This is a genomic window from Kribbella sp. NPDC023972 (genome assembly GCF_040639075.1).
GTDB lineage: Bacteria > Actinomycetota > Actinomycetes > Propionibacteriales > Kribbellaceae > Kribbella.
Map to the genome: position 1 here is coordinate 115,344 of NZ_JBEZZH010000014.1, position 46,107 is coordinate 161,450.

At 69.0% G+C, this 46,107-nt stretch carries 50 protein-coding genes and 1 pseudogene (1 of these 51 cut by a window edge); 27 read left to right on the forward strand and 24 right to left on the reverse strand.

Annotated features, from left to right (window positions below; genetic code table 11):
* Together AB0F43_RS35745 and AB0F43_RS35750 are read right to left on the reverse strand one after the other, a co-directional pair.
* A protein-coding gene (locus AB0F43_RS35745) for an NAD-dependent epimerase/dehydratase family protein (RefSeq protein WP_360487475.1) crosses the window boundary here: on the reverse strand, positions 1-963 show its 5' portion. It extends 45 nt beyond the left edge of the window; only the first 963 of its 1,008 coding nucleotides appear in the window; its start codon is at positions 961-963; the stop codon falls past the left edge of the window.
* Positions 964-1,030: 67 nt separating this feature from the next.
* Positions 1,031-1,132: an AURKAIP1/COX24 domain-containing protein gene (locus tag AB0F43_RS35750; RefSeq protein WP_008356322.1), complete on the reverse strand. Its 102-nt coding sequence runs from the start codon at positions 1,130-1,132 to the stop codon at positions 1,031-1,033.
* Between the two features lie 110 nt (positions 1,133-1,242).
* Between AB0F43_RS35750 and AB0F43_RS35755 the strand changes: the two genes are divergently transcribed.
* On the forward strand, positions 1,243-1,923 hold the full coding sequence (locus AB0F43_RS35755) for a class I SAM-dependent methyltransferase (RefSeq protein WP_360487478.1): 681 nt from the start codon (positions 1,243-1,245) through the stop codon (positions 1,921-1,923).
* 12 nt (positions 1,924-1,935) lie between these two features.
* On the opposite strand, the gene AB0F43_RS35760 is transcribed toward AB0F43_RS35755, so the two are convergent.
* A complete protein-coding gene (locus tag AB0F43_RS35760; RefSeq protein WP_360487481.1) occupies positions 1,936-2,130 on the reverse strand; it encodes a hypothetical protein in 195 nt (64 codons plus the stop codon).
* Between the two features lie 139 nt (positions 2,131-2,269).
* Here AB0F43_RS35760 and AB0F43_RS35765 point away from each other — a divergent pair, with 139 nt between their 5' ends.
* Positions 2,270-2,485, forward strand: a complete 216-nt coding sequence (locus AB0F43_RS35765) for a hypothetical protein (protein ID WP_360487484.1) — start codon at positions 2,270-2,272, stop codon at positions 2,483-2,485.
* 52 nt (positions 2,486-2,537) lie between these two features.
* Complete coding sequence (locus tag AB0F43_RS35770) at positions 2,538-3,083, forward strand: ABATE domain-containing protein (RefSeq protein WP_360487487.1); 546 nt, start codon at positions 2,538-2,540, stop codon at positions 3,081-3,083.
* Here the strand turns inward: AB0F43_RS35770 and AB0F43_RS35775 are convergent.
* Complete coding sequence (locus AB0F43_RS35775; RefSeq protein WP_360487488.1) at positions 3,080-4,942, reverse strand: BTAD domain-containing putative transcriptional regulator; 1,863 nt, start codon at positions 4,940-4,942, stop codon at positions 3,080-3,082. The two genes, AB0F43_RS35770 and AB0F43_RS35775, sit on opposite strands and share 4 nt — an antisense overlap.
* A gap of 51 nt (positions 4,943-4,993) precedes the next feature.
* Between AB0F43_RS35775 and AB0F43_RS35780 the strand changes: the two genes are divergently transcribed.
* A complete protein-coding gene (locus tag AB0F43_RS35780) occupies positions 4,994-5,854 on the forward strand; it encodes an alpha/beta hydrolase (protein WP_360487491.1) in 861 nt (286 codons plus the stop codon).
* Here the strand turns inward: AB0F43_RS35780 and AB0F43_RS35785 are convergent.
* Positions 5,840-7,102: an amidohydrolase family protein gene (locus AB0F43_RS35785; protein WP_360487493.1), complete on the reverse strand. Its 1,263-nt coding sequence runs from the start codon at positions 7,100-7,102 to the stop codon at positions 5,840-5,842. The two genes, AB0F43_RS35780 and AB0F43_RS35785, sit on opposite strands and share 15 nt — an antisense overlap.
* Before the next feature lie 184 nt (positions 7,103-7,286).
* Here AB0F43_RS35785 and AB0F43_RS35790 point away from each other — a divergent pair, with 184 nt between their 5' ends.
* Entirely contained in the window at positions 7,287-7,772 is a 486-nt protein-coding gene (locus tag AB0F43_RS35790) for a MarR family transcriptional regulator (RefSeq protein WP_360487496.1), read from the forward strand.
* Between the two features lie 47 nt (positions 7,773-7,819).
* Here AB0F43_RS35790 and AB0F43_RS35795 read toward each other — a convergent pair whose 3' ends face one another.
* The 3 genes from AB0F43_RS35795 to AB0F43_RS35805 all read right to left on the reverse strand — a co-directional run bounded on the left by AB0F43_RS35795 (position 7,820) and on the right by AB0F43_RS35805 (position 9,876).
* Positions 7,820-8,035: a helix-turn-helix domain-containing protein gene (locus tag AB0F43_RS35795; protein ID WP_132209923.1), complete on the reverse strand. Its 216-nt coding sequence runs from the start codon at positions 8,033-8,035 to the stop codon at positions 7,820-7,822.
* 118 nt (positions 8,036-8,153) lie between these two features.
* Positions 8,154-9,329: an acetoin utilization protein AcuC gene (locus AB0F43_RS35800; RefSeq protein ID WP_360487499.1), complete on the reverse strand. Its 1,176-nt coding sequence runs from the start codon at positions 9,327-9,329 to the stop codon at positions 8,154-8,156.
* 52 nt (positions 9,330-9,381) lie between these two features.
* Positions 9,382-9,876, reverse strand: coding sequence for a GNAT family N-acetyltransferase (locus tag AB0F43_RS35805; RefSeq protein WP_360487501.1), 495 nt, complete (start codon positions 9,874-9,876; stop codon positions 9,382-9,384).
* Positions 9,877-10,303: 427 nt separating this feature from the next.
* On the opposite strand from AB0F43_RS35805, the gene AB0F43_RS35810 reads away from it, so the two are divergent.
* The 3 genes from AB0F43_RS35810 (at position 10,304) to AB0F43_RS35820 (ending at position 12,954) form a co-directional block, all read left to right on the forward strand.
* Positions 10,304-11,059, forward strand: a complete 756-nt coding sequence (locus tag AB0F43_RS35810; protein ID WP_360487504.1) for a hypothetical protein — start codon at positions 10,304-10,306, stop codon at positions 11,057-11,059.
* A gap of 183 nt (positions 11,060-11,242) precedes the next feature.
* Positions 11,243-12,211 carry a tryptophan--tRNA ligase gene (trpS, locus tag AB0F43_RS35815; RefSeq protein WP_360487507.1) on the forward strand — a complete coding sequence of 323 codons (969 nt, stop codon included), beginning with the start codon at positions 11,243-11,245 and terminating at the stop codon, positions 12,209-12,211.
* Positions 12,208-12,954 carry an endonuclease/exonuclease/phosphatase family protein gene (locus tag AB0F43_RS35820; RefSeq protein ID WP_360487510.1) on the forward strand — a complete coding sequence of 249 codons (747 nt, stop codon included), beginning with the start codon at positions 12,208-12,210 and terminating at the stop codon, positions 12,952-12,954. The genes trpS and AB0F43_RS35820 overlap by 4 nt, the downstream gene beginning before the upstream one ends.
* Here the strand turns inward: AB0F43_RS35820 and AB0F43_RS35825 are convergent.
* Entirely contained in the window at positions 12,940-13,842 is a 903-nt protein-coding gene (locus AB0F43_RS35825) for a TIGR03560 family F420-dependent LLM class oxidoreductase (protein ID WP_360487513.1), read from the reverse strand. The two genes, AB0F43_RS35820 and AB0F43_RS35825, sit on opposite strands and share 15 nt — an antisense overlap.
* A 9-nt stretch (positions 13,843-13,851) precedes the next feature.
* Positions 13,852-14,211, reverse strand: a complete 360-nt coding sequence (locus AB0F43_RS35830; protein WP_360487516.1) for a helix-turn-helix domain-containing protein — start codon at positions 14,209-14,211, stop codon at positions 13,852-13,854.
* Between the two features lie 51 nt (positions 14,212-14,262).
* Here AB0F43_RS35830 and AB0F43_RS35835 point away from each other — a divergent pair, with 51 nt between their 5' ends.
* A complete protein-coding gene (locus AB0F43_RS35835) occupies positions 14,263-14,697 on the forward strand; it encodes a TIGR03618 family F420-dependent PPOX class oxidoreductase (RefSeq protein ID WP_360487521.1) in 435 nt (144 codons plus the stop codon).
* 13 nt (positions 14,698-14,710) lie between these two features.
* On the opposite strand, the gene AB0F43_RS35840 is transcribed toward AB0F43_RS35835, so the two are convergent.
* Positions 14,711-15,316, reverse strand: a complete 606-nt coding sequence (locus AB0F43_RS35840) for a hypothetical protein (RefSeq protein ID WP_360487524.1) — start codon at positions 15,314-15,316, stop codon at positions 14,711-14,713.
* 81 nt (positions 15,317-15,397) lie between these two features.
* Positions 15,398-16,201 (reverse strand): pyrroline-5-carboxylate reductase, encoded by an 804-nt coding sequence (gene proC, locus AB0F43_RS35845; protein ID WP_360487527.1) that lies wholly within the window; start codon positions 16,199-16,201, stop codon positions 15,398-15,400.
* Positions 16,202-16,305: 104 nt separating this feature from the next.
* Between proC and AB0F43_RS35850 the strand changes: the two genes are divergently transcribed.
* Positions 16,306-16,842, forward strand: coding sequence for a hypothetical protein (locus AB0F43_RS35850; RefSeq protein ID WP_360487530.1), 537 nt, complete (start codon positions 16,306-16,308; stop codon positions 16,840-16,842).
* 8 nt (positions 16,843-16,850) lie between these two features.
* On the opposite strand, the gene AB0F43_RS35855 is transcribed toward AB0F43_RS35850, so the two are convergent.
* The gene (locus AB0F43_RS35855) at positions 16,851-17,780 is read right to left on the reverse strand and encodes a proline dehydrogenase family protein (RefSeq protein WP_360487533.1); all 930 of its coding nucleotides are present in this window, start codon (positions 17,778-17,780) and stop codon (positions 16,851-16,853) included.
* 243 nt (positions 17,781-18,023) lie between these two features.
* Between AB0F43_RS35855 and AB0F43_RS35860 the strand changes: the two genes are divergently transcribed.
* Both AB0F43_RS35860 and AB0F43_RS35865 read left to right on the forward strand, forming a co-directional pair.
* A complete protein-coding gene (locus tag AB0F43_RS35860; RefSeq protein WP_360487536.1) occupies positions 18,024-18,533 on the forward strand; it encodes a SigE family RNA polymerase sigma factor in 510 nt (169 codons plus the stop codon).
* A gap of 11 nt (positions 18,534-18,544) precedes the next feature.
* A complete protein-coding gene (locus tag AB0F43_RS35865; RefSeq protein WP_360487539.1) occupies positions 18,545-19,585 on the forward strand; it encodes a hypothetical protein in 1,041 nt (346 codons plus the stop codon).
* Positions 19,586-19,707: 122 nt separating this feature from the next.
* Here AB0F43_RS35865 and AB0F43_RS35870 read toward each other — a convergent pair whose 3' ends face one another.
* From AB0F43_RS35870 to AB0F43_RS35900, 7 genes and pseudogenes are all read right to left on the reverse strand, one after another.
* Complete coding sequence (locus tag AB0F43_RS35870) at positions 19,708-20,445, reverse strand: ABC transporter permease (RefSeq protein ID WP_360487542.1); 738 nt, start codon at positions 20,443-20,445, stop codon at positions 19,708-19,710.
* Entirely contained in the window at positions 20,442-21,164 is a 723-nt protein-coding gene (locus AB0F43_RS35875) for an ABC transporter ATP-binding protein (RefSeq protein WP_360487545.1), read from the reverse strand. The genes AB0F43_RS35870 and AB0F43_RS35875 overlap by 4 nt, the downstream gene beginning before the upstream one ends.
* A 969-nt stretch (positions 21,165-22,133) precedes the next feature.
* Entirely contained in the window at positions 22,134-22,271 is a 138-nt protein-coding gene (locus AB0F43_RS35880; protein WP_360487622.1) for a hypothetical protein, read from the reverse strand.
* Between the two features lie 227 nt (positions 22,272-22,498).
* Positions 22,499-22,723, reverse strand: a pseudogene (locus AB0F43_RS35885) (HDIG domain-containing metalloprotein); the annotation flags it as partial.
* Complete coding sequence (locus tag AB0F43_RS35890) at positions 22,723-23,346, reverse strand: TetR family transcriptional regulator (protein WP_360487548.1); 624 nt, start codon at positions 23,344-23,346, stop codon at positions 22,723-22,725. The gene AB0F43_RS35890 and the pseudogene AB0F43_RS35885, both read right to left, overlap by 1 nt.
* Positions 23,343-24,194, reverse strand: coding sequence for a sugar phosphate isomerase/epimerase family protein (locus tag AB0F43_RS35895; RefSeq protein WP_360487551.1), 852 nt, complete (start codon positions 24,192-24,194; stop codon positions 23,343-23,345). Before AB0F43_RS35895 ends, AB0F43_RS35890 begins: the two co-directional genes overlap by 4 nt.
* Before the next feature lie 36 nt (positions 24,195-24,230).
* Positions 24,231-25,163 (reverse strand): Ppx/GppA phosphatase family protein, encoded by a 933-nt coding sequence (locus AB0F43_RS35900; RefSeq protein WP_360487554.1) that lies wholly within the window; start codon positions 25,161-25,163, stop codon positions 24,231-24,233.
* Between the two features lie 87 nt (positions 25,164-25,250).
* On the opposite strand from AB0F43_RS35900, the gene AB0F43_RS35905 reads away from it, so the two are divergent.
* Complete coding sequence (locus AB0F43_RS35905; RefSeq protein WP_360487557.1) at positions 25,251-25,988, forward strand: hypothetical protein; 738 nt, start codon at positions 25,251-25,253, stop codon at positions 25,986-25,988.
* On the opposite strand, the gene AB0F43_RS35910 is transcribed toward AB0F43_RS35905, so the two are convergent.
* Positions 25,981-26,931 carry an NAD-dependent epimerase/dehydratase family protein gene (locus tag AB0F43_RS35910; protein ID WP_360487559.1) on the reverse strand — a complete coding sequence of 317 codons (951 nt, stop codon included), beginning with the start codon at positions 26,929-26,931 and terminating at the stop codon, positions 25,981-25,983. The two genes, AB0F43_RS35905 and AB0F43_RS35910, sit on opposite strands and share 8 nt — an antisense overlap.
* A 130-nt stretch (positions 26,932-27,061) precedes the next feature.
* Between AB0F43_RS35910 and AB0F43_RS35915 the strand changes: the two genes are divergently transcribed.
* The 3 genes from AB0F43_RS35915 to AB0F43_RS35925 are packed head-to-tail and all read left to right on the forward strand — an operon-like array spanning position 27,062 to position 28,564.
* Positions 27,062-27,691 (forward strand): VOC family protein, encoded by a 630-nt coding sequence (locus tag AB0F43_RS35915; RefSeq protein ID WP_360487562.1) that lies wholly within the window; start codon positions 27,062-27,064, stop codon positions 27,689-27,691.
* A 50-nt stretch (positions 27,692-27,741) separates the two neighbouring features.
* Positions 27,742-28,098, forward strand: a complete 357-nt coding sequence (locus tag AB0F43_RS35920; RefSeq protein WP_360487565.1) for a metalloregulator ArsR/SmtB family transcription factor — start codon at positions 27,742-27,744, stop codon at positions 28,096-28,098.
* Positions 28,079-28,564, forward strand: a complete 486-nt coding sequence (locus AB0F43_RS35925; protein ID WP_360487568.1) for an SRPBCC domain-containing protein — start codon at positions 28,079-28,081, stop codon at positions 28,562-28,564. Before AB0F43_RS35920 ends, AB0F43_RS35925 begins: the two co-directional genes overlap by 20 nt.
* Before the next feature lie 99 nt (positions 28,565-28,663).
* Here the strand turns inward: AB0F43_RS35925 and AB0F43_RS35930 are convergent, their stop codons facing one another.
* Both AB0F43_RS35930 and AB0F43_RS35935 read right to left on the reverse strand, forming a co-directional pair.
* Positions 28,664-30,106: a wax ester/triacylglycerol synthase family O-acyltransferase gene (locus AB0F43_RS35930; protein ID WP_360487571.1), complete on the reverse strand. Its 1,443-nt coding sequence runs from the start codon at positions 30,104-30,106 to the stop codon at positions 28,664-28,666.
* A 471-nt stretch (positions 30,107-30,577) separates the two neighbouring features.
* On the reverse strand, positions 30,578-32,002 hold the full coding sequence (locus tag AB0F43_RS35935; RefSeq protein WP_360487573.1) for a beta-N-acetylhexosaminidase: 1,425 nt from the start codon (positions 32,000-32,002) through the stop codon (positions 30,578-30,580).
* Positions 32,003-32,277: 275 nt separating this feature from the next.
* Between AB0F43_RS35935 and AB0F43_RS35940 the strand changes: the two genes are divergently transcribed.
* From AB0F43_RS35940 to AB0F43_RS35990, 11 genes are all read left to right on the forward strand, one after another.
* Entirely contained in the window at positions 32,278-33,510 is a 1,233-nt protein-coding gene (locus AB0F43_RS35940) for an MFS transporter (protein ID WP_360487576.1), read from the forward strand.
* A 22-nt stretch (positions 33,511-33,532) separates the two neighbouring features.
* Positions 33,533-34,228 carry a class I SAM-dependent methyltransferase gene (locus AB0F43_RS35945; protein WP_360487579.1) on the forward strand — a complete coding sequence of 232 codons (696 nt, stop codon included), beginning with the start codon at positions 33,533-33,535 and terminating at the stop codon, positions 34,226-34,228.
* 116 nt (positions 34,229-34,344) lie between these two features.
* A complete protein-coding gene (locus tag AB0F43_RS35950) occupies positions 34,345-34,896 on the forward strand; it encodes a hypothetical protein (RefSeq protein WP_360487581.1) in 552 nt (183 codons plus the stop codon).
* Between the two features lie 91 nt (positions 34,897-34,987).
* Complete coding sequence (locus AB0F43_RS35955) at positions 34,988-36,133, forward strand: ABC transporter substrate-binding protein (RefSeq protein WP_360487584.1); 1,146 nt, start codon at positions 34,988-34,990, stop codon at positions 36,131-36,133.
* Positions 36,133-37,905, forward strand: coding sequence for an ABC transporter permease subunit (locus tag AB0F43_RS35960; RefSeq protein WP_360487587.1), 1,773 nt, complete (start codon positions 36,133-36,135; stop codon positions 37,903-37,905). The genes AB0F43_RS35955 and AB0F43_RS35960 overlap by 1 nt, the downstream gene beginning before the upstream one ends.
* Positions 37,902-39,212 (forward strand): hypothetical protein, encoded by a 1,311-nt coding sequence (locus tag AB0F43_RS35965; protein WP_360487590.1) that lies wholly within the window; start codon positions 37,902-37,904, stop codon positions 39,210-39,212. The genes AB0F43_RS35960 and AB0F43_RS35965 overlap by 4 nt, the downstream gene beginning before the upstream one ends.
* 53 nt (positions 39,213-39,265) lie before the next feature.
* Entirely contained in the window at positions 39,266-40,666 is a 1,401-nt protein-coding gene (gene radA / locus AB0F43_RS35970; protein WP_360487593.1) for a DNA repair protein RadA, read from the forward strand.
* A gap of 209 nt (positions 40,667-40,875) precedes the next feature.
* Entirely contained in the window at positions 40,876-41,814 is a 939-nt protein-coding gene (locus AB0F43_RS35975; protein WP_360487596.1) for a beta-ketoacyl-ACP synthase III, read from the forward strand.
* Between the two features lie 179 nt (positions 41,815-41,993).
* Positions 41,994-43,088 carry a DNA integrity scanning diadenylate cyclase DisA gene (gene disA, locus AB0F43_RS35980; protein WP_360487599.1) on the forward strand — a complete coding sequence of 365 codons (1,095 nt, stop codon included), beginning with the start codon at positions 41,994-41,996 and terminating at the stop codon, positions 43,086-43,088.
* Positions 43,089-43,202: 114 nt separating this feature from the next.
* Positions 43,203-43,772, forward strand: coding sequence for a PadR family transcriptional regulator (locus tag AB0F43_RS35985; protein WP_360487602.1), 570 nt, complete (start codon positions 43,203-43,205; stop codon positions 43,770-43,772).
* Complete coding sequence (locus AB0F43_RS35990; RefSeq protein ID WP_360487605.1) at positions 43,751-45,268, forward strand: DHA2 family efflux MFS transporter permease subunit; 1,518 nt, start codon at positions 43,751-43,753, stop codon at positions 45,266-45,268. Before AB0F43_RS35985 ends, AB0F43_RS35990 begins: the two co-directional genes overlap by 22 nt.
* Here AB0F43_RS35990 and AB0F43_RS35995 read toward each other — a convergent pair.
* A complete protein-coding gene (locus AB0F43_RS35995; protein WP_360487608.1) occupies positions 45,239-45,883 on the reverse strand; it encodes a hypothetical protein in 645 nt (214 codons plus the stop codon). The two genes, AB0F43_RS35990 and AB0F43_RS35995, sit on opposite strands and share 30 nt — an antisense overlap.
* Positions 45,884-46,107: the final 224 nt, after the last annotated feature.

The following is a 46,107-nucleotide window of genomic DNA, read 5'->3' on the forward strand; positions in this document are numbered from 1 at the left end:
CTGGGAGACGGGCCCGGGCCCGAGTGAGGCGCGGAAGTCGTCGAAGGCGGCCGCGGTCGTGTACGCCGGCTCGAACCCGAACTCGGTCCGCATCCGGGTCGTGTCCACCGCGCGCCCGTAGGTGAGGAAGGTGATCTGGTCCGGCGAGAAGTCCGCCAGCCGGGCCCGCCGTACGACGGCCGCCGTACTGGACGCGGTGAACGGCGGGAGCCGCAGGGCCGGGCGGCCGAGCCGGCGGATCGCCTGGGACAGCGCGAGGATCCCGTCGCCGGCCAGGTTGAAGGTCCCCGGCAGGTCGTGGACGGTGGCGTGGTGGATCGCCGCGACGCCGTCGTCCTCGTGCAGGAACTGCAGGCGGGCGTCGTACCCGAAGACGGTCGGTACGACGGGCATCGAGAAGTACCGGGTGATCGGGGAATCGGTCTTCGGGCCGATCCAGTTCGCCATCCGGAGGGTGGAGACGCAGACGTCGGGGCGGCGCCGGGCGAACCCGCGCACGTACCCCTCGACCTCGACCGCGTCCTTGCTCAGCCCGGTCTGATGGATCGCCCGCGGCGCCATCTCCTCGGTGAACAGGGCCGGGTCCCGCGGGCCCGCGCCGTACACGGTGGTCGACGACTTCACCACCAGCTTGGCCACGCCGGGCGCCTTCTGACAGGCGGCGAGCAGCTGCATGGTGCCGATGACGTTGATCTCCTTCATCGACGACCGGCCGCCGGCACTGCCCGGAGTGGCCACGACGCCGGTGTGGACGACCGTGTCGACGTCCTCGGCGGCGATCACCTTGGCGATCACGGGGTTGCGGATGTCGGCCCGGACGAACCGGACCCGGCCCAGCTCGGCCCGTGGCGGAACCACGTCCACGCCGAGCACCGTGCCGATCGACGGGTCGTCGGCCAGCCTGCGGGCACAGCGAGCACCGGCGTCCCGCGAGACGCCGGTCACCATTACCACCTGTGCCACGAGAGACCCCCAGCCAGACAGCAACCCCACAACACGCCGCGCCGGAGGACGGCGCGGCGGGAACTGCCTACTTGCCGAGCTTGCGGCGCTGAACCCGCGTCTTCTTCAGCAGCTTGCGGTGCTTCTTCTTCGCCATCCGCTTACGGCGCTTCTTGATAACCGAACCCACAGTGGACCTTCCAAACCTAAAGAGAACGTCGGCAAAGCTTACCCGTAGGCGTGCTGCTGAACCTAAAGCGGGCGGCTGGGTAGGCTGGTGGCCTGACCTGGGGAGGCGCGATGAGCACTGGTACGACGGCTCGGTACGACGGATTGGCCGACTGGTACGACGCCCGGTTCGTCGTCGGCGCGGAGCCGCATCAGCCCGGCCTGCTCGACCTCCTCGGTCCCGGTTCGGGGCCCTGCCTGGACATCGGCTGCGGCACCGGCCGCAACTTCGAGACCATCCGCGCGACCGGCCGCACGGTCGTCGGCCTGGACTACTCCGCCGACCAGCTCCGGGTGGCCCGCACCCGCACGGACGGTCCGCTGATGGTCGCGGACGCCGGCGTACTCCCGTTCGCCGACGCGTCCTTCGACACCGTGATGGTGATGTGGATCTCCACCGACGTGGAGGACTTCGGCAAGGTCGTCCGCGAGGCGACCCGAGTGCTCCGGCCGGACGGCGTGCTGGTCGCGTACGGCGTACACCCGTGCTTCAACGGGCCGCATGTCGAGTGGAACGAGGATGGCAGCCGGCTCGTTCATCCTTCCTACCGCCGATCAGGCTGGCACGAGGAGTCGCCCTACTGGGGCGACGACGGGATCCGGCGCCGCGTCGGAATGCACCACATCACCCTCGCCGACTACCTGAACGCCTTCCTCACTACCGGCCTCACCCTTGAACGCTTCGAAGAGCCCGGCGACGTCCACGTCCCGCACACCCTGGCTGTCCGCGCCCGCCGCCCCGCCCTGAGCTGAGCGCCTGCGCGATCACGCGGCTTTGCGGACCGGGATCTGGACGATCGGGTCGGTCAGGACGGCCAGGTGAGGGCCGACCGCGGGCCGGGCCGTGGCGGACTGGCCGGACGGGGTGCCGGCGTAGGCGGCCGGGGTGAAGGCGACGGCGGCGAAGCCCAGGCTGACAATGGTGCCGGTGGCAACGGTCTTCACGATCTTCGTGCGCATCAGGTGCTCCCTGGGGGTCTGTGGCCGGGACTCCTTCCCGGCGATGACTCAATCCTCACCGCCCGCACTGCAGCCGCCCTGTGAGCTCCCTGGGAGCTTCCTGGGAACGTGGATTTCGCCCCGCGGGTAGCCTGCTCAGATGGCTTATGTCCTGTTTCTCGGTGGACTCGCGGTCGTGGTGTCCGCGCTGGCGTGGTTCGCCGCGTGGGCCAAGCGGCATGGTCACGGCTCCGCGGTCGCCGGGGCGTTGGCAGCCCACGACGAGGCCTACCGGACGACGGCACATCAGTCGCATCACGAGCTCCGGACGGCCGCCGACCGGAAATCCGAGACCGGCTCCCCCGACAACCTCTGACGCAACTTGTGGCGTCGTTGGACAGCGTTGCGTCACCTGTCAAACTGGTGACGTGGAGCATTCCTTCCCATGTGGCGACACCGCGCTCGACTTCGTCGGCACGCTGAAGGCTCGGCGCAACGACGTACCACGCGAGACGCTGCGCGTGCCGGCGAGCCTGCAGTCGTGGCTGCGTGAGTCCGGCATCGTCGACGGCGACACCCAGTGCGGCCCGTCGGACCTCCACGCGGCGATCGCAGTGCGGGAGGCGATCTACTCGCTGGTGGCGGCGCGACTGTTCGGCAGCGAGTACGACGACTATGCGATGGACCTGCTGAACAAGGTGGCGCGCGGCCCGGCCGCGATCCCCCAGCTCACGGCCGCTGGTCGCCGTATCGAGGCCACCGCTGAGCAGGCGCTCTCTTCGATCGCACGTGATGCCATCGCGATCCTCGGCGGCTCAGATGCCGACCTGCTGAAGGAGTGCAGTCGTCCCGAGTGCACCCAGGTCTACTTGGACCGATCGCGCGGCGGACGCCGGGAGTGGTGCGCCATGGAGACCTGCGGAAACAAGATGAAGGCCCGCGCGTACCGGGCGCGGAAGCGGTCGACGAGCTAGAGGTAGTCGGCGACCGGGCCGAGAGTCAGTAGGGCTGAGCCGGCGGCGTGCTCCGCGGCGGCCGGGGTCAGAGCGGCTCTCGCCCGGGCCAGCGACTGCTGGTGGTCCAGCGCCCTGGCCGCGTGGGCGGTCAGGCACCAGAGCGCTTCCAGCAGAAGACCCGGCGGAGGCTCCGGTGTGTCCCGCAAAGCCTGTGCTGCTTGGGCTCTCCGGTCCTGCGACAGCAGCACGAGTGGCCGGGTCCAGGGGTCGTACGGCCCGTAGTCGACGTCGGCCACCGGCTGTCCGCGTCGCACGTGGTGACAGGCGAGCGCTAAGGGCAGGAGGCCCTCCTGCAGGCCTGGCATGCCGGCGCCGTCCAGGAGCGTGGCTGCGTGGCGGTAGGCGTCTGACGTGTCCCGGCGCATGGCGCGGTACCAGGCGGTGAATACGCCTACCAATGGGAGCTCATGGCTCGTCGCAAGTGCGTCGACGGCCGCTGCGTGGTGGTCGGCTGACGGGAAGTCGTCGAGGGCACTGCAAGTTTGCAGACGGATCAGATGGCCGAGTACCTCCCAGGTGAGCAACCCGTGCCGCTCAGACAGGTCGATCAGCTCTGCTCCGATCGCATCGCGTTGGGCTGCGAGGCCGGCTCGGTAACAGGTCTGCATGAACACACCGTTGAGCGCGAACCCGAGGAGTCCCGGGTCGTCCAGCCCGCGGGCGATCTTCTCGGCCTCGCGAGCCGCCGCCAAGGCGCGGGGAGCCGTGGATCCACGCGACTCCAGTGCGATCGTGGCGAGGAGCCGAGCCCGGGCCGCCGGATGCTGCTGGGTCGGCAAGGTTCGCTCCGCGGCCGCAACGATCGCAGCAGCCTGAGCCTCATCGTCCGACCGAGTCCAAATCGCCGGTACGTCGTACGCCCCGATGACTCTCGCGGTCAGCTCGGGATCACCGAGCTCCTCGGCCGCAGTGACGGCTGCGAGTCGGTGGCGGCGTGCAGCCTCGAGTCCACCGCCTCCGGTCACCGCCAGGTTGCGCAGCAACCCCACCGTCGACTCCAGCCGCGCTCGCGCGCCGGCACCGACAGTGCGGTCGTAAGCCGCGGCCGCCTCCTCCCACACGCGTCCTGCCGATACGCGTTCCAAGTGCTCGGCCTGGTTGAGTATGTCGGTCTCCAGGCGGCTCAACGCAGCACCTGGATCCACACCGAGCTGGTCGATCAGCATCGAGCGGGCACGGCGTAGTACGGCTAGAGCATCGCCTTGGCGACCAGTGCGGTAGAGCGCGAGGGCCAGCAGCCGCCACGCCTGTTCCCGCCATGGATGCTCGGTCACATGGGCGTCCAGCTCGGGCACAGCCTCAGCTGCAAGGCCTAGCGCGAGTCGCGCCTCGGCCTGTCGCTCCACGGCTCGCAGCCGCAACTCGTTGAGCCGTGAGCGCTCCCCCTGCGCCCAGTCCTCGTCCGCGAAGTCGGCGTACGCCGGACCGCGCCACAACGCCAAGCCCTCGGTCAGCACGGGCAACAGCTCATCCGCCGGCAGTGTGGCGGCTACTGCCTTCTCGAACCGCCATGCGTCGACTGCATCCGTTCTCAAGGCGTATCCGGGTCCCTCGGTCACCAGCAGCCGAGCCGGCGTACGCGGTGTCCGTTCCGGTTCCAGTGCGCGGCGCAGCGCGGCAACGAAGGTCCGTACGGCGCTCAACGCGCCATCAGGCGGGTCGATCCACAGGTCATCCACCAACCGAGTCGCGGGTACGACGCGGCCGCGGGCAACGATCAGCCGGGCCAGCACCGCCCGATGCCGCGGACCCTTCAGGACGACCGGATGCCCGTCGTCATCCCAGGCCATCACCGCCCCGAGCACCCCGAACTCCACCCGCCCACGGTACTCATCCAACGCTCATCGGCGTCGCGGAGGCTGACCGTCATGGAGATCAACGGATTCGAATACCACCGCCTCCCCGGCGCGGGAGGTGTCTCGCTGAACGTGGCGGTCGGCGGCTCGGGCACGCCGATCGTGCTGCTGCACGGATTCCCGCAGACGCACCTGATGTGGCGCCACGTCGCCACCGACCTGGCCGCCGACCACACCGTCATCTGCCCCGACCTCCGCGGCTACGGCTCGAGCGACAAACCGGCCGACGAGTACTCGAAGCGGGCGATGGCGGCCGACATCGTCGCGGTGGCGCGCGAGCTCGGCCACTCGACCTTCGCCCTGGCCGGCCACGACCGGGGCGCACTCGTCGCCTTCCGGGCCGGTCTCGACCATCCGGACGTGGTCACCCACCTGATGTGCCTCGACGTACTGCCGACCCTCGACATGTGGGACATGATGCGCGGGACCAGCGCCGCCATCGGCTTCCACCTGTATCTGATGGCGCAACCGCCCGGGCTGGCCGAGACGATGATCACCGCCAGCGCGGACACGTTCTTCGGCCATTTTCTGACTCTCTGGGCGAACGACGGCTCCGCGATTCCGGCCGACGTACGCGCGGCCTACCTGGACGCCTGCCGCGCCGCCGTACCGTCGATCGTGGCCGACTACCGGGCCTCCGCCACCGTCGACGTCGACCACGACCAGGAAGATCTTGCCGCCGGCAACAAGCTGCGGATGCCGGTGACCGTGATCCAGCAGGACTGGGGCGCGGCGCTGGGTTTCGACGCGGCCGCCCGGTGGCAGGCGTGGTCCACCGACCTCCAGCACCAGACGACAACAGCCGGTCACTTCATGGCGGAGGAAGCTCCCGAGGAGATCACGACCGCCATCCGCGCGCTACTGAAGCGGTGAGGTCAGGTGGGCAACGGAGTCGGCTAGTGCGTCTAGAGCCCCGGGCAACGCCGCACTGAGCAGTTTGCCATCGCGCTTCACCGGCGTACCTCCGACCAGAACGGTGTCCACGTTGCCCGGGTGGGCCGCGGTGACGACAGTCGCGACCGGGTCGTGCAGACCACCGGCCAGGTTGACGTCGGTACGTCGGAGCAGCGCGAGATCAGCCTGGTTGCCGACGGCAAGCGAACCCACGTCGGTCAGACCGAGGGCGCGGGCACCGTCCACCGTGGCGATCCGCAGCACCTCGGCCGCCGTGAACGTTGTGTAGCCAAGGGCGAGGAGTTCGCGCATCGCGCCGAACATGTCGCCGGCCACCGTCGTCACCGCGTCGACACCGAGGCTGAGGCTCACCCCGGCCGACCGCAGCCGGGGCGCCAGCGGTCGGCCCATCTCCATGCGCGCCTCGACGGACGGAGTTGTCGCGACGGCGGCGCCGGAGTCGGCGATGAGCTTCAGCTCGGAGTCGGGCAGGTCGTTGCCGTGCACGTAGAGGGTGTTCGGCCGCAGCAGACCGGCATCCCGCAGTCGGGTGATCGGATCCACCGCGATCGCACTGCTGCTGATGTGGACCACGACCGGCAGCTCGAGGGAGTCGGCCAGCTCCCAGTCGGCCCGGACGATCTCGAGGGGCGAGAACGAGGGCCCGATCGCGGCCACGGCGAATCGGATCCGCTCCGACGACCGGTCCAGGACCCGGCGCAGACCGTCCGCGTTCACCGCGGCACCGCTCAACGGCGACGGCCCGTAGCCGAAGACGGTGCGGATCCCGGCGGTCCGCAAGGCATCGAGCGCGGCATCGGTGTGCGCCTCGGACAGCTGCACATGCGAGAAGTCCTGGACCGTCGTGATACCGGCGTCCAGGCACTCCAGCGCACCGACAAGGTTGCCTGACGCAACATCTTCGGGACGGTAGCGGGCGCCGTACCGGCCGAGCACCTGCTCCAGGTAGACGCCGAGATCCGCGTCGACCGCGACCCCGCGCAGCGCCGTCTCCCACAGATGCCGGTGGGTGTCCACGAAGCCCGGCAGCACGATCCGCTCGGTCGCGTCGATCACTTCCACCTCAGCCGCGGCCGGATCCGCGATCAGGTTCGGCCCGACGGCGACGATCCGCCCGTCCTCGATCAGTACGTCGGTCTCCGGCCGGGCCACCACCTCAGGCTCGGTGTCGATCACCAGTCCACCGCGCAGCACAGTCCTCATCATTTCTCCTCACTAGAAAGCTTTAAAGAAAGCTATCACCAAAGCCACTTACACTGTCAACAGGCGCAGCTCTGGCCGCGGCTGGCGGGTTGTGTGACCGATGTCGCGTTGTAACCCGTCATCGGCGCGACAACCTGCCAGTGAGGCGCCAAGAGGACGCGGCGGCGAGTGGGGCGGAGGTGGGTTGGTGGGTGCGGGTGATCCGGTGGACCGGCTGATCGCGTCGTGGCAGCGGGAGTTGCCGGAGGCGCTCTATCCGACGAGTGAGCTGACCAAGCGGATCATGCTGCTCGCGGCCGAGCTGAACGAGGCGACCCGGCGGGTGCTGCGCGATCTCGGGCTCACCACCGCCGAGTTCGACGTGATCGTCTCGCTGCGCCGGTCAGGAGCGCCGTACCGGCAGAAGCCGTCCGATCTGAGCCGCAGCCTGCTGCTGTCCTCCGGCGGCACCAGCAACGTGACGAATCAGCTGGTCCGGCGCGGTCTCGTCGTCCGCGAACCGGATCCGGACGACGGTCGCGGCACCCAGATCCGCCTCACCGAGCAGGGGCGTGCACTCGCCGAGCAGGCGGTCAAGGCCAACTCCGCCGCTCACGACGAACTCTGGGCCGGCATCCCGGCGGACACGATCAAGCAGGCCTCCGCCGCGTTGCGTGACCTGTTCAGGACGTAGCGAGGCGGCCGGGCCCTGAACGGGTCCGGCCGCCTCGCATCTCGTGGTTATCCGGCTTGAAAGTAGGCGCCTTTGAGGTAGTCGTGCACGGCGTCCTCGGAGACCCGGAACGAACGACCCACCCGCACCGCGGGCAGCTCACCGGAGTGCACCAACCGGTACACCGTCATCTTGGACACGCGCATGGCCGTGGCGACCTCCGCCACGGTCAGGAACTTCACCTCGGCGAGCGGCTGCTCACCACCGGACTTCTTTGATGCCATTGCGCACCGCACTTCCAGCACGGATCGTGCGCCGGCTTCCCCTCCGGCACCTCCGCCCGTGCATGTAACGAGCGTAGTGGCTGTTGGTACGAATGGGAAAGAGGGTGTCTCGTGTGACTCAATATGACGGGTCGAGTCCCAAGAGTGGGAAACTGATGTCGCGGGTCGCCTTGATCGAGCGGTCCAGCCAGGTGTCCGGGTTGTAGCCGGTCGACCAGTCCGTGTACGACGCGTCCCGGCCGTCCGTCATCCGCAGCGGCGCGACCCGGGCGTACCGGATCCGGACGTCCTCCCGCCACGACTCCGGCACCGGCGTCAGCGGGTCGATCGGGTTGCCCGCGACGATCGCGAGCAGGTGCGTCCAGGCCCGCGGCACGACGTCGACGATCGCGTACCCGCCACCTCCAGTGGCGATCCACTTGCCGTCGGCGACCTCGTGCGCGAGATCATGCAGGGCCAGGTACGCCGCCCGCTGCCCGTCGACCGATTTCGTCAAGTGGGCCAGGGGATCCTCGACATGTGAGTCGCACCCGTGCTGGGTGACCATGACCGACGGCCGGAACGCCTTCACCACATCCGGCACGATCGCGTGGAAGGCCCGCAACCAGCCGGCATCGCCCGTCCCCGGCGGCAGCGGGATGTTGACCGCCGTACCCTCCGCGCCGGGTCCGCCCGTCTCACCGGCGCTCCCGGTCCCCGGGAACAGCGTGGTGGGTGACTCGTGGAGGCTCACCGTCAGCACGCGAGGGTCGTCGTAGAACACCGTCTGTACGCCGTCCCCGTGGTGCACGTCGACGTCGACGTACGCGACCCGCTCGGCGCCGTGGTCGAGCAGCCACTGGATCGCGATGGCGGGATCGTTGTAGACACAGAAACCGCTTGCGGCGTCAGGCATCGCGTGGTGCAGACCGCCGGAGATGTTGGCGGCGTGCAGTACGTCGCCCTCCCAGACCGCTCGGGCCGCCTCGACGGAGGCGCCGACCACGTGCGCGGAGGCCTCGTGCATGTTGGCGAAGCAGTAGGTGTCGTCGGTGCCGAGCCCGTGGGCCTGATCGGGTTGATCGGGCTCCTCGCCCGCCCGTTTGACCGCCGCGATGTACTCGGCGGTGTGCACGGTCCCGATCAGTGCGTCGTCGGCGATCGGGGCCGGCACGACCTTCAGTTGATCGAGGACGCCGAGGGCCCGGGCCAGGCGCACCGTCAGGTCCACCCGGATCGGACTCATCGGGTGACCGTGGCCGAAGTCGTACGCCGTCAAACCGTCGTCGAAGACCAGCATCGCCTCACCGCTCATGCCCCGACCTTAGCCGCGATCCGCGGCCCTCGCCCCGCTGCGCAGAGCGTGACTACAGTGTCTGGGCCATCAAAGTGAGCCGGCGATCGGGGTCGCCGAAGGTCTCGATACGGCCAGTCGGCAGGAAGCCGGCCCGGCGGTAGAAGGCCGCCGCTCGCGGTGCGGCGTCGTACACCCAGAGCAGAAGCCGTTTGAACGACTGCTCCCTGGACCACGCGAGCAACTCTTTGGTGAGCGCGTCGGCGACCCCGCGGCCGCGGGATTCCGGCGCCACCCACATCGCGAGCATCAGGGCAGCGTCAGGATCACGCTCCTCCTCGCTGGCGGGCGCACCAATGACCATCCCCGCCGGACGCCCGTCGACCTCAGCCAGCAGAGTCACCTTGTCGGTGGCCCGAAGCCGCGCGCGCCAGTCCGCCTCCAGCAACGCGACCGAGTCCTGGTACGTCGTGTAGAACGACTCCGGCGCGTCCAGCAACGCCCGCAACCGCACCTCCCGCAACCCAGCCCAGTCGTCCTCACCCAGCCGGCGCACACTCAGCGTCATACGGGCATCCTCACCCACCGACGACGGCGAGCTCGAACCGTTTTGCGAGGGCGGTGGAAACGAGGGGCTGTGGGAAGGGGCGGCGCGGCACCCCTCCTAGGCCGCGCCGGCCACTTCCGCAGGGGACCCACCCGACGGCCGGGCCGGTCGGGGCCGGCCCCGCGCAGGCGGGTCGGTCAGGCCGGACAAAGCTGTGGCTACTGGGAGTTACAGATGGGGCCCCTGCAGCCGGTCTATCGGTCCAGGACTGCAAGGCGTTACAGAACTTGCAGGAACCTGCAAGTCAGGACGCGATTCGGTTGCGGAGGGTTACACCCGTGGTCTAGTCCTGTAGTGTGTGCGGTTTTCCCATGTCGGCAGGCAGCTTGTTGCAACGTTTGAGATCCGACTTGCGCTGAGTAGCAGTCAGGCCTCACAGTTCCGTCACGTGACGAAGTCCGTGACCTCGATGAGACCCAATCGACGGCAGATCTTCACGGCGGGGGCCGCGGTGGCTGCCTCGACCGTGGTCGTCTCCACCGCAACCACCACCGAGGCGGCAGCCACGGACGGTGGGCTCTACGGCTCCGGCGTACTCGGTTCCTGGGCCAACGCGACCCGGGCCATCTCGACCGCGGCGCAGATCCAGCGCGTCCGTGAGACCAACGGCGTGTACATGTTCGGCGACAGCATCTCCGTCCAGGACGGGAAGTCGCTGGCCACCCGGCTGCTGAACCGCGACGGCAGCCAGCTGGCCGTGCACAACTGGTCCAGCCGGCCCACCTACGGCGCGGTCGACGCGCTGCAGCAGTGGGCGTCGACGTACGGCCTGCCGCGGCGGATCCTGATGGCGAGCGGGTCGAACGACATCTTCGACCCGCCGAAGTTCGCGGCGCAGGTCGACCGGGCGATCAGCATCGTCGGCCCGACCCGGACGCTGTACTGGGTCAACCTCCAGGTCGTCCGCAAGGCCCAGACCGCGGCCGTACAGCTCGCCGACCAGCGCAACAGCGCCTGGCTCAACATGCAGCTGTACGACGCGCAGGAGAAGTACCCGAACCTGCGGATCATCCGCTGGGCCGAGTGGCTCTGGATCAAGCCGTACCGCCTGGCCAACTACCTCCGCGACGGCGTACACCCCTCGGTGCCGCTCGGCCAGGACGCCCGCAACGAGCTGATCGTCCAGGCGCTCACGCAGCGATAACCGGGCTGGCGCGGGCTTCCGCGCTCCGGCTACTCTGGTCGCGTGAACACGAACTTGCAGCTGTGGTGGGCCGCCTAGGGCGGTCCCCCGGCGTGTTCACACGCATCCACGAGGCCGTCTCCGCCGAGGCGGCCTTTTTCATGTCCTCTCTCGGTGGGGCCTCACACACCGAAAGGCTCTGACATGACATCGCTATCCGGCATCACCCCGTCCGGCCGGCTGACGCTGGGCAACCACCTCGGTGCTTTGCGCCGGTTCACCGACCCGGAAGGGTTCTACTTCGTCGCGAACCTGCACGCGATGACGACCAGGCACGACCCGCGAAGACTCGCCGCCCTGACCCGGGAGTTCGCGACCCTGATGCTCGCGGCCGGGGTCCCCGAAGGCACCGTGTTCATCCAGTCCGACGTCCCCGCGCACGCCCAGCTCGCCTACTTGCTCGAGTGCACGTCGTACGTCGGCGAACTGTCCCGGATGATCCAGTACAAGGAGAAGGGCAACGGCCGGCCGATGACGCGGGCCTCGCTGTTCACCTACCCGTGCCTGATGGCGGCGGACATCCTGCTGTACGGCACGGAACAGGTCCCGGTCGGCGGTGACCAGGACCAGCATGTCGAGCTGGCCAGGGACATCGCGATCCGGTTCAACCGCGAGTACGGCGAGACCTTCGTCGTACCGCAGCTGGCGAAGGCGGCGCTGGCGATGCGGATCAAGGACCTGGCCAACCCGACCACCAAGATGAGCAAGTCCGACACCGACGACGCGATCGGGACGATCCGGCTGCTCGACCCGCCGGACGTGATCCGGCGGCAGATCATGCGGGCCGTGACGGACTCGGAGAACGAGGTCCGGCACGACGAGGCTGCCAAGCCGGGCGTCACCAACCTGCTCGAGATCCTGGCCGCCTGTACCGACGGCGACCCGGTCCAGCTGGCGAAGGCGTACTCGTCGTACGGCGCGTTGAAAGAGGACGTGGCCGACGCCGTGCTGGCGGTGATCGAACCGCTGCAGAAGGAGTACGCGCGACTGGCGACCGACCCGGCCGCGATCGACGGGCTGCTCGCGCAGGGCCGGGACCGGGCGATCGAGGCGAGTACGCCGCGACTCCGGGCGGCAGTGCACGCGATGGGTTTGGCAGGATCGGCGCCATGAGGATTCGCGCCGCCACGTTCAACATCCGCAACTCCTCCGCTCCGGATGGCGACAACGCCTGGCCGGTACGGCGGAATGCGACGGTGGCGGCGATCGAGCAACTGGACGCCGACGTGGTCGGGCTGCAGGAAGTGCTGCCCGACCAGCTCGAGTATCTGCGCTGGCGGTTCCCACGGTACGAGATCGTCGGCGTGGGCCGGGACGACGGGATGAGCGCGGGTGAGCACTCCGTCGTCCTGGTCCGGCCGGGCGACTGGAAGCTGGAAAAACACGAGACCCGCTGGCTGTCCGACGACCCGGGTACGCCGGGCTCCGTCGGCTGGGACGCGGACCTGACCCGGATCGCGACGCTGGTCTGGTTGCGGCACCTGAACGGTACGACGATCGGCGTCGCGAACACCCACTACGACCACGCCGGCGAGGTCGCCCAGGTGCAGTCGTCGCGGTTGATCGCCCACTGGATCACCGGCGCGCTGCCGTGGATCGTGATGGGCGACCTGAACGCGGCACCGGACTCGCCGCCGTTGAAGGCGTTGACGGCGGCCGGTCTGCGGTACGCCGTACCCGTCGAGGCCGGTGGGAGTTGGCACGACTTCACCGGGGCGGAGGACGGCGACCGGATCGACCACATCCTGGTCACCGAGGGGTGGAAGGTGGTCGACGCGGCCGTGTCCCACGTCCGTCCGGACGGCCGGTTGCCCAGCGATCACTGGCCGGTCGTCGCGACGCTAGAGCTTGGCTAGGACTTCCTCCCGCAGGCGTTCGAGGGCGTCGAAGCGGCGGTTGCCGGAGCCGAGGAACGCGTCCGGTACGAGGAGTTCGTCGATCCCGGCGGCCGGGTACTGCGCGACGGTGTCGAGCACCTGCTGCGCCGACCCCATGATCACGTGCATCCCGCGGCCCTCGAGCCGCTCCTTGCGCTCGATCGCCTCGGTGTCCCCGGGTACGACGACCTCCAGGATGGTCTGCGCGGACCGGCGTACCGTCTTCGGGTCGCGGCCGATCTTCGCGCAGTGGCCGGCGAACACCTCGCCCTTGTGCGCGGCCAGCTCGGGCCGGCCCCAGTGGTTCCACTCGTCGGCGTACTTCGCAACGATGCCTAGGGCAACCTTTTCGCCGGCGGCGCCGATCATGATCGGGAGCTTGGCCGGCTTCGGCTCCAGCGGGGCGCCCGCGAGCTGGTAGTACCTGCCGTCGAAGGTCGTCCGCTCCTCGGTGAGCAGGCCCTTGATGACCTGGCAGGCCTCCTCGAACCGGGCCAGCCGTTCCCGCACCGGCGGCAGCTCGATGCCGTACACCTCGTGCTCGTTCACCTGCCAGCCCGCCCCGATGCCGAGCACGAACCGGCCCGCGCTCATCTGATCGATCGTCGCCGCCTGGTTCGCGACGACCGCCGGATGACGGTAGGTGTTGCCGAGCACCATCGACCCGACCCGGACCCGCTCGGTCCGCGCCGCGATGCCAGCGAGCAACGCCAGACACTCGTTGACCGGCACCGACAGGTCGTCCCCGTTCTGCATGAAGTGGTCGGCGATCCAGACACCATGCCATCCGGTCCGCTCGGCGTACTCAGCTCCTTCGAGCACTTCCGGCCAAGTCCTGGACGCAGCGGGCCACAAAGAAAAGTCCATACCGCGACCCTATGTTCCGCTTTCCTGAGCCTCGAGCACGGCCTCACCGTTGTCCTCGGCCCACGTCGTCAGCATGCGGACCGGCCCCATCAACGTCCGGCCGAGCTCGGTCAGTTCGTATTCCACCCGTGGTGGCACGCCGCCGAAGTCCTGCCGCCGCACCAGGCCGTTCACCTGCAGCCTGCGCAGCGTCTGCGTGAGCACCTTCTTCGAGATCCCACCGATCAACGTCACCAACTCGGTGTGCCGCCGGGGCCCGTCGTTCAGCCCCCAGAGCACCACCACCGCCCACTTGTCGGCGATCACCTCGACCGCCAACCGCGCCGGACAGTCGGCCAGAAAAACGTTCCCCGGATCGATTCCTCTCACGGCCATCCAGGGTACCCAGAGGTTCCCACGACGCTGTCTACCGTCACTCGCATGACAGCACTACCGGAAAGCACCCACAGGCTCTTCACCGAACCGAAGAACGTCACCGTCATCACCCTCGACCCCGACGGCTCGCCGCAAGCCTCCCTGGTGTGGGCGGAACGCGACGGCGACCAGTTGCTGATCGGCGTCGAGCAAACCCATCGCAAGACCCGAAACCTGCGGCGCGATCCCCGGGTCACTCTCGTCGTCCAAGACACCGAGACCAGCCCGCGCGGCCTCACCCAGTACCTGGTCCTCCGCGGCACCGCCGTACTGGAAGGTCCCGGAATCCCCGCGGGCTACAAAGCCCTGATGGACAGGCTGTCCCAGCGCTACCTCGGAAAGCCCGACTTCCCGTACGGCGACGGCGTCTTCGCCAAAGCCATGATCGCCCGCATCACCATCGACCACGTCACCGGCGAAGGGCCTTGGAACGAGCGCTGACCCCGCCGAGGGCCTAGACGATTTGCCAGCGGATGAGGAAAGCACCTACTGAGACGATCAGGTAGGTGAGGACGAGAAGGGTGCCGATGCCCGGGCGGGGGCGGTGGCGGCGGGTGGGGGTGTTGGCGGCCTGGTGGCGGAGGGCTTGCATGACGGCGGCCACTTCGGCGGTGCGGTCCTTGGGGATGCCGTTGATCTCGTTCTCGTCCTGGCCGCGCACCAGCACGACGTGGTCGTCGCCGACGTCGATGCGGTCGACGTCCTGCCAGGCGAGGCTGCGGATGAGCATGCTCGTGCGGGCCTTGACGCCGGTGGGGAACAGCATCACCCGGTAGAGCACCACGCCGCCGGCGACCCGGACGACGGACGCGCCGATGATCGTGAGGAGGCCGACGGCGAGCATGTCGCGGGCGCCCATCCAGAGCCAGGAGTTCAGCGCCGGTACGGCGATGAACGGGGTGACGAACAGCGCCCACGCCCACCACGGCGCCGGATCCAGCGGCACCCGCCAGGGCAGCTCCGGCACGGCGGCACTCGGCAGCCCCTCGTCCCGCGCGGGTACGGCGCTCACTTCCTCGGGCGCAGGCGTGGCGGCCGGATCGACCGAACGATTACCCATGGGCGGGACCATAGTCGACTCATCCCTTGATGAAGGCAGGAAACTGCGGCGCTAACAATAACGGCCGCTCAGGCCTGGGTGTTACTCGGCGGCGAGGTCTCGGGAGCGGTTGCGGGCGGCTTCGATGGCCGACAGGAAGGCCGCACGGACCTTGTGGTCCTCCAGCTCGCGGATGGCGGCCGCCGTCGTACCGCCCGGGGACGTCACCCGCTCGCGCAGCACGGTCGGGTGCTCGCCCGTCTCCCGCAGCAGCTTCGCGGACCCGACCACGGTCTGGACGACGAGCTCGGTCGCGGTGCCGCGCGGCAGGCCCATGTGCACACCGGCCTCGATCATCGCCTCGACCACGAAGAACAGGTACGCCGGACCGGACCCGGAGATCGCGGTCACCGCGTCCTGCTGCTTCTCCGGCACCCGGACCACCCGGCCGGTCGCGGCCAGCAGGCTCTCTGCCAGCTCCAGGTGGCTCTCGTCGCAGTGCGCGCCGCGGGAGATCGCCGCCATCCCCTCGTCCACCAGGGCCGGGGTGTTCGGCATCACCCGGACCACGGCGACGCCTTCCGGCAGCCGGGACTCGATGAAGCCGGTGGTGACACCGGCGGCCATCGACACCACGGTCTGCGACGCCCTGACCGCCGGGGCGATCTCATTGAGCAGGTCGGACATGTCCTGCGGCTTCACCACCAGCACCAGGGTCTCCGCCTTCGCCGCCGCGTCCACATTGGACACGACGTCGACGCCGTACCGCTCGCGCAACTCGGCGGCACGCTCCTCCCGGCGCTCGGTGATCAGGAGCTCCTCCGGTCGCCGTCCGGCCCGAATCAGCCCGGACAGCAACGTCTCCCCCATCACACCGGCCCCGAGAATGGCCACCTGATTAGTCATGGCCTCAGGTTACTGACGAACTGCTCAGCTATTGCGCCCGCTGCCCACCAGGCGGGACATAGGCTCTCCAATCTGCCTATCCCTCCGCCCCGAAGGAGCAGTTCATGAGACTCCGCCGCATGTTCGCCGTCACCGCTGGCGCACTCCTGCTGCTGACCGCAGGCTTGACCGAGGCCACCGCAGCGCAGGATGCCGTTCCACAGCGAACCACGATCGCGGCCGCGGCAGATGCCGACGCCGACGCCGACGACCTGGACGCCGCGTCGCTGACCAATCCGACCCCGGCGACGGTGGCGCCGCCGACCGTCTACTCGACGTTGGGCGCCCCGCCCAACTTCAACAACTGCCGTCACTGGGCGTGGTACCTCGGCGAGACCTGCTTCCAGTGGTACGGCGACGTCCAGTGGGTCAAGGACAACATCGCCAACGGCTGGAAGACAGCCGTCCATGTGCAGACCAACTACGGCAAAGACCGCTTCTGCGGGGCACTGCCGGCCGCCGATGGCTGGGGCTACTGCGACTACGACCACAGAGAAGGCATGTGTGTCCGGTGGAGGCTCTACGAGCTGAAGGGTGGCGAGACCCGCAACTTCACCAACTGGAGTGTCTGGTACGGCACCGAGTACGGCTCGCCCTGCTGAGCCGCGTACTACTTCTTGCTGATCAGCGAGCGGGCGAAGAACTGGAGGTTGGCGGGGCGCTCGGCCAGGCGGCGAACCAGGTAGCCGTACCAGTCCTCGCCGTACGGGATGTAGACGCGGACGGTGTGGCCCAGCGAGGCCAGCCGGAGCTGTTCCTCGGGGCGGATGCCGAAGAGCATCTGGTACTCGTAGCTGCCCGGCCGGCGGTTCGCGCGGTCGGCGAGCGAGCCGGCGATCGCGATCAGCCGCGGGTCGTGCGAGGCGATCATCGGGTAGCCGGCCCCGTTCATCAGGATCTTCATCGCCCGGACGTACGCCTTGTCCACGGTCCGCTTGTCCTGGAACGCGACCGACTCCGGCTCCTTGTACGCGCCCTTGCAGAGGCGAACCCGGGAGCCGGCGTACGCGAGGTCGCGGCAGTCGGCCTCGGTCCGGCGCAGGTAGGCCTGCAGCACCGCACCGGTCTCCGGGAAGTCCTGCCGCAGCTCGCGCAGGATGCTCAGCGTGGAGTCGGTGGTGGTGTGGTCCTCCATGTCGAGGGTGACCGTCGTACCGGCGTTGCGGGCCGCGAGGCAAATGGTCCGGGCGTTCTCCAGCGCGATCTTCTCGCCGTCGCCGGGCAGCGCCTGGCCGACCGCGGACAGCTTCACCGAGACCTCGGCGTTCCTGGTCAGCCCGGCGTCGGACAGCTGGCGGAGCAGTTCCAGGTACGCATCCACGGTGGCGGACGCGGCGGCCAGGTCGGTGACGTCCTCACCGAGGCGGTCGAGCGTGACGTTCAGGCCGTTGCTGACCAGCTTCTCGGTGGCCAGCACAGCCTCCGGAGCGGTCTCGCCGGCCACGAACCGCGCGACGATGCCACTGGACACCGGAAGCGACGAGACGGCCTTCTTCATCAGGGGGCTGCGGGACATGCCCAGCAGGACTCGCCGAAGCACTACGTGTTCCTCCTCATCAACTCACCCGGCCCCATATGCCAGTGGTGTCAGCAGGTTACGCGCCTGAACCAGACGCCCCCTAATCCTGTGTCCAGCACCACACCACCGGCCCCACTGGTCCGATTACACCACGTGCTTGTGCTCCCCACGCCCGCTCGACCCGGCGGGATGGACCGGCGTTGGGTGCAACCTGAGGTGCCGCCGGTTTCGTCTTGAGGGGGACATGAGGAGTGGGAGGACGAGATGGCGGATCGGGACCGGGAGTTCGTCGAGTTCGTCGAGGTGGCCGGTGCGTCGCTGCGGCGGACGGCCTTCTTGGTCAGCGGCGACCGGCACCGGGCGGACGACATCGTCCAGGACGCGCTCTACAAGCTGTACTTGTCCTGGCCGAAGGTGCGGCGGGTGGGGAACCCGTTCGGGTACGCCCGCCGCATGGTCGTCAACGCGGCCCACGACGGTGGCCGGCGGCCGTGGCGCCGAGAGGTTTCGATCGGCGACGTACCGGACCAGCTGGACCGCGACGACTTCGCCGCCGGACACGCTGAGCGCAACGAAGTCCTCGAGGCACTCCGCGGGCTCGCGCCACGGCAACGTGCCTGCGTGGTTCTGAGGTACTACGAGGACCTGTCCGTCGAGCAGACCGCGGAGATCCTCGGCTGTTCCGAGGGCACGGTGAAAAGCCAGGCGGCTCGGGGCCTCAACACTCTCCGGCAGGCGATCGACCAGGCGCGGCGAACGAGCCGGGCGCTGTGAAGGGGAACACGATGGACGACGTACGCGAGATCCGGGCGGAACTACAAAGGCTGGCCGAAGCGGAGGCGATGGACCCGTTGGACACTGCGAAGCTGCTGGCTCGCGGTCACCGCGGGAGGCGGCGGCGCACAGTACTCACGGCAGGTGCCGCGATCGGCGGGGTGGCTGTGATCGCGCTGGCGGCAAGCCTGTTGCCCAGTCTCGACGTGGCCGGGAAGCAGCCGGAAGTCGCGGGCGATCAAGGCCAGGTGTCGATGTTCGAGCCGGTGCCCGGCGTTCCTCGCGGGGAGGCCGGCGCCGGCCAGACACTGACAATGGAAGAGGCGACGCGGCGCTGCGCGCTGCGGTATCCGCAGTACACGAAGCCACTCAAGCGCATGGGCAGCTACCAGGCCGGACGTACGACGATGTACGACATCAAGATCGGTGAGAAGTACGCGGCGTGCACGATTCCCGGCGGGGACAAGCCATCGGCGGCGCTGGTCGCCGCGACCACGAGGGATCCGGTGCCGACGAGCACTGCCGGCCAGCTGCGCAACTGCTCGGTGCAACTGTGGACCGACCTGACCGGGTGGCGGGTGGTGGCGTCGGACCAGTCGAAGCGCCTCGCGACAACGATGCTCGTGGCGATCTCGCCATCCGGGCGGAAGGCAGTCGCCTGCGAGCTTGCGCCGAGACCACTGGGTGCTGCCGCGGCCGGTGGGGACGCACAGTTCCTGACCTTGAACTCGCTGGGCCCCAGCGACTCCATACCACCTCCCCCCAAGGGCACCCGGCCCGCGGACCTGTTCGAAGCGGGCGGTGGTGGCGGCGGGTACTGCCCCGGGACGCCGTGCACCGGCAACTACCGCTACACCGGCTGGGGGCGGGTGTCGTCGACGGCAACCAAGGTCCGGCTCGAACTGGGTCCCGGTCCGGCCCATGAAGTCCCGGTCACCGAGGGCTGGTTCGCCTTCAGCTGGCTGAGCCCGAGACCCGGCGACACGGTGACGAGGCCTAAGCTCACGGCGTACGACGCCGCCGGCAAGGTCGTCAAGGTCATCTCTCACTGACACCGGGCACCTCGCCGGGTGTCGAGATGGACGACCAGGCAGGCATGCCGGCGGATCGCCGGCATGCCTCTTACCCAGCGCAGTACGCGTTCGACCCGGGCGACCAGCTCATGAGAATGGACCTACGCTGTACGGCGTCTCAACGTTGCCGCGCCGAGGCCCAGAGCGCCCAGGATGAAGGCGATGACCACCAGCGCGTCGACCCCCGCCCCCGCGCCGAAGCCGTTGCCGATGGCAACACCTGTGACCGCGTCGACGGCGTACGACAGCGGGAGGACGTCGCTGATCGCGTGCAGCACACCGGGGAGCTGATCGCGCGGGACGAGCAAACCGCAGAGCAGGATCTGCGGGATCATCACGGCCGGCATCATCTGGACCGCCTGGAACTCGGTTGCGGCGAAAGCGCTCGCGAACAGGCCGAGCGCCGTACCCAGGACTCCGTCCAGTACGGCGACCAAGCCGAGCTGCCACGCGTCACCGCGGATGTCCAGATCCAATGCGTACAAAGCGATCGACACCACCACGAGGGCTTGGACGACGGCGATCAGAGCGAACGCCAACGCGTAGCCGAGCAGGAAGTCGAGCTTGCCCATCGGCATCGTGAAGAGCCGGGCCAGTGTGCCGGTGGACCGTTCGCGCAGGGTCGCGACCGAGGTGACGACGAACATGATGATGGACGGGAAGACCGCGAGCAGCGGTCCGCCGACGCGGTCGAAGGTGGCCGGTGAGTCGGTGAACATCCACCACATCAGGCTGACCAGCAAGGCCGGCAGCACGATCAGCATGGCCACTGTGCGGTGGTCGCGCCGCAACTGGGCGAGGACTCGCGCGGCGACGGCGAAGGTGACTCGCGGTGTCATCGCGCACCTGCCTTCCGTTCGATGAGAGTGAGGAACACCTGCTCGATGTCACTGGCACCGATCGAGTCGAGCAGGGCTTGCGGGGTGTCGTCGGCGAGCAGGTCACCGTCGCGCATCAGCAGCAGGCGATCGCAGCGCGAGGCCTCGTCCATGACGTGACTGGAGACCAGCAGCGTCGCGCCGGCGTCGGCGAGCTCGTGGAAGAGTTTCCACAGGTCGCGCCGGAGCACCGGGTCGAGGCCGACGGTCGGTTCGTCGAGGACAAGGAGTTCCGGATCGCCGAGGAGCGCCGCGGCGAGTGAGGCCCGCGAGCGCTGACCGCCGGACAAGCGGTCGACGCGCGCGTCGGCATGACTGCGCAGATCCACCGCGTCGATGACGCGATCCACATCGTCGGCCGGCACACCCTGGACGGCGGCGAAGAAGCGGAGGTTCTCGGCGACGCTCAGGTCGCCGTACACGCTCGGCTCCTGGGTGACGTACCCGATCCGGCCGCGCAGCTTGGCCGCTCCGGCGGGCAGACCGAGTACGGCGATGTCGCCGGTGACCTTGGCCTGGAGCCCGACGATCGCCCTGATCAGCGTGGTCTTGCCGCAACCGGAGGGCCCGAGCAGTCCGGTCACGGTCCCCGCCCGGAGATCGAACCCGACCCCGTGCAGGACCTCCCGGTCGCCGCGTACCACCACGACATCCCGGCAACTCACCGCGTTTTTCATCATGTGATGAATTTAGCGCGCAGGAGGTGGGTTGGCAACTGGGTGAAGGACCGAAGGACAGGAGATAGGCCGCGGAGATCGGCTCCCCGGATACGGCCCCGTGGAGGCGCTCGCCCGCTGAGCCACCATTGGTACTTCTCACCCGAGTGGTTGCAACCCAGGGCGGGTTCAGTGAGGGCCTGTGGATGGGGATTTGGCGAGATCGGGTCTGATGATCTACGGAGGGATCACGCCACCAGCGCGTCCGCAGGTGACGCACTGCGGTCATTCGGCCGGGGTGCGCCTTGCGTCTCGGGGCGGTGGGGGTGCGACTGGCGGGTTATGTCACCGCTGGCGTGCTGCAACCCGCCAGCGGTGACATCACCCGCCAGTGGGACGCACCGGGTGGGCGATTTGCCCGGCATGTGGCCGGTTTCGTCCGCATCCCGGGATCCGAGAGCCAGTGGCCGGGGGCTTGAACAGGAACTGGGGACCGGGGACACGTTATGCCTGTGTGAGGACCCCAGAAGGTGTTCAAGGCCCCGGGTGGTGCCCGGTCTTGACCAGCATGCGGACGAAATCGCCCAGTCACCGGAATCACGGACAGCCAACCCATCCAGATGGCCAAAGAGCTGGCCGCTCCACACCGGCTCCCCGCATCCACACCTGGACTGCGACCACTCGGGTGAGCTGCTCCGGGATAGCTGCGTCCTTCCCTGGCACCCTCAAGCAGCCCGGAGCCGCGCCCCACAGTTGTCCTACCCCAGCAGGCGACCCCACAGCCGCCTTACCAACCACCCACCACCACAGCCGCCCTGCCAAGCACCCACCACCACAGCACCCACAACCAAACGCTCCACGGCACGGCCACCGGCCTACCGGCGTACCGGGTACGGCGCACCCGCGAACCGGGAGGAGGTTAGTCGGTTGACCTGCCGGGCTCCGATCCTGGCAACGAGTTGAGCGAGGTTGCGCAGTGCGTGTTCGACGGGTTCAGATCAGCGCGTACCCAGTGGCGTCGGTGAGCGGTGTCAGGTCCGGGTCGCCGTACCGCTGCCGGAGCTGTCCGAACGTGGCGACCTTGTCCGCACCCCACCGGCCGACTGCCTCGGCGTACGAGTCGCCGGACACGAACACCGGCGGGGTGCGCTTGCTGTGGAACTTGTCGGCGTACAGGACGAGCTCCTCCTCGGGCGAGCCGGGGACGTAGTCGTCGACCGGGATCGGCAGCGATTGGCGGCGTACGTCGTCACGCGTGATGCCGACGCCGGTGTGCCGGGAGCAGAACCGGCTGATCTCGTCCGGGAAGCCGAGGCTTGCAGGAGTTCATGCCCGAGTACGCCGTGCCGGACATAGCCGGCCGTATCGAGGACACCGGCCGGCGTGTAGAGACGGTAGACGCCGATGTCGTGCAGCAAGGCGCCGACGCGAACGAGGTCGCCGTCGACATCCACGCGGGACAGGAACTGTTCGGCGATCTGGCAGACGAGTTCGCAGTGGGTGTGGACGGACTCGAAGGCCTCGCGCGTCGGCGCGTGCTCGCGGTGCAGGTCGCGGATCTCGCGATGGGTCGGGAGCTGCATCAGCCGGTGAGGTGGTGTTGGAGGACCGGGGCCAGGCGGTCGATCAGGGTGGCCAGGTCAGTGGACGCGACTGGTTCGAGCTCGACCAGATAGCGGGCCAGCGCGACACCGATGAGGTGGGTCGCGACCAGGCTGACGCGGAGGTGTGCATCGGGTACGTCGAGCGCACGGGAGACCGGCGCGATGATCATCTGGGTGATGCCCTCACGCATGATCCGCGCGACCTCGTCGCTGGTCACCACACTGCGGAAGATCGCCTTCATCCGCTGCTGCCCGTCGGCCGACTCCCAGACGCCTAGGAACACCGTCGCAATCCGCCGGCCGAGCTGCTCGCGCGGACCGTCGAGGATCCGGGCGGCGATCTGGCGCGGATCGACCGGGATGGCCATCGCCTCGATGAACAGCTCGTCCTTGCTGTCGAAGTAGTGGTGCACGAGCGCGGCGTCGACACCGGCCTCGCGGGCGACGCCGCGGATCGAGGTGGCCGTGAACCCCTTGTCCGCAAAGGACTTCCGGGCCGCCCGGAGGATCTCCCCGCGGGTGTCCGGTCCACCCGGCCGCCGCCCCGCCCTGCCGTTCCCGGCGGACTTCGCCGCACCCCGCCCGGTCGCGGACGGCGTCATTTCGTGAGCTCCGAGATCTCACCTTCGGGGGTGACGGCGAAGGACGTCCGCCGGGAGCTGCGGACGAAGTGTTTGCGGGTGAACTCGAGCGACTCGACCAGGTCGACCTCGCGTTCGGAGCGGCTGGTCGCGCGGCGGGTGTTGATCTCGATGATGATGTGACCGCGGAAGTCCTGGTTCGCCAGCCCGGTCAGCAGGTCCGCGGCCCGCTGCGTACCGCGACCGGGCACCAGGTGCTCGTCCTTGGCCGAGCCGGTGCCGTCGGTCAGGTGGATGTGGGTCAGGCTCTTGCCCATCGTCGCCGCGAGCTCGACACAGTCCTGCTCGGCGGTCGACGAGTGCGACAGGTCGAGGGTGGTGTGCGCGTAGCTCTGCTCGGTCGGGTCCCAGCTCGGCGCGTACGCCTGCAGGCCGCGGCCCGGCGCGCGCCACGGGTACATGTTCTCGACCGCGAAGATCACGCCGGTCTCTTCCTCCAGCCGTGCGATCCCCTCGACGAACCCGCGCGCGTAGTCCCGCTGCCAGCGAAACGGCGGGTGGACGACGACCACGTCGGCGCCGAGGTTCTTCGCGGCCTCGGCGCTGCGCTCGAGCTTCTCCCACGGATCGGTGCCCCAGACCCGCTGCGTGATCAGCAAACACGGCGCGTGAATCGCCAGCACCGGTAGCTGGTGGTAGTCGATCAGCCGCTGGACCGCGTCGATCTGGGTGCTCAGCGGGTCGATGCCGACCATCACCTCGACCCCGTCGTACCCGAGCCGGGCCGCCAGCTCGAACCCGCTCGCCGTCGACTCGGGGTAGACAGAAGCGGTCGACAGGCCGATCCGGGCGGTCTTGCTGGTGCTCATCTGCTGCCTTCGCGGTGGTTCGTCAGGGGTGGTGCTTCATCGGGGTTGCAACTGGTCGAGCCGGGACAGGATGACACCTTCCCGCAACGCCCACGGACAGACCTCGAGCGAGGGCAGGTCGAACAGGTCCATCACCGCGTCCGCGACCAGTGCGCCGGCGACCAGCTGCGACGACCGGCCGGCCGACACGCCGGGCAGCTCGGCCCGGTCGGCGGCGGACATCTTGATCAGCTTCGGCATCCACTCGGCCAGGTCGTCGCGGTCCAGCGCACGCGGTACGTACGGCCCGTCGTCCGACGGCGCGGCACCACAGATCCGGGCCAGTGACCGGAACGTCTTGCTGGTGGCGACCGAGCGCTGCGGCCGGCCGGCCCGCAGTACGTCGCCGGCCACCGCGGCCATCTCCATCCGGATCCGCTTCCGCAGCGCCCGGACCTCGTCCTTGTCCGGCGGGTCGGCGGTCAGTCCCTCGCGGGTCAGCCGGCCGGCGCCGAGCGGGACCGACACCGCGATTGTCGGCTCCTCGTCGGACCCGGCCGCGATCTCCAGCGAGCCGCCGCCGATGTCGAACACCGCCAGCCGGCCGGACGACCAGCCGAACCAGCGCCGTACCGCGAGGAAGGTCAGCCGGGCCTCGTCCTGGCCGGTCAGCACCTGGAGATCGACCTTGGTCTCCTTGCGGACCCGGTCCAGCACCTTCTCGCCGTTCGGCGCCTCGCGCAGTGCGGAGGTGGCGAACGCGAGCAAGGACTCGCACCCCTTGTCCTCGGACAGCTCGGCCGCCTCCTGGACGAACGACACCAGCTCCTCGGAGCCGGACTGCGCGATCTTGCCGTCCTTGTCCAGGTGCTCGGCCAGCCGCAGCTCGGTCTTGTGCGAGTACGCCGGCAGCGGCGCGGCGCCGCGATGCGCGTCCACCACGAGCAGGTGGACGGTGTTGGATCCCACGTCGAGTACGCCGAGCCGCATACCCTCACGCTACTGGACCGCCACAGGATCAGGCTTATCTGGAGTCGGCGTTCACGTTTGGGCGGTCAGGGCGCGTACGCTTTTCAGGTGCCTGAGGTTTCTCTCGATTTTCCCCGCGCCTGGGTCGAGTTCACCGACCCGGAAGACCCCGATCAGGTGTTCCGTTGCGACCTGACCTGGCTGACGTCCAACTGGACCTGCATCTTCGGTGGTGGTTGCCGCGGCATCTACAAGGGCCGGCCGAACGACGGCTGCTGCACCCTCGGCGCACACTTCTCCGACGACGACGACGAGAAACGGGTCAAGGCCTACGTCAAGGAGCTGACCAAGGAGGACTGGCAGTACCGCAAGGAGGGCCGGACGAACGGCTGGGTCGAGACCGACGACGACGGTGACCGCAAGACCCGCGTCTGGAAAGGCGCCTGCATTTTCCTGAACCGGCCGGACTTCCCCGGTGGCGGCGGCTGCGCGCTGCACGGGCTCGCCCTCAAGAAGGGTGTGCACTTCGTCGAGACCAAGCCGGACGTCTGCTGGCAGCTCCCGATCCGCCGGACTTTCCGCGACGTCGAGCGGCCGGACGGTACGACGTACACCGAGGTCGGAATCGGGGAGTACGACCGGCGCGGCTGGGGTGCGGGCGGGCACGACCTGGACTGGTACTGCACCGGCAACACCGAGGCGCACATCGGCGTCGAGGCCGTGTTCGAGTCCAGCAAGGTCGAGTTGCAGACGCTGATGGGCCACAAGGCGTACGACGTACTGGCCACGTACTGCCGTGACTACCTGGAGGCCGGCCGGCTGCTGCCGCACCCGGCCTCTAAGTGATCTTCCCGTTGTCGACGAGCCAGCTGATCGCTTCCAGGGTGGCCTCGAGCGCGGTGTAGCGCGGGCGGAAACCGAGCAGTCGCGCGGCCTTCTCCATCGAGCAGTGCGGACTGTGCATGATGTGGTCCCGCGTCGCCGCGTAGTCCTGCTGGGAGACATGCTGTTCCCACTGGCCGAACGGGAGGAACCCGAGCCGCGCCTCCTGACCGAACCAGGTTGCGACACCGTGGGCGTAGCCACGGAAGGTCATCGCACCATCGGCGACCGCGTGAAAGCTCTCGCCGATCGCGACCGAGCGGTTCGCCATCGCGGCGAGGAAGACTCCGGCGACGTCGGCGGCGTGGACGTGGTGGAGCGTCTCCAGCCCGAGGTTCGGCAGCAGTACGTCGTGGCCGTGGGCGAGCCTCTCGAAGACGCCGAGGTCGAGGTTGCCGGCCGGGTTGATCGGGATCCAGCCGGGGCCGGTGATGTGACCGGGGTGGATCACCGTGGCCGGGAACCCGTCGCGGCGCGCGAGGTCCAGCAGGTAACTTTCGATCGCCGCCTTCTGGACGCCGTAGTCGCCGAAGGGACGCCGTGGCGCGTCCTCGCGCGTCGGCACGGACTCGCTCGCCCCGTGCACCCAGATCGTGCCGCAGTGCAGCAGATGCTGGATCTTCCCGCGCACTGCCTCGGCCAACTGGCGCGCACTGTCCTCGGTGAAGCAGATCAGGTCGATGACGACCTCGGGCTCCAGCTCGGCGACGCGCGTACCGAACGTGCCGGCCGCATCCTCCGCGTCGCGATCCACTTGGATCATTTGCACCCGGTTCCAGCCGCCGTCCGACTGGTACGGCGACCGCTCGCCGCGGCTGAGGACGACGACCTCGTGCCCGAGCCGCACCAATTCGGGTACAAGGTAGGTGCCGATATGTCCGGTGCCGCCGATGACGACTGTGCGCATGGTTCCTCAGCCTAGACCGGCGTCTTGACCGCGGCGTAGGTGGCGCGGCAGGCGGTCGGCTGGGTCTCCGGGCCGGACCGACACACCCCCGGATCCGCGACTGTCGGTGATGGGGGACACAATGACTGGCATGCGTCTTGATCATCTTTCGTACGCCTGCGGGCCCGACGGGTGCGAGGCGACGCTCGAGCGGTTGTCCGCGCTGCTGGGCGCGGAGTTCGTCGACGGCGGGGTTCACCCACGGTTCGGCACCGTGAACCACATCCTGCCCTTGGAGAACGACCGCTACATCGAGGTGGTCGACGTCCTCGAGCACCCGGCGTCGGACAAGGCGCCGTTCGGCCAGGCGGTGCGTGCCCGCAAGGAGCTCGGCGGTGGCTGGCTCGGCTGGGTGGTGGCGGTCCGCGACATGGAGCGGATGGAGAAGCGCCTCGGCCGGGAGGCGGTGCCCGGCAACCGGCACCGTCCGGACGGGGTCAACCTGACCTGGCGACAGATCGGCGTGAAGGGCCTGATCGCCGACCCGCAACTGCCCTTCTTCGTGCACTGGGACGACCTCGGCCAGCACCCGTCGATCGGCGGCAAGGGCGTCAAACTGACCGCGCTGGAGATCGCCGGCGACCCGGCCCGGGTCACCGACTGGATCGGCCACCCCGCCGATCACCTGCTCGACGATGTGGACGTCGACTGGCGCCCGAACGGGCAGCCCGGCCTCGTCTCGGCCGTTTTCGAGACGCCGAACGGCACGGTTCGACTGTAGACCGTCGTACCCCTTGACCTGGTCTGTCCGCACGTCTAACGTACAACCAAATGGTTGTAGATGAGACGGTCGTCGATCGGCTGCTGCAGGCACTGGCCGACTCGACGCGGCGGGACATCGTGCGACGGTGCCTGGTGAACGAGGCGTCGGTGTCGCGGCTGGCGGAGGCGTATCCGATGAGCTTCGCGGCGGTGCAGAAACATGTCGCCGTCCTCGAGCGGGCCGGGCTCGTCACCAAACAACGCAGTGGCCGGGAGCAACTGGTGAGCACCGATGTGGACGCCGTACGGCGGGCGCGCGAGGCACTCGACCAGCTCGAGGCGACCTGGCGCGGGCGGGTCGACCGGATGTCGGAGCTGCTCACCGAGACAGAGGGGAACCAGAACGATGAGCGTGACAAGCGTTGACAAGGACTTCGACGCACTGACCTTGACCATGATCGCCGACTTCGACGCGTCGGCCGAGCGCGTCTGGGAGCTGTGGGCCAACCCGCGACTGCTGGAGCGCTGGTGGGGACCACCGTCGCACCCGGCGACCGTGATCGATCACGACCTGACCGCGGGCGGCGAGGTCACGTACTACATGACCAGTCCGGAGGGCGAGAAGTACCGCGGCTGGTGGCGATTGACGTCGGTGAACCCGCCCACGTCACTGGAGTTCGTCGACGGCTTCGCGGACTCCGACGGCAAGCCCGTCGAGAACATGCCGGTCAACACGATCCGGGTGCAGCTCAGTGCGCATGACGGCGGCACCCGGATGGAGCTGAAATCGGTCTTCGACTCGCGCGAGCAGATGGACCAGTTGATCGGCATGGGCATGGCCGAGGGCCTGGAACAGGCCGTCAGCCAGATCGACGCCCTTCTTGCGGCTTAGGCCGTGTCTGATAGTCCCCCGCCTACTGCGCGGCACTCGGCACGGCACCTCGCCGCACCGAGCACCTGCTCCCTACGGCGCTGGACCATCAGACACGGCCTAGTGGAGGTTCTCGAGATCGGTGAGTGAGGTCTCGAGGTGGACGAGCAGGCGCTGGAGGTGTGGGACGGTCCGGCGGCAGCCGATCAGGCCGAAGTGCAGGTGCTGGTCGTAGCTGGTCACGCTGATGTTGAGCGCCTGGCCGTTCAGCACGATCGAGGCCGGATACATGCCGAGCAGGCGCGAGCGGTTCCAGTACAGCGGGCTCTCCGCCGGTCCGGGCACGTTGGAGATGACCACGTTGTACGGCGGCGTCGTACGGCCGGCCACACCGGGGACAACGGCCGCGGGGCCGGCGACACCGAAGCCGAGGGCGCCGATGATCAGGTTCTGCAGCGGGGTGAGCCCGGACAGCACACCCTTGCCGTAGCTGGTCGATGCCATGATGCGGCGGATCCGGAGCTCCGGGTCCGCCTCGTCGGTGGCGAGATCGGTGATCAGCGTGCTCAGCGAGTTGCCGCCGCCGGGTGCGTCGGAGGTGCCGCGCAGCGACACCGGGACCATCGCGGTCAACGCCATGTCCGGCAGGGCGTTCAGCTCGAGCAGATAGTTGCGCAAGGCACCTGAACACATCGCCAGCAGCACGTCGTTGAGGGTCGCGCCGGTGATCGCGCGGACCTTCTCCAGCCGCTCGATCGGCCACGACTGCGCGGCGAACCGCCGCGCGCCGGTGATCGGCCGGTTGAACATCGTCCGCGGCGCCTGGAACGGCGCAGTCGACTGGACCAAGCTCCTCACCACGACCGGCGTAAGCCCGGCCAGGTCGGCCAGCACGCGGCCGGCACCGCCGGCGACCTGAGCGGCGCCCGCGAGGGTCCGGCCTGGTGCGCGGCCGACGGCCGCGAACAGCTGGGCGGCGCTCGGCGGGCCGCCGTCCGACCCTGTTCCTCCACCACCGTCGCTCGGCAGCGCGTAGGTGGCCGGCATGCTCGTGCGATTCGGGTCCGTGGTCAGCGTGTCCTGCATCCAGCGGAGGGCGGTGACGCCGTCGATCATCGAGTGGTGGATCTTGCTGTAGAGCGCGAACCGGCGGCCCTCGACGCCCTCGATCAGATGCATCTCCCACAGGGGCCGGCGCCGGTCGAGCAGCGTGCCGTGCAGCCGGCTGGTCAGCTCGAACAGCTCGCGGTACCGCCCCGGACGCGGCAATGCCGACAACCGCACGTGGTACTCGAGATCGATCTCGTCGTCCTGCTCCCACGACCAGTAGCCGAGCTCGCGCGCCCGGTTCCGCACCCGCCGGGCGAACAACGGATGGACCGACTGCGCCGCAACCATCTCCTGGTACAGCCGCGACACGTAGTCCCGCGAACGTTCCGGAAACACGTCATCCCGCCCGGCCCCCTCGGGCAACTCGAACAGCATCAGCCCGCCGACGTGCATGGGCTGCTCCCGGCTCTCCCCGAGCAGGAACATCGCATCCAGCGGCCCCACCACGGTCATGGGGCCTCCCGGCCTGGACTGAGGAGCGTAGGGAGCGAAGCGACTGAAGCGACGAGGGAAGGGCGGGAGTCACAGCCCCATGACCCGCCGCGCCGGAGGCGTGGCATTAGTACGGTCATGGTTCCCTCCCGCCCCGACGTGGGTTCCCGGCTCTCATCGTCGCCGTCACACCCCAGGCCGTCTACACCCGCCCAATACCTTCACCCAGGAGTGGCTACCGCCTCAGCAACTGCGGCAACAACTACCAGGCGCCCCCTGGGCCCCCCACGCCAGGGGTTGCCCGCTCAGATCGGGGGTTGCCCACCCAGATTTCGGGGGGGCAACCCACCAGCTCAAGGGTCAACCCCTCGGATCGAGGATTGCCCACTCGGTGCGGGGGTTGCCCACTCGGGTTGGGGGTTGCCCGCTTGGATTTTGAGGGGCGACCCGCCGGCTCGGTGGGCAACCCGCTGACTTGGGGTGTTCGGGCGGTCAGTCGAGGGGGCGGTAGTTGACGCCGATGCGTTCGATGCGGGTCAGGTGGGGGCGGAGGCGGGTGAGGAATTCGTCGTACGACGTCTTCGGGGAGCCCCAGGCTCGTTCGGCGAAGGCGGACAGGCGTGGGAGCAGCATGTAGCCGACCTGCTCGGGTCCCTCCATGTACTCGGTCCAGATCTGGCACTGGGTGCCGATGATGCGGGCCTCCTCCTCGGCGCTGAGGCCGGGCGGGATCACCTCGAAGTCGTACACCTTCTCCAGCGGGATGTGGCCGCCGATCGCGAGCGGCTCGGTGGCCGGGTCGGCCTGGTAGTAGTCGAAGTACACCGACTCGCACGGCGCCATCACGACCTCGTGACCGGCCTTCGCCGCGACCTCGCCGCGCTGCGCGCTCCGCCAGGCCATGATGACCGCGTCCCTCGGGCAGTCGGTCTCGACCATCTCGTCCCAGCCGACGAGCCGGCGACCCTCCTCGGCGAGCACCGACGAGACCTGGGCGGTGAACCAGCCCTGCAGCTGGCTCGCCTCGGACAGCCCGAGCTCGGCCTGCCGCTTCTGCGCCTCCTCCGACTCCCGCCACTGCACCGCCGGGCACTCGTCGCCACCAAGGTGGATGAACGGCCCCGGGAAGATGTCCAGCACCTCCCGCAGCACGGTCCGGACGAACTCGACCGTCGCGTCGTTGACGTTGAGGACGTCCTCGCTGATCCCCCAGATCTGCCGGACGCCGATCGGCTGGTCCGGGTGGTTGCCGAGCTCCGGGTACGCCGCGATCGCCGCCTGCATGTGACCGGGCAGGTCGATCTCCGGGACCACGGTGATCCCGCGGTCACCGGCGTACGCGACGATCTCGCGCAGGTCGTCCTTGGTGTAGAAGCCGCCGTGCCGCGTCCCGTCGTAGGTGAACTCGGCCTGCTCGTGCGACATCTTGCCGACCATGGTCTGCGGCCGCCAGGCGCCGACCTCGGTGAGCTTCGGGTACGCGTCGATCTGGACCCGCCAGCCCTGGTCGTCGGTGAGGTGCAGGTGCAGCACGTTCAGCCGGTGCAGGGCGAGTACGTCGATCACCTTGAGCACGAAGTCCTTCGGCATGAAGTGCCGGGCGACGTCGAGCATCGTGCCGCGCCAGCCGAACCGCGGCGCGTCCGCGATCCGCACCGCCGGGACGGCGACCTCCCCGTCCTCAGCCGGTACGGCGGCGTCCAGCAGCTGCTCGTACGTCGTCTCGGCGTGCCGGAGCGCGTCCTCGGAGCCGGCCGACAGCCGCGCGCCCTCCGGCGTCACATCGATCCGGTACTCCGTCTCACCGAGGTTCTCCACCACCGTCCGGACCGCCTCGGCCAGCGGGTCCTCGCAGACCCACTGCCCTTCGGTGACGGTGAGCTCGCGCGGGGCAGGGACGATCGCGATGTCGGGCATCCGGACTCCAAGTGGTCGAATTACGTCGGGACGATCCTATATTCGGGAATCGGCGGAGTCTATGTTCGGAAGTGCGCGCAACTCGAATATTGAGAACGCTGCCGAACACCTCGAATCCAGCTGCCTTCCGGGTCAGGTTGATGAGAGGGTTTGTTCGTGACCGTACTGATGCCACGCCTCCGGCGCGGCGGGTCATGGGGCTTCAACTCCCGGCCTTCCCTCGTCGCTCCAGTCGCTTCGCTCCCTACGCTCCTCAGTCCAGGCCGGGAGGCCCCATGACCACCGACCAGAGACCTGCCGATCTGCAACGGACGACCCTGCGGGTCTTGGTCGCCAGTAACGCGTTGGGCGGGGTGGCGACGGCCAGTGGGTTCGCCGTGGCCGGTCTGCTGGCGGAGGACGTCTCCGGGTCGACCTCGATGGCCGGCCTGGTCGTCACGTCGACCACTCTGGGCGCTGCGATTCTCGCCGTACCGCTCGCTCGGCTGGCGCGGTCGCACGGGCGTCGCATGTCGTTGACGACCGGCTACCTGATCGCTTTCGCCGGTGCGCTGCTCACCATCGTCGCGGCCCAGGTGGACTCGCTGGCCCTGCTGTTGTTCGCCGGCTGCCTGTTCGGGAGCGGCTCGGCGTCCAACCTGCAGTCGCGGTACGCCGCGACGGACGCGGCCGATCCGGACAAGGTCGCGCGCTCGTTGGCCATTGTCGTCTGGGCCACCACGATCGGTGTGGTCATCGGACCGAACCTGACCGGCGTCGGCGGCTCGGTCGGTACGTCGGTCGGCCTTCTGGCGCTGGCCGGGCCGTACCTCTTCTCCGTGGTCGCCTTCGGCATCAGTGTGGCGACGGTGTGGTTCGGTCTGCGGCGCCTGCACCAGGTCAGACCCAAGGTGAAATTGGAGCGCCAGCCACTCGCGGCGACGTTCCGCCAGGTCATGGCCATCCCGCACGCCCGCCTGGGTCTGCTGGCCATCGCAACAGCACACGCTGTGATGATCGGGGTCATGTCGATGACGTCGGTGCATCTGCGGCACCACGGCGCGTCGCTGACCATCGTCGGCTTCGTCCTGAGCGGTCACGTGGCCGGCATGTTCGCCTTGTCTCCGGTGACGGGCTGGCTGGCGGACCGGCTCGGCCGGATCCCCACCATCGGTATCGGACTGGGCATCCTGGCCATCGCGATGACACTGGCGGCCCTGTCCCCTGACAACGCGCACAGCCTGACCGGGGTGGCGCTGTTCCTGCTGGGCCTCGGGTGGTCCGCCTGCCTGGTCGCGGGCTCCACTCTGCTGTCCCGCTCCGTCCCCGAGGACATCCGCACGTCGGCGCAGGGCATGTCCGACCTCACCATGGGCATCCTAGCCTCGATCGCCGGCACCGCCTCCGGCCCGGTCCTCGCCTACTTCGGCTTCCACTGGCTCGCCGTACTCTGCGGCCTTCTGCTCATCCCGGTCGCCGTGATGGCCGCCACCACCAAACCAATGCCAACGGCAACGATCAGCTCATGAGTACGCCGGTAGGGTCGGAAGGGTGAGCATCGCGGAAGGTGGGATCCCCAGTCCCAACATCTGGCATCACCCGAAGGTCTACGAGGTCGAGAACCGGGCGGTCGACCCGGACGGGGTGATCGAGCCGGCCATGCGCGCGATCCGGGACTGGGCCGGGGCGACGGTGCTCGACATCGGCTGCGGGACCGGCTTCCACCTGCCGATGTTCGCGGCGACCGCGGCCCGGGTCATCGGCATCGAGCCGCACGGCAGGCTGGCCTCCGCGGCCCGGCGCCGTACCCGGGATCTCCCGAAGGTCGAGGTACGGCAGGGTACGGCGCAGCGGTTGCCGGTGCCGGATGCGTCGATCGACGTGATGCATGCGCGCTGGGCGTACTTCTTCGGCCCGGGTTGCGAGCCGGGCCTGGCCGAGCTGGATCGGGTGATGCGGCGGGGCGGGACCGCGTTCGTGATCGACAACGACGGCAGCCGGTCGACGTTCGGGCGCTGGTTCAGCGCAGCGTACCCGAGGATCAAACCGCCGGTGGTGGAACGGTTCTGGACCGACCGCGGCTGGCATCGGACCCAGCTGGACATGGGCTGGCGGTTCGAGAGCCGCGCCGACTTCGAGGCGGTGGTCCGGATCGAGTTCCCCCGGGCCGACGCGGAGCGGATCATCGCCTCCCATCCCGGTGCCGAGGTCGACTACGCGATCAACCTGTGGAGCCGAACCTTCTGAACGGCTTTCTGAAACTGCTCTGAAACGCCGCGCGGCGACGGCTGCGGACGGACCTGGGATCCCCGTAGGGTTGACGGACCACGTCGATGGGCTTTCTGGGGAGGCGCCAGCCACGGATGGACGGACTGCTGCTCGAACGAATACCTGAGCTTCCGGAGCGGGTTCTTGTCGAGGTAGGTGAGCAGCGGGCCCTGGTGATGCCCACTGCCGCCGCTGCCCGTCGCCTGGCCGACCTGGTGATCGGTCTGGAGGACCCGCCTGACGGTGCGGTCGTCAAGGCCGGCGGTGCGGTCCGGCTGGTGCCCGCCGAAGGCGGTCTGCTCCCACACCTGACTGTGCTCGGCAACGTGATCCATGGGCATGCCGTCACTCATCGGGTGACCCGACAGGCCGCGGAGGTGCACAGCCGCCAGACAGCCGAATGGTGCGGCCTGGAAGACGTACTTGACCGCTACCCGCACGAGATCACACCAGGCCGGCGTCGATTGGCCGGTGTGGCCCGGGCACTCCGGGCTGACCCCAGGGTGATCGTGCTGGAGGACGCGGGCGGGCTGCCGACGTGGGGCTCGCTGCTGGCCCTCAAACCCAACCCCGAACTCGGCCGCGCCGCACTGCTGCTCATCACGACGGATCTTGAGCGTACGACGGGTTTCGGCGATGCGGCGTAGTCGTCGAGCGTTCCTGGGGACCGCGGCGACGCTAGTTGTCGCAGGCTGTTCGAGCGATGTCCTCGGGCTACGTCGCAGTGTGCGTGTTGCGGTGAGCTGGAGCGGTCAGGAGCTTCGGGCGTTCCACGACGTGCTGGACGGCCTTGGCGAGTTGGACTACCCAGTGGAGGTGGTGCCGCTGGGCGACGACATCTCGACCGCCTTCGGCGCGCGTTCGGCCCGGCGTCCGGACATCGTGATGTTGCCCCGGCCCGGACTGGTACCGCGGCACCTTCGCGACCTCGAGCCCATCCCGGACGACGTTGCCGATCGGGGCCGGGCGCGCCTGTGGGCTGAGCTTCTGGTGCACAACGGGACGACGTACGGCGTGCCGTTCAAGACGGCGCACAAGTCGGCGGTCTGGTACCGCCCCTCGGTGTTCCGCGAGGTCGGCGTGCAGCCGCCGCGGCTCTGGTCGGAGTGGTTGGCTGTGAACAGGTCACTGTCATCTGCCGGGGTACGGCCGTTGTCGCTCGCGGCTGGGGACGGCTGGGTGCTCACCGACTTCTTCGAGAACGTACTGCTCGGCACAGCGCCCGCTGCCTACGCAGCACTTGCGACAGCCGACAGCCCTCGACCGTCACGTCAGCGGCAGATCGCTGCAGCGCTTCGCCTGCTGGGCACGATGTGGTCAGCGCCCGGCACCCTGGCCGGAGGCGTGGACCGATCGCTCGTGCAACAGTTCCCTGACGCAGTGGTCGAGGTCTTCGGTCACCGCAGAGCCGCCATGGTCCTCGCCTCGGACTTCGCAGAACCTGTCGTGCGCTCCTTCGCCGCAGACCCCGACGACGTCGGTCTCTTCACGTTCCCAGCACTCACACCGGGTGCGGCCGCACCTGTGGTGGTTGGCGGTGACGTGATGGTGCTCCCGAAGCCCACGTCGGACGACGCTCTCGATCTGGTACGACGACTCGCCGCACCGGCTGCGGTGGACCCGTGGGTCAAGCAGGGCGGGTTCCTGGTCGACGGGCGGGACTACGGCTACTCCCCCGAGCTCGCCCGGCTTGCCGAGCAGCTGTCCGGGCCTGCTGGGTCGTTGCAGTTCGACCTGTCCGACCGGCTGGGCCGAATCGGGGACATCAACGGGCTCTGGCGAGTCCTCACCGACTTCCTCGTCCGCGTCGGCGACAAGGGCAGTGACGTCGTACCCGGCGCGGTGGACGCGGCGATGACCCAGCTGCGGAAGGTGGAGGGCTGATGGGCTTGCAGAGCAACGGTCTGTCGCTCGAGGTCGTCGGCCGCGAGGTGAGCGGCCGGCCGGTGCCCGGCAAGCCGCTGCGCCCGGCCGCGCCGTACCTGCTGGGCTTGCCGGCCCTGCTGCTGAGCTGTCTGCTGCTGATCCCGATCGGGGTGACCGTGGTCGCGGCGTTCCGGACGCCGAGCGGTTTCGGGTTCGGCAACTTCGCGGTGATGGGCGACCCCGACGTATTACGTGCCGTAGGCAACAGTCTGGCCTGGGTCGCGGTCGCCCTCGGGCTGGTCGTGGTGGGGTTCCTGCTGGCTCTGGTGAGTTACCGGTTGCCCGGGCTGACGGCGTTCCTGCAGCCCGCGCTGGTGATTCCGTTCGCGGTGTCGGTCCTGGTGTCGGGTGCGACGTTCCGGCTGATCTTCGACCCGGCACCTGAGCGCGGCACGTTGACCGCGGTGTGGGCGCGGCTGTTCGGGTCGAGCCCGGTCTGGCTCGGTCCCGGCCTGGTCTGGCTCGTCCTGGTGTCCGCCTTCGGCTGGACCTGGCTCGGGTACGTCGTCTCGTTGTTCCGGGCCGGCCTGGAAGCCATCCCGGATGACGTGAGCCGCACGATCGCCGCCGAGGGGGTGACGGGCTGGCGGCGGCTGCGCTCGCTGGAGCTCCCACTGCTCCGACCGATCACCGGTGTGGTGACGCTGACCCTCGTCATCGCGGCAGTCCGGGTCTTCGACCTGGTGCTCATCGTCGTACCCGGACCGATGCAGCGGTCCGTCGACGTACTCGGCCTCAACTGGTGGCGTGCCACCACGACCGGTGACGATCCTGGTCGTACTGCGGCTCACGGCGTGGTGTTGTTCGCGATCGTGGCCGCGGTCGCGGTGGTCGGCGTACGTGGGCTACGACGGCGCCGCTGGGCGATGCCGGTGCCTGTCGTGCCGCCTGACCCCTCACTGGGTCGGCCGAAACCCAGCAAGCGAGTACGGCGGATCGGGTGGACTGTCGGCTTTGCGGTGAGCTTGGTGTGGATCCTGCCGGCGGTGGTGTTGGTTGCCACCGCATTGCATTCGCCACGCGAGGCAGGCCTGCGGGGCTGGTGGTCGTTGTCGGGCTTCGGGTTCTCGTCCTTCGCCGCTGCCGCGAACGTAGGCCTGTTCCGGGCGTTGCTGTCGACTCTGCTGATCGCCGGTGCGGCAACCGCCGTACTGCTGGTGATCGCCGTGCCGACTGCCTATCTGGTCGCGTGGGGTGGACTGCCCCAGTGGCTGGGACGTGTGGTGACGTCCATGTTCGTGGTGCTGGCGGTCACGCCGGTGCAGATGTACGCCGCTCCGTTGCGGGATGCGATGGGGACGGCGGGGTTGGCCGGCTCGCGGATCGCACTGGCCTTGGTACATGCGGCTGCTGGTCTGCCGTTCGCCGTACTGCTGTTGCGATCTGCGTTCGCGTCGGCTCCTCCCGCGTTGGTGTCCGAGGCTCTGCAGGGTCCTGCGCGACAAAGCGCCGTACTGGCGACTGTCCAGCGGACGTATCGGCCCGCACTGGTTGCTGTTGCGGTGTTGGAGTTCGCACTGGTGTGGAACGACTTCATTGTGGGCTTCCTGATCAGTGGTCCTGGCACGACGCCGCTGTCGCTGGTGTTGTGGGGTGAGGCTCGGCAGTTCTCCGCATCGGCCGGGACTGTCGCCGCTGCCGGTGTGGTCGCTTCCGTCGTACCCGTCGTACTGATGCTGTCCAACTGGCAGCGGGTCGTGCGAGGGCTGACGGTCGGGGGCAGGCCGTGACGACCCCTGCGCCGGAGCGCACACCGAAGGTCGAGGCGCAGGAGAACCGGCGGCGGGGTGGCTTCTTCAGCCGCAGCGCGCTCGCGTCGGGACTTCTGACCGGCCTTCTGGGCGAGCGGCTGTCGGAGAGTCTCAACAGTGGCGGCTGGATCCGGGTCGTGGGATTCGCTGTGGCCATCGGCTGTGCGCTGATCTGGGCGTACTACGACGTTCCTCTCGCCTTGCGTGCGTACCGGCGCTGGCGGCGGGGTGGTGCGGTCGCCGTACCGGTTCCGAAGCTCCACGCGGCCGCTGAGGAAGCGGAGAGCTGGATGGTCTCGCTCCGCTCGGGTGCCAACGGAATGGCCGCGGCGGAGTGGTTCAGCCTGAACGAGACGCGGCTCCGGGAGTTGCTGCACACGGAGAAGCCACGGGAAGACACCGCCGAGGACTTGGCCCGGATCTGTGACGCGTTGGAGGTCTGGTACCTGCGCCGGTGCGAGCCGGGCGAGCTGCTGGAGCTGAGTGAGTTCCTGACAGCCGTTGCGGACGCGAGCGGACGTCGTGACCTGGCGGAACTCGCTTCAGCCCGAGCCGCGACGGCGTACCGGCTGATGGGTGATCTGCAGAGTGCGAGCGAGCGGCTGGGCAACTCGGACGACCGGGCGGCACACGGTCGTACGGCGGCGGCTCTGACGACCCGTCGGCAGGTGGACCGGGCCCTGCTGAATCTGCAGTGGGCCGACCATGCACCGGCCGGTGACGACCGGGACGAGGCAGTGCTGAACGCGCGGGACCGGTTGGACGACGCGCGGCGGAGCCGACCGGGTCCTGACCTTGCCGCCGAGGTGGCGATCTCCATCAACCTCGCGATCGTGCACCTGTACCAGCAGGATCCCGAGACCGCGCTCGACCATCTCCAGACGGCGGCTGCCCGCGCCACCGCCGCGGGAGACATCAGCGGCCATGCTCACGCCCTCGAACTGCACGGCGTCGCCGCCTGGATGCAACGCAGCCCGCGCGAGGCCGAGCGCTGGTGGAAGCACGCCGAGCAGTTGTACGCCGCGATCGACGAACGCGAGGGCCGCGCTCGCTGCCTCCAGCATCTGGGGTCGGCCGCGGTCGTCGCCGGGGACCTCGCGGAGGCACGCAAACTGCTCGAGCAGAGTGCTCTGCTGCGCCAGTCCGAGAGCGAGCTGCTGACGAGGTACCTCGAGGCGGCGCGTGAGACCGGGCCGGCTCCTGAGGTCGAACCCGACCCCGTCCCTCGCTTCACCGGCGGGTGGGTCCGGCGCCGGCTCGCCCAACTGCGAGACCACTTTCGCTGAGCCTGTGGACAAGCGTTCCGCTTTTGTCGGCAGCTTCGCCTAGGTTGTTCGGCATGGCGAAGGCAGCGGGGAGCACGAAAGGCAAGCCGGCGTTCGCATGTAGCGAATGCGGATGGACGGCGGCCCGATGGATCGGGCGGTGTGGCGAGTGCCAGGCATGGGGCACGGTCGCCGAGATCGGCGCGCCCAAAGCGGCCCGGATCACGGCCGGCCCGGTGTCGTCACCCGCGATGCCGATCGCCAAGGTGTCCGCGATCGAGGCCGAGTCCCGCCCGACCGGGATCGGCGAGCTCGACCGGGTCCTCGGCGGCGGCGTCGTACCGGGTGCGGTGATCCTGCTCGCCGGTGAGCCCGGTGTCGGCAAGTCGACGCTGCTGCTGGAGGTCGCGGCCCAGTCGGCTCGCCGGGGTCAACGGACGCTGTACGTGTCGGGTGAGGAGTCGGCTGCCCAGGTGCGGATGCGGGCCGGGCGGACCGATGCGCTGGTCGACGAGCTCTACCTCGCGGCCGAGACCGACCTGTCCGCGGTGGTCGGCCAGGTCGACGCGGTCGATCCGTCGTTCCTGGTGATCGACTCGGTGCAGACGATGGCGCATCCCGAGGTGGACGGCGCACCAGGCGGCGTGACGCAGGTCCGCGAGGTGACCGGCGCACTCGTGCGGCTGGCCAAGGAGCGGCACATCGCGGTCGTGCTGGTCGGGCATGTCACCAAGGACGGCGCGATCGCCGGGCCGCGGATGCTCGAGCACCTGGTCGACGTCGTCCTCGCGTTCGACGGCGACCGGCACTCCGGGTTCCGGATGGTGCGGGCGAGCAAGAACCGGTTCGGCCCGTCGGACGAGGTCGGGTGTTTCGACATGGTCGACACCGGCATCGTCGAGGTGACGGATCCGACCGGCCTGTTCGTCTCCGAGCACGCCGAGCCGGTTGCCGGGACGTGCGTGACGGTGATGATGGAAGGGCGGCGGCCGCTGCTGGCCGAGGTCCAGGCGCTGGTCGGGCCGTCGGCGGCGCCACAGCCGCGCCGGACCACCTCCGGGCTGGAGTCGTCCCGGGTCTCGATGGTCCTCGCCGTACTGGGTAACCGGGTCGGCCTGAAGCTGACCGACCAGGAGGTGTACGTCGCCACCGTCGGCGGGGTGAAGATCGCCGAACCGGTCGCGGACCTCTCGGTGGCGATCGCGGTCGCCTCGTCGGTCATGGACCGGCCGATCCATCCCGGCCTGATCGCGATCGGCGAGGTCGGCCTGGCCGGCGAGGTCCGCCGCGTCGGCGGTCTGGAGAAACGCCTGGCGGAGGCCGCGCGGCTGGGCTTCACCAAGGCGATAGTCCCTGCCGATGTTCCCAACCGCGGCAAAGAGCTGAAACCGATGGACATGCAGGCCAAGTACGGCCTCCGCGTCTTCGCCGCCCCCGACCTCCCCTCAGCCCTCCTGGCCGCCGGCCTCACCTGAACCACCACTACACAGCCAGACCCGCATGATCGGCGCTCGCTGTCAGCCAGGGCTTTGAGTGTGTGTTCCGGGCCACAGTGCAGGGCTGGTGGTGAGACGAGGGATCCACGGGCGTGGAGTGGGGAACGTACGCTGGGGACGCCCCCGCCGGGTTCAGCGTTGCGCCCGGGACCCTGCCGGCCTGGCCGGACGACCGCAGGAGCAGTCAGATGACCGGATCCAGAGTTGTCGCGCTCGGCCACTACCAGCCCGAGCGAGTGCTGACCAACGACGAGCTCGCCACCATCGTGGAGACCAGTGACGAGTGGATCCAGAGCCGGGTCGGCATCCGCGAACGCCGGATCGCCGCACCCGACGAACAGGTCGACGAGATGGCCTGGCGGGCCGCGGACAAGGCGGTCGCGAACGCCGGGATCGACAAGTCCGAGATCGACTTCGTCGTGGTCGCCACCTGTACGGCGATCGACCGCTCGCCGAACATCGCCGCCCGGGTCGCCAACCGGCTCGGCCTCGGCAGCCCGGCCGCCCTCGACGTGAACACCGCGTGCTCCGGTTTCGCGCACGCGCTGGCGACCGCCGACCACGCGATCCGGGCCGGCGCCGCATCCAAGGCGCTCGTCATCGGCGTGGAGAAGCTGAGCGACTTCACCGACTGGACCGACCGCACCACCTGCGTGCTGATCGGCGACGGCGCCGGCGCGGCCGTGGTGGTCGCGAGCGACGAGCCGGAGATCGGCCCGGTGGTCTGGGGTTCGGTGCCGGAGATGTCGGACGCGGTCCGGATCGAAGGCCACGACGCGAAGTTCGCGCAGGAGGGACAGAGCGTCTTCCGCTGGACCACGACCCAGCTGCCGGTGATCGCCAAGCAGGTCTGTGAGAAGAGCGGTATCGCGCCCGAGGACCTCGGCGGTGTCGTCCTGCACCAGGCCAACCTGCGCATCATCGAGCCGCTGGCCAAGCGTCTCGGCGCCGTCAACGCCGTGGTCGCCAGGGACGTCGTCGAGTCCGGCAACACCTCGGCCGCGAGTATCCCGATCGCGCTGTCGAAACTGATCGAACGGCGCGAGATTCCGAGCGGCGCGCCGGTGCTGCTGTTCGGATTCGGCGGTGGCCTGTCCTACGCCGGCCAGGTCATCCGCTGTCCCTGACCCGGCAGGCGCCGGACCCGAGCGGGCCCGATGCACGCGGGAGATCGGACTGCACGGATCAGGTGCACGGGGCGTTTGCACGCGCACGTGCAAGCGCGCGGCAATCGCGGTCCGGTGACTGACCGATAGCGGGGACTTCGGCCGCACCACGTCCGGACAACCGCATAGACTCAGTGACCGTGGCCCCCAATTCCGACAAGAACAGCACCGGCGCCCGGATGCGCGCGACTCTCGCGGCGGTGGCACCTGGTACCGAACTGCGCGAAGGCCTGGAACGGATCCTGCGCGGGCGTACCGGCGCCCTGCTCGTCCTGGGTCACGACAAGACGGTCGACTCGATCTCGACCGGCGGCTTCGAGATCGATGTGGAGTTCTCCGCGACCGGGTTGCGGGAGCTGAGCAAGATGGACGGCGCGATCATCCTGGACCGCGACGTCAGCCGGATGCTCCGGGCCGCCGTGCACCTGATGCCGGACCCGTCGATCCACACCGAGGAGACCGGCACCCGGCACCGCACCGCCGACCGGGTCGCCCGGCAGACCGGTTTCCCGGTGATCTCGGTGTCGCAGTCGATGCACATCATCGCTCTGTACGTCGACGACCAGCGGTACGTGCTGGAGGACTCCGGCGCGATCCTGTCCCGGGCCAACCAGGCCCTCGCCACGCTGGAGCGGTACAAGCTGCGCCTCGACGAGGTGTCCGGCACGCTGTCCGCGCTCGAGATCGAGGACCTGGTCACCGTCCGCGACGTGGCCGCGGTCGCCCAGCGGCTGGAGATGGTCCGCCGGATCGCCACCGAGATCGACGGGTACGTCGTCGAGCTCGGCACCGACGGCCGGCTGCTCACGCTCCAGCTGAACGAACTCGTCGCCGGGGTCGCCGGTGAACGCGAGCTCGTCGTCCGCGACTACCTGCCACCGGCCACGGGCCGCAAGGCGAAGACCGCGGACGACGTACTGCTCGAGCTGGACGCGGTCAGCCCGACCGACCTGCTGGACATCGGCCAGGTCGCGCGGGCGTTGCAGCTCGGTGGCGCCGAGCAGCTGGACGCAGCCGTGACGCCCCGCGGATACCGCCTGCTGGCGAAGGTGCCGCGTCTGCCCGGTGCGGTGATCGACCGGCTGATCGACCACTTCGGCCACCTGCAGAAGTTGCTCGCGGCAAGCATCGACGACCTGCAGACGGTCGAGGGCGTCGGCGAGAACCGCGCCCGCACGGTCCGCGAAGGACTGTCCCGGCTGGCCGAGTCCAGCATCCTCGAACGCTACGTCTGAGACTCTCGACCACCACCCCCGGTTCGGCTGCCGAACCGGGGGTGGCTTGCGTTCAGGGCCGCGCCGAAGTAATACTCCACATGGAATATTTCGCGTGGAACACACCGGACGGAGATGATGGCCGAGCTCACCCCGCTGGCGATCTCGGTGCTGGCGCTGCTGAACGAGCGGCCGATGCACGCTTATGAGATGTACCAAGTGCTGCTGACGCGGCAGGACACCCGGATCGTCAAGGTCCGACCGGGTTCGCTGTACCACACAGTCGAGCGGCTGGCCGGCCAGCAACTGATCCGGGCGACGGGCACCGAACGATCCGGCAACCGCCCGGAGCGCACGACGTACGAGATCACCTGCGAGGGAGACGAGGCGCTGCGGCGACGGGTGCAGACCGGGATCGAGTCGTACGTCTACGAGTATCCGCTGTTCCCCGTCGTACTGGCTGAGTCGCACAACCTCGACGAACAGGACGCCCTGCTGCGGTTCCGCCGCCGGGTCGCGGACCTGGACAACTGGCTGGCCGAGCTGTCCGACGCCCTCGCCACCGCCCAGGAGCAGGTGCCGGAGCTGTATTGGATGGCCGGCGACTACCTCCGAACCCAGCTGGCCTGCGAGCGCGACTGGCTGGCCACCACCATCGAACGGATCGAGACCAAGGACTTGCCATGGCAACCCCGCAACATGTGAGGCCGGAGGTTCGGCCGTGGCCGGCGCTGTGGGCGCTGGTGATCGGCTTCTTCATGATCCTGGTCGACTCGACCATCGTGTCGGTCGCGACCCCGGCCATCATGACCGACCTGCGCACCGACGTCGGCAACGTGATCTGGGTGACCAGCGCCTATCTGCTCGCCTACGCCGTACCGCTGCTGGTGACCGGGCGGCTCGGTGACAAGATCGGGCCGAAGAAGGTCTACCTGACCGGTCTCGCGCTGTTCACCGCCGCGTCAGTGTGGTGCGGGCTGACCACCTCGGTCGAGTTGCTGATCGTGGCCCGGGTGTTCCAGGGGCTCGGCGCCTCGATGATGACTCCGCAGACGATGGCCGTGATCACCCGGATCTTCCCGCCGGACCAGCGCGGCCGGGCGATGAGCCTGTGGGGTGCGACCGCCGGGGTGGCGACGCTGGTCGGCCCGATCCTCGGCGGCGTCCTGGTCGACGGGCTCGGCTGGGAGTGGATCTTCTTCCTGAACGCGCCGGTCGGCGTGATCGCGTTCGTGCTGGCGATGCGGCTGGTACCGGATCTGCCGACCCACGAGCACAGGTTCGACCTGGTCGGGGTGGCGCTGAGCTCGATCGGCCTGTTCTGCCTAGTGTTCGGCATCCAGGAAGGGCAGAAGTACGACTGGGGCACGATCGACGGCCCGATCTCGGTCTGGTCGCTGATCATCACCGGCCTGGTGGTGCTGGCGATCTTCGTGATCTGGCAGTACCGCAACCGCGGCGAGCCGCTGCTGCCGCTGGGCCTGTTCAAGGACCGGAACTTCTCGCTGGCCAACACCGCGATCACCACGGTCGGCTTCGCGATCACCGCGATGACGTTCCCGCTGATGCTCTACGCGCAGACAGTGCGCGGCCTGAGCCCGACGAAGTCCGCATTGCTGCTCGTCCCGATGGCCGTCATCACCGGTGTCCTGTCGCCGTTCTCCGGGCGGCTCACCGACCGCGCGCATCCGCGGTACCTGGCCACCTTCGGGCTGGCGTGCTGCTCGGCAGCGTTGTTCTGGTTGAGTCAGGTGATCGAGCCCGACGTACCGATCTGGAAGCTGCTGCTGCCGATCGCACTGCTCGGTGTGGCGAACGCCTTCATGTGGGGTCCGATCGGCAGTACGGCGACCAGGAACCTCCCGTTGCACCAGGCCGGAGCCGGTGCGGGCGTCTACAACACGACCCGACAGGTCGGCGCCGTTCTCGGCAGCGCGGGGATCGCCGTACTGATGGAGTCGCGGTTGGCAGACAACCTGCCTGCTACGCCGGGCGGTGCGCCGGCGGGCGAGGGTGCCGCGGGCGGGACACTGCCGGACATGCTGCACCAGGGCTTCAGCGACGCGATGGCGCAGTCGCTGCTGCTGCCGGCCGCGGTCCTGCTGCTGGGCGTGGTGGCGGCTCTGCTGTTCGTCAAGCCGCAGCACCTGCGGCAGGCGCCGACCGCGGGGTCAAACGACCTGGAAGGCCTGCGCAATTGACGCACGGTCGTCGAAGACTGCCTTGACGACATAGGTTCCGGGCTTGGCGACCGGCTGGCCGGGCAGGCAGCCAGGCCCGGACCGGCGGCCGTCCCATGGCACCGTCGTCGCGACTTGCTTGCCCTTGGCAACAACCAGGGTGGTCCGCTGAACCGCTTTCCCACAATGGGTTGTCGTCCAGATCAGGTCGTTGCCCGAGGTAACCGTCACGGTCAGCTCGCCGGAGTCGATCGCCGCCTTGCACTCGTCCAAGACGGCCTCGAACCGGACCACGAAGTTCAGCACCGAGCCGGACACGATCCTCCGGTTGGTGGGCAGGACCTCGACGCGGACCTCGGAGCCGTCGCATTTCGTGTCCCGCGGCGTCGTCGTGGTCTTCGTCGGCTCCTCGGACTTCTCGGTGGTCGCCGGTGTACTGCTGGGCGTGACCACCGGGGCCGTGGTGGGGTCCTGCTGAGGGCCGGTGGCGGCCGTGTTCTGCGGGTCGTCGTCGCCACCGCCGAACATCCGGAGGACCAGGAAGAGCAGCAGCGCCAAGACAGCAAGCACCAGTCCCCGGCGGAACCAGTACACGCTGGCGGGCAGGTGCCCGACCGGATGGAGCAGGCTGCTCATGGCCTGCATCTTAGGATCGGCTCTGTGCTCGACCAGTCAGGCTCGCCGCTCACTGTGCCTTTGGCCTCGCTTCCGGCTCGGCCGGTCACGGGGCCCTTGGCTCCCGCCCTTCCCTCGTCACTGTGCCTTGCCGGGCCTTCGGCGCCGGCGGGTCATGGGGCCCTTGGCTCCCGCCCTTCCCTCGTCACTCCGGTCGCTTCGCTCCCTCCGCTCCTCAGTCCAGG

Coding starts and splice junctions, on each gene's coding strand:
- AB0F43_RS35755 (WP_360487478.1), top strand. CDS start 1,243: ATGAGCACTGGTACGACGGCTCGGTACGACGGATTGGCCGACTGGTAC.
- AB0F43_RS35760 (WP_360487481.1), bottom strand. CDS start 2,130: ATGCGCACGAAGATCGTGAAGACCGTTGCCACCGGCACCATTGTCAGC.
- AB0F43_RS35765 (WP_360487484.1), top strand. CDS start 2,270: ATGGCTTATGTCCTGTTTCTCGGTGGACTCGCGGTCGTGGTGTCCGCG.
- AB0F43_RS35780 (WP_360487491.1), top strand. CDS start 4,994: ATGGAGATCAACGGATTCGAATACCACCGCCTCCCCGGCGCGGGAGGT.
- AB0F43_RS35785 (WP_360487493.1), bottom strand. CDS start 7,102: ATGATGAGGACTGTGCTGCGCGGTGGACTGGTGATCGACACCGAGCCT.
- AB0F43_RS35795 (WP_132209923.1), bottom strand. CDS start 8,035: ATGGCATCAAAGAAGTCCGGTGGTGAGCAGCCGCTCGCCGAGGTGAAG.
- AB0F43_RS35800 (WP_360487499.1), bottom strand. CDS start 9,329: ATGAGCGGTGAGGCGATGCTGGTCTTCGACGACGGTTTGACGGCGTAC.
- AB0F43_RS35805 (WP_360487501.1), bottom strand. CDS start 9,876: ATGACGCTGAGTGTGCGCCGGCTGGGTGAGGACGACTGGGCTGGGTTG.
- trpS (WP_360487507.1), top strand. CDS start 11,243: ATGACATCGCTATCCGGCATCACCCCGTCCGGCCGGCTGACGCTGGGC.
- AB0F43_RS35820 (WP_360487510.1), top strand. CDS start 12,208: ATGAGGATTCGCGCCGCCACGTTCAACATCCGCAACTCCTCCGCTCCG.
- AB0F43_RS35825 (WP_360487513.1), bottom strand. CDS start 13,842: ATGGACTTTTCTTTGTGGCCCGCTGCGTCCAGGACTTGGCCGGAAGTG.
- AB0F43_RS35835 (WP_360487521.1), top strand. CDS start 14,263: ATGACAGCACTACCGGAAAGCACCCACAGGCTCTTCACCGAACCGAAG.
- AB0F43_RS35840 (WP_360487524.1), bottom strand. CDS start 15,316: ATGGGTAATCGTTCGGTCGATCCGGCCGCCACGCCTGCGCCCGAGGAA.
- proC (WP_360487527.1), bottom strand. CDS start 16,201: ATGACTAATCAGGTGGCCATTCTCGGGGCCGGTGTGATGGGGGAGACG.
- AB0F43_RS35850 (WP_360487530.1), top strand. CDS start 16,306: ATGAGACTCCGCCGCATGTTCGCCGTCACCGCTGGCGCACTCCTGCTG.
- AB0F43_RS35860 (WP_360487536.1), top strand. CDS start 18,024: ATGGCGGATCGGGACCGGGAGTTCGTCGAGTTCGTCGAGGTGGCCGGT.
- AB0F43_RS35865 (WP_360487539.1), top strand. CDS start 18,545: ATGGACGACGTACGCGAGATCCGGGCGGAACTACAAAGGCTGGCCGAA.
- AB0F43_RS35870 (WP_360487542.1), bottom strand. CDS start 20,445: ATGACACCGCGAGTCACCTTCGCCGTCGCCGCGCGAGTCCTCGCCCAG.
- AB0F43_RS35875 (WP_360487545.1), bottom strand. CDS start 21,164: ATGATGAAAAACGCGGTGAGTTGCCGGGATGTCGTGGTGGTACGCGGC.
- AB0F43_RS35890 (WP_360487548.1), bottom strand. CDS start 23,346: ATGACGCCGTCCGCGACCGGGCGGGGTGCGGCGAAGTCCGCCGGGAAC.
- AB0F43_RS35895 (WP_360487551.1), bottom strand. CDS start 24,194: ATGAGCACCAGCAAGACCGCCCGGATCGGCCTGTCGACCGCTTCTGTC.
- AB0F43_RS35900 (WP_360487554.1), bottom strand. CDS start 25,163: ATGCGGCTCGGCGTACTCGACGTGGGATCCAACACCGTCCACCTGCTC.
- AB0F43_RS35910 (WP_360487559.1), bottom strand. CDS start 26,931: ATGCGCACAGTCGTCATCGGCGGCACCGGACATATCGGCACCTACCTT.
- AB0F43_RS35915 (WP_360487562.1), top strand. CDS start 27,062: ATGCGTCTTGATCATCTTTCGTACGCCTGCGGGCCCGACGGGTGCGAG.
- AB0F43_RS35920 (WP_360487565.1), top strand. CDS start 27,742: ATGGTTGTAGATGAGACGGTCGTCGATCGGCTGCTGCAGGCACTGGCC.
- AB0F43_RS35925 (WP_360487568.1), top strand. CDS start 28,079: ATGAGCGTGACAAGCGTTGACAAGGACTTCGACGCACTGACCTTGACC.
- AB0F43_RS35930 (WP_360487571.1), bottom strand. CDS start 30,106: ATGACCGTGGTGGGGCCGCTGGATGCGATGTTCCTGCTCGGGGAGAGC.
- AB0F43_RS35935 (WP_360487573.1), bottom strand. CDS start 32,002: ATGCCCGACATCGCGATCGTCCCTGCCCCGCGCGAGCTCACCGTCACC.
- AB0F43_RS35940 (WP_360487576.1), top strand. CDS start 32,278: ATGACCACCGACCAGAGACCTGCCGATCTGCAACGGACGACCCTGCGG.
- AB0F43_RS35950 (WP_360487581.1), top strand. CDS start 34,345: ATGGACGGACTGCTGCTCGAACGAATACCTGAGCTTCCGGAGCGGGTT.
- AB0F43_RS35960 (WP_360487587.1), top strand. CDS start 36,133: ATGGGCTTGCAGAGCAACGGTCTGTCGCTCGAGGTCGTCGGCCGCGAG.
- radA (WP_360487593.1), top strand. CDS start 39,266: ATGGCGAAGGCAGCGGGGAGCACGAAAGGCAAGCCGGCGTTCGCATGT.
- AB0F43_RS35975 (WP_360487596.1), top strand. CDS start 40,876: ATGACCGGATCCAGAGTTGTCGCGCTCGGCCACTACCAGCCCGAGCGA.
- AB0F43_RS35985 (WP_360487602.1), top strand. CDS start 43,203: ATGATGGCCGAGCTCACCCCGCTGGCGATCTCGGTGCTGGCGCTGCTG.
- AB0F43_RS35990 (WP_360487605.1), top strand. CDS start 43,751: ATGGCAACCCCGCAACATGTGAGGCCGGAGGTTCGGCCGTGGCCGGCG.
- AB0F43_RS35995 (WP_360487608.1), bottom strand. CDS start 45,883: ATGAGCAGCCTGCTCCATCCGGTCGGGCACCTGCCCGCCAGCGTGTAC.